Origin of the sequence: Microbacterium sp. KKR3/1 (genome assembly GCF_021272365.1) — a bacterium.
Classification (GTDB): domain Bacteria; phylum Actinomycetota; class Actinomycetes; order Actinomycetales; family Microbacteriaceae; genus Microbacterium; species Microbacterium aurugineum.
Map to the genome: position 1 here is coordinate 1 of NZ_JAJSDW010000001.1, position 56101 is coordinate 56101.

Annotated in this window: 57 protein-coding genes and 1 tRNA gene (1 of these 58 cut by a window edge); 42 read left to right on the forward strand and 16 right to left on the reverse strand. The window is 67.2% G+C overall.

Going from position 1 to position 56101, the window contains the following annotated elements; genetic code table 11:
- From LVJ59_RS00005 to LVJ59_RS00090, 18 genes are all read left to right on the forward strand, one after another.
- Positions 1-936, forward strand: a 936-nt coding sequence (locus LVJ59_RS00005) for a hypothetical protein (RefSeq protein WP_232761570.1), incomplete at its 5' end; no start/stop codon positions are given.
- Positions 937-983: 47 nt separating this feature from the next.
- Complete coding sequence (locus tag LVJ59_RS00010; RefSeq protein ID WP_232761571.1) at positions 984-1745, forward strand: hypothetical protein; 762 nt, start codon at positions 984-986, stop codon at positions 1743-1745.
- Positions 1745-2782, forward strand: a complete 1038-nt coding sequence (locus tag LVJ59_RS00015; RefSeq protein WP_232761572.1) for an HAD-IIA family hydrolase — start codon at positions 1745-1747, stop codon at positions 2780-2782. Before LVJ59_RS00010 ends, LVJ59_RS00015 begins: the two co-directional genes overlap by 1 nt.
- 52 nt (positions 2783-2834) lie before the next feature.
- Positions 2835-3011 carry a hypothetical protein gene (locus tag LVJ59_RS00020; protein ID WP_165875382.1) on the forward strand — a complete coding sequence of 59 codons (177 nt, stop codon included), beginning with the start codon at positions 2835-2837 and terminating at the stop codon, positions 3009-3011.
- Positions 3008-3805, forward strand: a complete 798-nt coding sequence (locus LVJ59_RS00025; protein ID WP_232761573.1) for a TlyA family RNA methyltransferase — start codon at positions 3008-3010, stop codon at positions 3803-3805. The genes LVJ59_RS00020 and LVJ59_RS00025 overlap by 4 nt, the downstream gene beginning before the upstream one ends.
- Positions 3802-4722: an NAD kinase gene (locus LVJ59_RS00030; RefSeq protein WP_232761574.1), complete on the forward strand. Its 921-nt coding sequence runs from the start codon at positions 3802-3804 to the stop codon at positions 4720-4722. Before LVJ59_RS00025 ends, LVJ59_RS00030 begins: the two co-directional genes overlap by 4 nt.
- The gene (gene recN, locus LVJ59_RS00035) at positions 4719-6410 is read left to right on the forward strand and encodes a DNA repair protein RecN (RefSeq protein ID WP_232761575.1); all 1692 of its coding nucleotides are present in this window, start codon (positions 4719-4721) and stop codon (positions 6408-6410) included. The genes LVJ59_RS00030 and recN overlap by 4 nt, the downstream gene beginning before the upstream one ends.
- Before the next feature lie 17 nt (positions 6411-6427).
- Entirely contained in the window at positions 6428-8122 is a 1695-nt protein-coding gene (locus tag LVJ59_RS00040; protein ID WP_134351629.1) for a CTP synthase, read from the forward strand.
- Positions 8115-8696, forward strand: a complete 582-nt coding sequence (locus LVJ59_RS00045) for an NUDIX hydrolase (RefSeq protein ID WP_232761576.1) — start codon at positions 8115-8117, stop codon at positions 8694-8696. Before LVJ59_RS00040 ends, LVJ59_RS00045 begins: the two co-directional genes overlap by 8 nt.
- Positions 8697-8699: 3 nt before the next feature.
- Entirely contained in the window at positions 8700-9602 is a 903-nt protein-coding gene (gene xerD / locus LVJ59_RS00050) for a site-specific tyrosine recombinase XerD (RefSeq protein WP_047521825.1), read from the forward strand.
- A gap of 155 nt (positions 9603-9757) precedes the next feature.
- Positions 9758-10591, forward strand: a complete 834-nt coding sequence (locus LVJ59_RS00055) for a ParA family protein (protein WP_194239375.1) — start codon at positions 9758-9760, stop codon at positions 10589-10591.
- Complete coding sequence (locus LVJ59_RS00060) at positions 10581-11459, forward strand: ScpA family protein (protein ID WP_269816606.1); 879 nt, start codon at positions 10581-10583, stop codon at positions 11457-11459. Before LVJ59_RS00055 ends, LVJ59_RS00060 begins: the two co-directional genes overlap by 11 nt.
- The gene (gene scpB, locus LVJ59_RS00065) at positions 11449-12105 is read left to right on the forward strand and encodes an SMC-Scp complex subunit ScpB (RefSeq protein WP_232761577.1); all 657 of its coding nucleotides are present in this window, start codon (positions 11449-11451) and stop codon (positions 12103-12105) included. Before LVJ59_RS00060 ends, scpB begins: the two co-directional genes overlap by 11 nt.
- Complete coding sequence (locus LVJ59_RS00070) at positions 12102-12908, forward strand: pseudouridine synthase (RefSeq protein ID WP_134351625.1); 807 nt, start codon at positions 12102-12104, stop codon at positions 12906-12908. Before scpB ends, LVJ59_RS00070 begins: the two co-directional genes overlap by 4 nt.
- On the forward strand, positions 12905-14041 hold the full coding sequence (locus LVJ59_RS00075; RefSeq protein ID WP_232761578.1) for a prephenate dehydrogenase: 1137 nt from the start codon (positions 12905-12907) through the stop codon (positions 14039-14041). Before LVJ59_RS00070 ends, LVJ59_RS00075 begins: the two co-directional genes overlap by 4 nt.
- Positions 14034-14756, forward strand: a complete 723-nt coding sequence (gene cmk / locus LVJ59_RS00080) for a (d)CMP kinase (protein WP_232761579.1) — start codon at positions 14034-14036, stop codon at positions 14754-14756. The genes LVJ59_RS00075 and cmk overlap by 8 nt, the downstream gene beginning before the upstream one ends.
- Before the next feature lie 40 nt (positions 14757-14796).
- Positions 14797-16269 (forward strand): ribosome biogenesis GTPase Der, encoded by a 1473-nt coding sequence (der, locus tag LVJ59_RS00085; RefSeq protein WP_231555022.1) that lies wholly within the window; start codon positions 14797-14799, stop codon positions 16267-16269.
- A gap of 61 nt (positions 16270-16330) precedes the next feature.
- Positions 16331-17236, forward strand: coding sequence for an NUDIX domain-containing protein (locus tag LVJ59_RS00090; RefSeq protein WP_232761580.1), 906 nt, complete (start codon positions 16331-16333; stop codon positions 17234-17236).
- A gap of 30 nt (positions 17237-17266) precedes the next feature.
- On the opposite strand, the gene LVJ59_RS00095 is transcribed toward LVJ59_RS00090, so the two are convergent.
- The 5 genes from LVJ59_RS00095 to LVJ59_RS00115 all read right to left on the reverse strand — a co-directional run bounded on the left by LVJ59_RS00095 (position 17267) and on the right by LVJ59_RS00115 (position 20921).
- On the reverse strand, positions 17267-18682 hold the full coding sequence (locus tag LVJ59_RS00095) for an HNH endonuclease signature motif containing protein (RefSeq protein ID WP_232761581.1): 1416 nt from the start codon (positions 18680-18682) through the stop codon (positions 17267-17269).
- Positions 18683-18745: 63 nt separating this feature from the next.
- Positions 18746-19117 (reverse strand): RNA-binding S4 domain-containing protein, encoded by a 372-nt coding sequence (locus LVJ59_RS00100; protein WP_232761582.1) that lies wholly within the window; start codon positions 19115-19117, stop codon positions 18746-18748.
- The gene (locus LVJ59_RS00105; RefSeq protein WP_232761583.1) at positions 19117-19785 is read right to left on the reverse strand and encodes a lysoplasmalogenase family protein; all 669 of its coding nucleotides are present in this window, start codon (positions 19783-19785) and stop codon (positions 19117-19119) included. The genes LVJ59_RS00100 and LVJ59_RS00105 overlap by 1 nt, the downstream gene beginning before the upstream one ends.
- Before the next feature lie 59 nt (positions 19786-19844).
- Positions 19845-20300, reverse strand: a complete 456-nt coding sequence (locus LVJ59_RS00110; RefSeq protein WP_232761584.1) for a hypothetical protein — start codon at positions 20298-20300, stop codon at positions 19845-19847.
- A 36-nt stretch (positions 20301-20336) separates the two neighbouring features.
- Positions 20337-20921 (reverse strand): GNAT family N-acetyltransferase, encoded by a 585-nt coding sequence (locus tag LVJ59_RS00115; RefSeq protein WP_232761585.1) that lies wholly within the window; start codon positions 20919-20921, stop codon positions 20337-20339.
- Positions 20922-21028: 107 nt separating this feature from the next.
- On the opposite strand from LVJ59_RS00115, the gene LVJ59_RS00120 reads away from it, so the two are divergent.
- The 5 genes from LVJ59_RS00120 (at position 21029) to LVJ59_RS00140 (ending at position 25532) form a co-directional block, all read left to right on the forward strand.
- Positions 21029-21102: transfer RNA gene (locus tag LVJ59_RS00120), tRNA-Pro, on the forward strand.
- A gap of 182 nt (positions 21103-21284) precedes the next feature.
- Positions 21285-21524: a helix-turn-helix domain-containing protein gene (locus tag LVJ59_RS00125; protein ID WP_232761586.1), complete on the forward strand. Its 240-nt coding sequence runs from the start codon at positions 21285-21287 to the stop codon at positions 21522-21524.
- A gap of 215 nt (positions 21525-21739) precedes the next feature.
- Positions 21740-23137, forward strand: a complete 1398-nt coding sequence (locus LVJ59_RS00130) for an ATP-binding protein (protein ID WP_232761587.1) — start codon at positions 21740-21742, stop codon at positions 23135-23137.
- On the forward strand, positions 23137-24042 hold the full coding sequence (locus LVJ59_RS00135) for an O-methyltransferase (protein WP_232761588.1): 906 nt from the start codon (positions 23137-23139) through the stop codon (positions 24040-24042). Before LVJ59_RS00130 ends, LVJ59_RS00135 begins: the two co-directional genes overlap by 1 nt.
- Positions 24043-24173: 131 nt before the next feature.
- Complete coding sequence (locus LVJ59_RS00140) at positions 24174-25532, forward strand: DNA cytosine methyltransferase (protein ID WP_232761589.1); 1359 nt, start codon at positions 24174-24176, stop codon at positions 25530-25532.
- Between the two features lie 11 nt (positions 25533-25543).
- Here the strand turns inward: LVJ59_RS00140 and LVJ59_RS00145 are convergent, their stop codons facing one another.
- The 3 genes from LVJ59_RS00145 to LVJ59_RS00155 form a co-directional block, all read right to left on the reverse strand.
- A complete protein-coding gene (locus tag LVJ59_RS00145) occupies positions 25544-25984 on the reverse strand; it encodes a very short patch repair endonuclease (RefSeq protein ID WP_269816558.1) in 441 nt (146 codons plus the stop codon).
- Positions 25985-26157: 173 nt separating this feature from the next.
- Positions 26158-28107, reverse strand: coding sequence for a hypothetical protein (locus tag LVJ59_RS00150; RefSeq protein ID WP_232761590.1), 1950 nt, complete (start codon positions 28105-28107; stop codon positions 26158-26160).
- A gap of 725 nt (positions 28108-28832) precedes the next feature.
- Positions 28833-29396, reverse strand: coding sequence for a dihydrofolate reductase family protein (locus LVJ59_RS00155; protein ID WP_232761591.1), 564 nt, complete (start codon positions 29394-29396; stop codon positions 28833-28835).
- 172 nt (positions 29397-29568) lie between these two features.
- On the opposite strand from LVJ59_RS00155, the gene LVJ59_RS00160 reads away from it, so the two are divergent.
- From LVJ59_RS00160 to LVJ59_RS00180, 5 genes are all read left to right on the forward strand, one after another.
- The gene (locus LVJ59_RS00160; RefSeq protein WP_232761592.1) at positions 29569-30069 is read left to right on the forward strand and encodes a helix-turn-helix domain-containing protein; all 501 of its coding nucleotides are present in this window, start codon (positions 29569-29571) and stop codon (positions 30067-30069) included.
- A gap of 46 nt (positions 30070-30115) precedes the next feature.
- A protein-coding gene (locus LVJ59_RS00165) for an IS5 family transposase (RefSeq protein ID WP_232761593.1) occupies positions 30116-31010 on the forward strand; the annotation gives its coding sequence in 2 pieces (ribosomal slippage) (positions 30116-30466 and positions 30468-31010; 894 coding nt in all).
- 284 nt (positions 31011-31294) lie between these two features.
- Positions 31295-33652: a phosphoketolase family protein gene (locus LVJ59_RS00170; RefSeq protein ID WP_232761594.1), complete on the forward strand. Its 2358-nt coding sequence runs from the start codon at positions 31295-31297 to the stop codon at positions 33650-33652.
- Between the two features lie 104 nt (positions 33653-33756).
- Positions 33757-34365, forward strand: a complete 609-nt coding sequence (locus tag LVJ59_RS00175) for a TetR/AcrR family transcriptional regulator (RefSeq protein WP_232761595.1) — start codon at positions 33757-33759, stop codon at positions 34363-34365.
- Positions 34362-34958 carry a GNAT family N-acetyltransferase gene (locus LVJ59_RS00180; protein WP_134351593.1) on the forward strand — a complete coding sequence of 199 codons (597 nt, stop codon included), beginning with the start codon at positions 34362-34364 and terminating at the stop codon, positions 34956-34958. Before LVJ59_RS00175 ends, LVJ59_RS00180 begins: the two co-directional genes overlap by 4 nt.
- A 72-nt stretch (positions 34959-35030) precedes the next feature.
- On the opposite strand, the gene LVJ59_RS00185 is transcribed toward LVJ59_RS00180, so the two are convergent.
- On the reverse strand, positions 35031-35987 hold the full coding sequence (locus tag LVJ59_RS00185; protein WP_232761596.1) for a WYL domain-containing protein: 957 nt from the start codon (positions 35985-35987) through the stop codon (positions 35031-35033).
- Positions 35988-36089: 102 nt separating this feature from the next.
- Here LVJ59_RS00185 and LVJ59_RS00190 point away from each other — a divergent pair, with 102 nt between their 5' ends.
- The 5 genes from LVJ59_RS00190 to LVJ59_RS00210 all read left to right on the forward strand — a co-directional run bounded on the left by LVJ59_RS00190 (position 36090) and on the right by LVJ59_RS00210 (position 39478).
- Positions 36090-36557 carry a VOC family protein gene (locus LVJ59_RS00190; protein ID WP_232761597.1) on the forward strand — a complete coding sequence of 156 codons (468 nt, stop codon included), beginning with the start codon at positions 36090-36092 and terminating at the stop codon, positions 36555-36557.
- Between the two features lie 118 nt (positions 36558-36675).
- The gene (locus LVJ59_RS00195; RefSeq protein WP_232761598.1) at positions 36676-37038 is read left to right on the forward strand and encodes a hypothetical protein; all 363 of its coding nucleotides are present in this window, start codon (positions 36676-36678) and stop codon (positions 37036-37038) included.
- Positions 37039-37158: 120 nt separating this feature from the next.
- A complete protein-coding gene (locus LVJ59_RS00200) occupies positions 37159-38250 on the forward strand; it encodes an ATP-binding protein (protein WP_232761599.1) in 1092 nt (363 codons plus the stop codon).
- 13 nt (positions 38251-38263) lie between these two features.
- A complete protein-coding gene (locus LVJ59_RS00205; RefSeq protein ID WP_232761600.1) occupies positions 38264-38818 on the forward strand; it encodes a hypothetical protein in 555 nt (184 codons plus the stop codon).
- 75 nt (positions 38819-38893) lie between these two features.
- Positions 38894-39478, forward strand: a complete 585-nt coding sequence (locus LVJ59_RS00210) for an NADPH-dependent FMN reductase (RefSeq protein WP_232761601.1) — start codon at positions 38894-38896, stop codon at positions 39476-39478.
- Positions 39479-39502: 24 nt separating this feature from the next.
- Here the strand turns inward: LVJ59_RS00210 and LVJ59_RS00215 are convergent, their stop codons facing one another.
- The gene (locus LVJ59_RS00215) at positions 39503-41122 is read right to left on the reverse strand and encodes an amidohydrolase (protein ID WP_232761602.1); all 1620 of its coding nucleotides are present in this window, start codon (positions 41120-41122) and stop codon (positions 39503-39505) included.
- Positions 41119-42354, reverse strand: a complete 1236-nt coding sequence (locus tag LVJ59_RS00220; protein ID WP_232761603.1) for an MFS transporter — start codon at positions 42352-42354, stop codon at positions 41119-41121. The genes LVJ59_RS00215 and LVJ59_RS00220 overlap by 4 nt, the downstream gene beginning before the upstream one ends.
- Before the next feature lie 181 nt (positions 42355-42535).
- Here LVJ59_RS00220 and LVJ59_RS00225 point away from each other — a divergent pair, with 181 nt between their 5' ends.
- The 3 genes from LVJ59_RS00225 (at position 42536) to LVJ59_RS00235 (ending at position 44253) form a co-directional block, all read left to right on the forward strand.
- Positions 42536-43138, forward strand: coding sequence for a TetR/AcrR family transcriptional regulator C-terminal domain-containing protein (locus tag LVJ59_RS00225; protein ID WP_232761604.1), 603 nt, complete (start codon positions 42536-42538; stop codon positions 43136-43138).
- Between the two features lie 71 nt (positions 43139-43209).
- Complete coding sequence (locus LVJ59_RS00230) at positions 43210-43584, forward strand: DUF2255 family protein (protein ID WP_134351575.1); 375 nt, start codon at positions 43210-43212, stop codon at positions 43582-43584.
- A gap of 285 nt (positions 43585-43869) precedes the next feature.
- Positions 43870-44253 (forward strand): hypothetical protein, encoded by a 384-nt coding sequence (locus LVJ59_RS00235; protein ID WP_232761605.1) that lies wholly within the window; start codon positions 43870-43872, stop codon positions 44251-44253.
- Between the two features lie 30 nt (positions 44254-44283).
- On the opposite strand, the gene LVJ59_RS00240 is transcribed toward LVJ59_RS00235, so the two are convergent.
- The 3 genes from LVJ59_RS00240 to LVJ59_RS00250 are packed head-to-tail and all read right to left on the reverse strand — an operon-like array spanning position 44284 to position 50068.
- Complete coding sequence (locus LVJ59_RS00240) at positions 44284-47748, reverse strand: error-prone DNA polymerase (RefSeq protein WP_232761606.1); 3465 nt, start codon at positions 47746-47748, stop codon at positions 44284-44286.
- A complete protein-coding gene (locus LVJ59_RS00245; RefSeq protein ID WP_232761607.1) occupies positions 47748-49286 on the reverse strand; it encodes a DNA polymerase Y family protein in 1539 nt (512 codons plus the stop codon). Before LVJ59_RS00245 ends, LVJ59_RS00240 begins: the two co-directional genes overlap by 1 nt.
- Entirely contained in the window at positions 49283-50068 is a 786-nt protein-coding gene (locus LVJ59_RS00250; protein WP_232761608.1) for a hypothetical protein, read from the reverse strand. The genes LVJ59_RS00245 and LVJ59_RS00250 overlap by 4 nt, the downstream gene beginning before the upstream one ends.
- Before the next feature lie 129 nt (positions 50069-50197).
- Between LVJ59_RS00250 and LVJ59_RS00255 the strand changes: the two genes are divergently transcribed.
- The 6 genes from LVJ59_RS00255 to LVJ59_RS00280 all read left to right on the forward strand — a co-directional run bounded on the left by LVJ59_RS00255 (position 50198) and on the right by LVJ59_RS00280 (position 54588).
- A complete protein-coding gene (locus LVJ59_RS00255) occupies positions 50198-50668 on the forward strand; it encodes an A24 family peptidase (protein ID WP_232761609.1) in 471 nt (156 codons plus the stop codon).
- Between the two features lie 49 nt (positions 50669-50717).
- Entirely contained in the window at positions 50718-50930 is a 213-nt protein-coding gene (locus LVJ59_RS00260; protein WP_047521915.1) for a hypothetical protein, read from the forward strand.
- Complete coding sequence (locus LVJ59_RS00265) at positions 50923-51537, forward strand: CYTH domain-containing protein (RefSeq protein ID WP_232761610.1); 615 nt, start codon at positions 50923-50925, stop codon at positions 51535-51537. The genes LVJ59_RS00260 and LVJ59_RS00265 overlap by 8 nt, the downstream gene beginning before the upstream one ends.
- A gap of 63 nt (positions 51538-51600) precedes the next feature.
- On the forward strand, positions 51601-52761 hold the full coding sequence (locus LVJ59_RS00270) for a type III polyketide synthase (protein ID WP_232761611.1): 1161 nt from the start codon (positions 51601-51603) through the stop codon (positions 52759-52761).
- Positions 52758-53483: a methyltransferase domain-containing protein gene (locus LVJ59_RS00275; protein WP_232761612.1), complete on the forward strand. Its 726-nt coding sequence runs from the start codon at positions 52758-52760 to the stop codon at positions 53481-53483. Before LVJ59_RS00270 ends, LVJ59_RS00275 begins: the two co-directional genes overlap by 4 nt.
- Entirely contained in the window at positions 53470-54588 is a 1119-nt protein-coding gene (locus tag LVJ59_RS00280; protein ID WP_232761613.1) for an NAD(P)/FAD-dependent oxidoreductase, read from the forward strand. Before LVJ59_RS00275 ends, LVJ59_RS00280 begins: the two co-directional genes overlap by 14 nt.
- A gap of 52 nt (positions 54589-54640) precedes the next feature.
- On the opposite strand, the gene lpdA is transcribed toward LVJ59_RS00280, so the two are convergent.
- Together lpdA and LVJ59_RS00290 are read right to left on the reverse strand one after the other, a co-directional pair.
- Positions 54641-56038, reverse strand: coding sequence for a dihydrolipoyl dehydrogenase (gene lpdA, locus LVJ59_RS00285; protein ID WP_232761614.1), 1398 nt, complete (start codon positions 56036-56038; stop codon positions 54641-54643).
- 9 nt (positions 56039-56047) lie between these two features.
- Positions 56048-56101, reverse strand: the 3' end of a protein-coding gene (locus LVJ59_RS00290; protein ID WP_232761615.1) for a copper resistance CopC family protein. The gene runs 597 nt beyond the window's last position; only the last 54 of its 651 coding nucleotides appear in the window; the start codon falls outside the window, past its right edge — the gene reads right to left on this strand; it ends in the stop codon at positions 56048-56050.

Consider the following 56101-nt stretch of genomic DNA (forward strand, 5'->3'; position numbering starts at 1 on the left):
ATGGTACTGCAGGGGGGACCCTGTGGGAGAGTAGGACACCGCCGGACTCCTTTTAAACAAAATGGCCACCCAACGCTGGGTGGCCATTTTGCGTTTATACGAAGAGAACAGGGATCATCATGCCGGAAGAGGAAGAGCGCCGTCCGCGTCGCAACGACGACAAGGGATCACGAAGCAATCGCCCTTCCGGCAAGGGTCCCGATCGCAGTCGTGATGGCGGCGCCCCTCGTCGTGAGGGCGGCGGGTACAAGCGTGATGGTGCTGCTCCGCGTCGTGACAGCGGGTACAACCGTGATGGTGCTGCTCCTCGCCGCGAGGGCGGCGGGTACAAGCGCGATGGTGCTGCTCCCCGTCGTGAGGGCGGGTACAACCGTGATGGTGCTGCTCCTCGTCGTGAAGGTGGCGGGTACAACCGTGATGGTGCTGCTCCTCGTCGTGAAGGTGGCGGGTACAACCGTCATGGTGCTGCTCCTCGTCGTGAAGGTGGCGGGTACAACCGCGATGGTGCTGCTCCTCGTCGTGAAGGTGGCGGGTACAACCGCGATGGTGGCGCTCCTCGTCGTGAAGGTGGCGGGTACAACCGCGACGGCGGCGCTCCTCGTCGTGAAGGTGGCGGGTACAACCGCGACGGCGGCGCTCCTCGTCGCGAAGGTGGCGGGTACAACCGTGATGGCGCTGCTCCTCGCCGCGAAGGTGGCGGGTACAGCCGAGACGGCGCTGCTCCTCGTCGTGAGGGCGGTGGTTACAAGCGTGATGGCGCCGCCCCGCGTCGCGAGGGTGGCGACCGGGATCGTTCGCGCTCCTACCCGCAACGTGGGGGAGCCGGACGTGAACGTCCCGCGCAGGCGGCGAACGAGCGTCCGCGGTTCGATGAGCCGCAGATCCCGGACGACGTCACCGCTCGTGATCTCAACGGCGCGGCTCGCAATGAGCTGAAGACGCTGAGCAAGGAGAATGCCGAGCACGTCGCGCGTCACCTCGCGATGGCCTCCCGCCTCATCGACGAGGACCCTGCGCTCGCCCACCAGCACGCGCTGGCCGCATCGCGCCGTGCCGGCCGTATCGCGATCGTCCGTGAGACTCTCGGCATCACCGCCTATGCCACTGAGGACTTCGCCCTCGCACTGCGTGAGCTGCGGACCTACCGACGGATCTCGGGCAAGGACGACCAGATCGCTCTGATGGTGGACAGCGAGCGTGGCATCGGCCGGTCCGATCGTGCGCTCGAGACTGGTAGGGCGGTCGATCGTTCGACGCTGGACACGCCCGTCCGCGTCGCGTTGGCGATCGCGATGTCGGGTGCGCGCCTGGATCAGGGCGACCTTGAACTCGCCCTCGGCGAGCTGGAGATCCCGGAGCTGGATCCGGATCGTGCGTTCGAGTGGAGCCCCGCACTGTTCGCAGCGCGCGCTGCTGTGCTCGAAGACCTCGGCCGCACCGAGGAGGCCGAGTTCTGGTCGCACCGGGCCGAGGTCGCCGCTGAAGCTCTGGGAGTCGATGAGGCCGGTGACGAAGAGATCTTCATCGAAGACAGCATGATCGAGATCGACCTCGACGTGGACGACACCGATGCGCCGGCCGAGCCTGTGCCGGCTGAGCCTGTTCAGGCCGAGGCCGCGCCGGCTGAGCCTGTGTCGGCCGAGCCCGCGCCGGCCGAACCCGAGGCTGTGGAGCCCACGGTCGAGGACGAGGTGCGCGAGCTCCTGGGCGAAGACGAGGCCGACGACACGGACCCGGAGGCGTAGTGGCGCTGTTCTCTCGCCGGCGCCCGCTCCGCACGCCTCTCGACGGGGTCGACACCGTGCTGGCTGACCTGGACGGCGTGGTCTACGCCGGACCCGGTGCGCTGCCGTTCGCGGTGGACAGCCTTAACGAGGCGGCGAAGTCCGCACGGCTCGGCTACATCACGAACAACGCGGCGCGGACTGATGTCTCCGTCGCGGAGCATCTGAGCAGTCTCGGGCTCCAGGTCGAGGCCTCGGAGGTCGTGACGAGCCCGCAGGCCGCGATGCGTTTGATGGCGACGATCGTGCCGGCACCGGCGACGATCCTGGTCGTGGGTGGTGCCGGTCTCGTCGATGAGGTGCAGAAGGCCGGGTACACGGTGACGCGCAGCGCGGACGACGCGCCGAGTGCAGTGGTGCAGGGATTCGCTCCCGAGGTCGCCTGGACCGATCTCGCCGAGGCGGCGTTCGCGCTCAAGCTTCCCGAAGAAGAGGGCGGCATCCCCTGGATCGCGACGAACACGGACTGGACGATTCCTCGTGAGCGGGGAGTCGCTCCGGGCAACGGGACCCTGGTCTCGGCCGTCCACACAGCCATCGGTCGGCTGGCGACCGTCGCAGGCAAGCCGGAGGTGCCCATCTTCGAAGAGGCGCTCGCCCGTTTCGGTGCCGAGAAGGCGCTGTTCATCGGCGACCGCCTGGACACCGACATCATGGGGGCGAGCCGTGTCGGCATCGACTCGGCGCTGGTGCTGACAGGGATCGACCGCCCCAAGCACGTCCTCGCGGCACCGGAAGGCTCGCGTCCGACGTACATCCTCGGCGACCTCCGCGAACTGCACGAGCCTTATCCCGAGGTGACGGAGCGAGACGGTGTCTTTGCCGTGAACGGTGCCGCCGTACGGGTCTCCGGGGCTGACGTCGAGATCGTGTCGGAGTCCGGGTCGCAGATCGATCTGCTGCGCGCCGGCGCCGCCGCCATCTGGGCGTCCGGTACCCCGGTGTTCGTCCTTCGTGTTCCCGAGCGCCTCTACGACGATCCCTTCCACCGCCCCTGAGCGATCTCGCGTGGCTCCTTCGCGCGTCGGAGGGGCCGCGTACAGTGGAACCGTGAGTGAAGAGACGACGAGCGAGCCGACCGACGGCCTGTGGAGCCGTCTGCGCCTGATCGAGGGGCAGCCGCTTCCCGTGCGCGCCGCCGCCTACGCGGCCGTGCACGATGAGCTCTCCCGCCGCCTCGAGAGCGGCGCGAAGCTCGATCCTCGGGAGACCTCGGGATCCCGATGACGCGACTCGACGCTGCCCTCGCCGCCCGAGGACTCGCCCGTTCGCGCAGCCATGCGGCGACTCTCATCGCCGAAGGCCTCGTGAGTGTCGCCGGCCGCCAGGTCGTGAAGGCCTCGACCGCCGTGGACGATGAGGCCGAGATCACGGTCGCGGGCTCCGACCACTACGTCGGCCGTGCGGCCCACAAGCTCATCGCCGGACTCGACGGATTCGGCATCCCGGTGGCGGGAAGACTCGCGCTCGACATGGGGGCGTCCACGGGAGGTTTCACGCAGGTGCTGCGCGAGCGGGGCGCCCGAACCGTGCTCGCTGTCGACGTCGGGCACGGCCAGATGGCTCCGTCTATCGCCGCCGACCCCGGGGTGATCACCGTGGAGGGCTTCAACGTCCGACACATGACGCACGAGAATCTCGCCGAGGCCACCGGCGTCACGGAGTCCCCCGACCTCGTGGTCGGCGACCTCTCCTTCATCTCCCTCGAACTCGTTCTTCCGGCCGTCGCGGCGGTCGCGACCGCGGAGTCCGACGTTCTGCTGCTCGTAAAACCGCAGTTCGAGGTCGGACGGACGGCGGTGCGCGGGGGACTGGTCACCGATCCCGCCACCCGTGCCGATGCAGTCGCGCGCACGGTGTGGAGCGCCTGGGACGTCGGCTTGGGGATGCTCGGCATCCTTCCCTCACCACTTCTGGGAACGCACGGCAACGCGGAATATCTCGTGCACCTCGCGCCGGGGCGCGGCAGCAATCCGACAGAATGGTTGGACACCATCAATCTACTGGCAGGAGGACGATGAACGAGCGCAACATCCTGGTCGTCGCCCATGCCGGCCGGGTCGACACCGTCGACGCGGCGCGACGCGTGATCGATGCCCTGCGGGAAGCAGGAGCACGGCCGGTCCTGGCCGCCGACGACCACGAGGCCCTCACGGCGGTGGACGCCTTCTTCGCCGGCACCGATGTTCTGGGCCGCTCCGTCGATCCGGCGGACCTCGAGCTCGCGATCGTGCTGGGCGGAGACGGCACGATCCTGCGCGCGGCCGAGCTGGTCCGCGATACGGGAGCGCCCGTGCTCGGCATCAACATGGGCCATGTCGGGTTCCTCGCCGAGATCGATCGAGACGACATGGACAAAGCCGTGCGCCGGGTGATCGACCGCGACTACGAGGTCGAGGAGCGACTCGCCCTGTCGGTACGCGTGAAGGACGCCGCCGGCGCGGTCGTGTACGAGACCTGGGCGCTGAACGAGGCCACCGTGGAGAAGGCCAGCCGGGAGCGGATGATCGAGGTCGTCCTGGAGATCGACGGCAGGCCGTTGTCGAGCTTCGGATGCGACGGCATGGTCATCTCCACTCCCACCGGCTCGACCGCATACAACTTCTCGGCCGGGGGACCGGTCATCTGGCCCAGCGTCGAGGCGATCGCCGTGGTGCCACTGTCGGCGCACGCGCTGTTCGCCAAACCGCTCGTCGTCAGCCCCGGTGCCGCGGTCGCGATCGAGATGCTCGAGCGCACCGACGGGTCGGGGATCCTCTGGTGCGACGGGCGTCGCTCCCACGATCTCCCGCCCGGCGCTCGGGTCGTCGTCCGCCGGTCGTCGCGCCCCGTGCGGCTCGCGCGTCTGCACCCCACGGCCTTCACCGACAGGCTCGTGCGCAAGTTCCAGCTGCCCGTCGAAGGATGGCGCGGCCAAACCCTGGGGACGCCGTCATGATCGAGGAGATGCGCATGCAGGGGCTCGGCGTCATCGCCGATGCGGTGCTGCCTCTGGGCCCGGGGTTCACCGCGATCACGGGAGAGACCGGCGCGGGGAAGACCATGGTCGTCACCGGACTGGGGCTGCTGCTGGGCCAGCGCGCCGACTCGGGGGCCGTCAGGGCCGGTGCCGCACAGGCGTCGGTGGCGGGTGTCTGGATCGTTCCGGAGGGCGGAGACGTCGCCGAGATCGTCGAGGAGGCCGGCGGCGAGTTGGAGCCCGCAGGAGCGGGAACCGCGGAGTTGTACGTCTCGCGCACGCTCAGCGCCGAAGGACGCAGCAGGGCGAGCGTCGGAGGGCGGGCGGCGCCCGCAGGGGTGCTGTCGTCGCTGGCGGAAGAGCTTGTCGTGGTGCACGGACAGTCCGAGCAGCTGCGTCTGCGCTCCGCCGCGGCACAGCGCGACGCGCTCGACCGCTTCGGTGGGACGCCGATCGCGGACGCGCTCGCGAAGTACACGGACTCCTTCACCCGCTGGCGGGCACTGGACTCCGAGATCTCCGAGATCACCGAGAACCGGGACCGTCGTGCCGAGGAGGCCTCCCGCCTCCGTGAAGACCTGGCACTGATCGAGGCGACCGCACCGGAGCCGGGCGAGGACCAGGAACTCGCAGATCGGGCCGAGCGTCTCGCGAATGCCGAAGATCTTCGTGTCGCGGCATCTCTCGCGCACGGAGCGCTCTCCAACGAGGACGGCGAACCTGACGCCTCCGCCCTCGTCGCGGAGGCCCGTCGCGTGATCGAGCGTGCGTCCGACGCCAAGCTGACCGAGATCGGGGAGAGCCTCGCGGACATCGGCTACCGGATCGCGGACGCTGCGGGACTCCTGTCCGCCTACCTCGCGGATCTCGACGAGTCCGGCCCTCATGAACTCGCCGCCGTGGAGGAACGTCGCGCGGCGCTGGGTACCCTCGTGCGCGCTCACGGCTCCCTCGACGAGGCGTTGGCGCTCTGGCAGACGGGATCCACGCGGCTCGCGGAACTCGATGACGACGGCGACCGCCTCGAACGGCTCATCGCCGAGCGCGATGCGGCACGAGCCGAGCTGGACGCCGACGCGGCGACGCTGACGGCGACACGTACCGATGCCGCCGTCCGTCTCGGCGAGGCGGTGACTGCAGAGCTCCGCGCCCTCGCGATGCCCGATGCGCGACTCGAGGTCGCGGTCTCCGAAGGGGCGGAGAGCACCCATGGTCGCGATGACGTCGCGATCCTCCTCGCTCCGCATCCGGGCGCCGAGCCCCGATCGGTCTCGAAGGGGGCCTCGGGTGGCGAGTTGTCCCGGGTCATGCTGGCCATCGAGGTCGTCATCGCCGCGACCGACCCCGTGCCGACCTTCGTCTTCGACGAGGTCGATGCGGGCATCGGAGGCGCCGCCGCGATCGAGGTCGGACGGCGACTCGCCCGACTCGCCGAGAAGTCGCAGGTCATCGCCGTCACCCACCTCGCGCAGGTCGCGGCCTTCGCGAACAACCACCTCTCCGTCGTCAAAGCCAATGACGGCGCGGTCACCGCCTCCAGCGTCCGGCGTCTGGAAGGCGGTGAGCGCGAAGCGGAGATGGCCCGACTGCTCTCGGGACTCGCCGATTCCGACGCTGCTCTCACCCACGCGCGCGAACTTCTCAGCCTCCGCGCCCCCGCCGCCTGATAGGATCGAAGCCCGTGATGAACTCTTCTTCCGCGGGACCCAAGAACGACACGACCAAGCACATCTTCGTGACTGGTGGTGTCGTTTCGTCTTTGGGCAAGGGACTGACGGCGGCCAGTCTCGGCAACCTCCTCACCGCCCGCGGTCTGCGCGTCGTGATGCAGAAGCTCGACCCGTACCTGAACGTCGATCCCGGCACGATGAACCCGTTCCAGCACGGTGAGGTCTTCGTCACGGACGACGGCGCGGAGACCGATCTCGACATCGGTCACTACGAGCGCTTCCTCGACATCAATCTGTCCGAGGCGGCCAACGTGACGACCGGCCAGATCTACTCGCAGGTGATCGCGCGCGAGCGTCGCGGCGAGTACCTCGGCGACACCGTGCAGGTCATCCCGCACATCACCGACGAGATCAAGCGTCGCATGCGTCTGCAGGCGAGCGAGGACCCGCGCCCCGATGTGATCATCACCGAGGTCGGTGGCACGGTCGGAGACATCGAGTCGCAGCCGTTCCTCGAGTCCGCGCGCCAGCTCCGTCACGAGCTCGGACGGGACAGCGTGTTCTTCGTCCACGTCTCGCTGGTGCCGTTCATGGGCGCCTCGGGGGAGCAGAAGACCAAGCCCACCCAGCACTCCGTCGCAGCTCTCCGTCAAGTGGGCATCCAGCCCGACGCGCTCGTGCTCCGCAGCGACCGTCCGGTGAGCGCGAGCAACCGGAACAAGATCGCCCTCATGTGCGATGTCGACGTGGAAGGCGTCATCAACACGGTCGACTTGCCGAGCATCTACGACATCCCCTCCACGCTGAACGAGCAGGGCCTCGATTCGTACATCGTGCGTCGGCTCGGTCTCGACCAGAAGGCGGCCGACGTCGACTGGACGCGCTGGAACAAGGTGCTCCACGCCGTGCACAACCCCAAGCACGAGGTGACGATCGGCCTGGTCGGCAAGTACATCGATCTTCCCGACGCCTACCTCTCGGTGACCGAAGCGCTCAAGGCGGGTGGCTTCGCACAGGAGACCAAGGTGAACATCCGCTGGATCCCCTCGGATCTGTGCGAGACGCCGGAAGGCGCCCAGGAGCAGCTGGCCGAGCTCGATGGCATCTGCGTGCCCGGCGGCTTCGGCATCCGCGGCATCGAGGGCAAGCTCGGTGCGCTCAAATTCGCACGAGAGCAGGGCATCCCGACCCTCGGGCTGTGCTTGGGCCTGCAGTGCATGGTCATCGAGTACGCGCGGGACGTCGCCGGCATCGCGGGCGCGTCTTCCAGTGAGTTCGACCCGGAGACCGCCGAGCCCGTGATCGCGACGATGGCGGAGCAGGTGGACATCCTCGACGGCGGCGACCTCGGCGGCACCATGCGTCTCGGCCTGTACCAGGCGGCACTCGCCGAGGGATCCCTCGCGCGCGAGCTGTACGGGGCGCCGGAGGCCGCGGAACGGCACCGTCATCGCTACGAGGTCAACAACTCCTACCGCGATCGTCTCACCGACGCCGGCCTGGTGTTCTCCGGGCTCAACCCGGAACTCGACCTGGTCGAGTACGTCGAGCTGCCGCGTGACGTGCACCCGTACTACATCGCCACGCAGGCGCACCCGGAGCTGCGTTCGCGTCCGACCGCCCCGCACCCGCTGTTCCGCGGGCTGGTCGGTGCCGCGATCGAGCGTCACCGCGCGAGCGAGCTGTTCGACGTCAGTGCCGATGACTGAGTCGGCGGAGTACCTCCGCGACGAGCCTTTCGAGCCGGAGGTCCTCCAGAGCGACCGCGTCTACAAGGGCTGGGTCTGGGACGTGCGCTCCGACCGGGTGCGCTACGGCGACGGGGAGATCGTGCGCGAGTATGTCGCGCACACCGGCGCCGTGGCGATCCTCGCGCTCGACGACGAGGACCGCGTGCTGCTGATCCAGCAGTACCGCCACCCGATCCGTCACCGCGACTGGGAGCTGCCCGCCGGTCTGCTCGACGTGGACGGAGAGGCGCCGCTGGACGCCGCCCGTCGCGAGCTCGCCGAGGAGGCTGACCTCGTCGCCGCGCACTGGGAGCCGCTGGTCTCGTCGTGGACCACCCCGGGTGGCAACGACGAGATGATCCACATCTTCTTGGCCACCGGAGTCGCCGCGGCGCCTTCGGCACACGATCGGGAGGACGAAGAGGCGGACATCCGCGTCGAGTGGGTGCCGTTGGCGGATGCGGTGGACGCCGTCCTCGGCGGACGGATGCACAACGGCATCCTCACGATCGGTGTGCTGGCTGCGGCGCAGAGGCTGCGCGACCGGGGCTGACGCATGCTGCTGGAGCGCGCTCTCGACGCCTACCTGCGTCACGTCACGATCGAGCGCGGTCTGAGCGAGCACACGATCGCGGCCTACCGGCGTGACCTCGGTGGGTACTGCGAGTGGCTGGCCGGGGAGGGGATAGCCGACACGTCGGAGGTGACGCCGGCCGTGATCGACCGCTTCATCACGGAGCGTGCGTCGGCAGACCCCGCCCCGGCCTCCACCTCGCTGGCGCGCCTGCAGTCGTCCGTGCGGGGCTGGCACCGGTTCCTGGCCCGTGAGGGCATCGAGGTCGACGATCCGAGCGGGAGACTGCGTCCGCCCAAGGCCCCTCGTCGGCTCCCCAAGGCGCTGACGATCGACCAGGTCGAGAGGCTGCTCGCCGCACCGTCGCCCGAGGACCCGATCGGGGTGCGGGATCGCGCTCTCCTGGAGCTCCTCTATGCCACCGGCGCCCGCGTCTCGGAGGCGACAGGGCTCGACGTCGACGACCTCGCCCATGGCGATGTGCTGCGGCTGCGCGGGAAGGGCTCGAAGGAGCGCATCGTGCCGATCGGCTCCTATGCGCGAGAGGCGGTCGACGCCTATCTCACGAGGGTGCGGCCGGCGCTCGCAGCGAAAGGACGGGCATCGGCGCGGCTGTTCCTCGGTGCCCGTGGAGCGCCCCTGTCGAGACAGAGCGCCTGGCTGGTGATCCGCGCGGCGGCGGAGAAGGCGCAGATCACGTCGGAGGTCTCGCCGCACACCCTGCGTCACTCGTTCGCCACACACCTGCTGCAGGGGGGAGCCGACGTCCGTGTCGTGCAGGAGCTGCTCGGACATTCCTCGGTCGCGACGACCCAGATCTACACCCACGTCTCTGTCGATACGTTGCGTGACATCTACGCGACCTCGCATCCCCGCGCCCGCTGACACCGCCCATCCGGGAGAGCCCCCTGCCGCGTGCCGAGGCGGCTGCGGAACGGGCCGCCCGGTACAATCGACCAAGCACGAACGGAGCAGGAGAATCGGTGGCTGAGAAAGTGGCGAAGTCCAGGGCGAAGGCGCAGAAGGCCGACGAGACCCCCATGGGACCCACGGGCCGTCCGTATCACGGGTTCCCGACCCCCGAACCGTTGAAGTCCCACGGGCCCGCGCGCATCATCGCGCTGTGCAACCAGAAGGGCGGCGTCGGCAAGACGACCACGTCCATCAACCTGGCCGCGGCACTCGCCGAGTACGGCCGCAAGGTGCTCGCGGTCGATTTCGACCCGCAGGGCGCCCTGTCCGCGGGGCTCGGCATCCCGACCCACGATGTGCCGACGATCTACGACCTCCTGCTCGACACCAAGCGCGACGCCCACGATGCGATCGTGAAGTCGAGCGTCGAGGGTCTCGACGTCATGCCGGCGAACATCGATCTGTCGGCCGCCGAGGTGCACCTGGTCAACGAGGTCGCACGGGAGACGATCCTCGCCCGGGTGCTGCGCCAGGTGGCGGGGGAGTACGACGTCATCCTCGTCGACTGCCAGCCCTCCCTCGGGATCCTCACTGTCAACGCGCTGACGGCGGCGCACGGTGTGATCATCCCGCTCGAATGCGAGTTCTTCGCGCTGCGCGGCGTGGCACTGCTCATCGAGACGATCGACAAGGTCCGCGACAGGTTGAATCCGTCCATCACGATGGACGGCCTGCTCGCCACGATGTACGACCCGCGCACCCTGCACTCGCGCGAGGTGCTCGAGCGTGTCGTCGAAGCATTCGGAGACGACGTGCTCGAGACCGTGATCGGCCGCACCGTGAAGTTCCCCGACGCCTCGGTGTCGGGGGTGCCCATCACCGAGTTCGCCCCCGAGCACGCGGCCGCTCAGGCATACCTGCGGCTGGCGCGGGAGCTGGTCGCCCGTGGCGCTGTCGCCTAGCGGAGAGTCCGTCGACCCTTCGGCCATCGAGCGCGCCGAAGACGTGAGCAGCGGATCGGACGAGCCCGTCGGACCCGCGGCGATCGAACCGGGCTTCAGGGTCTCCCTGTCGAATTTTGACGGACCGTTCGACCTGCTCCTGACCCTCATCTCGAAGCATGAGATGGACATCACCGAGGTCTCGTTGAGCGCGGTCACGAACGAGTTCATCGCCTACCTGGGCGAGCTCGAGAACGATGAGGAACTCGATCAGGCCTCCGAGTTCCTCGTGGTCGCGGCGACCCTGCTCGACATGAAGGTCGCCGGACTCCTCCCGCAGGGCGAGCTCGTGGATGCTGAGGCCGTCGCGCTCTTGGAGGCACGCGACCTGCTGTTCGCCCGGCTGCTGCAATACAGGGCCTTCAAAGAGGTGTCAGCGTGGTTCTCCCGTTGCCTGCAACGCGAAGACAAGCGGCACGTCCGCGCGGCACGCCTCGATGAGAAGCACCGCTCGCAGACACCCGAGCTCGTGTGGTCGCTCACCGTGGACGACTTCGCGGCGCTGGCGCTGCTGGCCTTCGCGCCCAAAGAGATCCCGCATGTCGGACTCGACCATCTGCACGCACCGCTGGTCAGCATCCGCGAGCAGGCGGCTATCGTCGTCACCCTCCTGCGCGGCACCGAGTCGCTGAGCTTCCGCGAACTCGTCGCGGGCGTGAGCGAGCCGGGCATCGTCGTGGCGCGTTTCATCTCGGTGTTGGAGCTGTACAGGCACGCGGCGCTGACCTTCGAACAACTGGAACCGCTCGGCGAGCTCACGCTGCGCTGGGCAGCCGACTCCTGGTCGGACGAGACACTCGCGAGCCTGGGGGCCGACTATGACCGATGATCTGACCGAGACCGAGGCGTCGATCGACGCGGAGACCGATACCGAGACCGAGACCGAGACGGCGGACGACGGGGTCGGCGTGTCCACCGAGATCCCGCTCTCCGAGCGCATCGAGGCCATCCTGTTGATCGTCGACGAGCCGCTGGGGCTGGTGGCTCTCGCCGCCGCCGTCGGTTCGCCGGTGCCGGCGGTGCGGCAGACGCTCGAGACACTCGTCGACGACTACGACGGCAACGGCACGGGCCCGCGGCGCGGATTCGAGCTGCGCGAGGTCGGCGGCGGTTGGCGACTGTACGTCCGCGAGGAGCTCGACCCGCTCGTGGCGGCGTTCGTCGGCGGACAGGCGCCCGCGCGGCTTTCGCAGGCCGCGCTCGAGACGCTGGCCGTGATCGCCTACAAGCAGCCCGTCACCCGCAGCCAGGTCGCCTCCATCCGTGCAGTGAACGTCGATTCCGTCGTGCGCACGCTGCTCGCCCGCGGCCTGATCACCGAACTCTTCGCCGACTCCGAGACCGGCGCGATCAACTACGGCACGACCGACGCGCTCCTGCAGCACCTGGGCATCAACTCGCTCGACGAGCTGCCCCCGATCTCCCCTCTGCTCGATGACGGCGCAGACGGTTTCGACGAAGGGACCATCCGATGACCGGTTTCGAGGCATCCGCAGGATTCGAGGGCGCGCCCGAGGGTGTGCGCCTCCAGAAGGTCCTCGCCGGCGCGGGCGTGGCGTCGCGCCGAGTGGTGGAGCAGTACATCACGGAAGGGCGCATCCGCGTCAACGGTGTCGTCGTCACGGAGCTCGGACGCCGGATCGACCCCGAGCACGACCTCGTGGACGTCGACGGCACCGCGGTGCAGCTCGACGTCTCCAAGCGGTACGTCATGCTGAACAAGCCGACCGGCGTCGTCAGCAGCATGAAGGACGAGAATGGCAGGCCCGATCTGCGCCGCTTCACGGAGCAGTTCGAGGAGCGCCTGTACAACGTCGGACGCCTCGACGCCGAGACGAGTGGTCTCTTGATCCTCACGAATGACGGCGCTCTCGCCCACGTGCTCGCTCACCCCTCGTTCGGCGTGACGAAGGTGTACATCGCGAAGGTCGAGGGGACGGTGCTGCCCCAGACGATCTCGAAGCTCACCAAGGGCATCGAGCTCGAAGACGGCCCCATCGCTGCGGACAAGGCGCGGCTGCTGGACACCTCGCGCGGGTCGAGCCTGGTCGAGCTGACCCTGCACTCCGGACGCAACCGGATCGTCCGTCGGATGCTCGCCGCGGTCGGTCATCCGGTCACGGAACTCGTGCGCCGGCAGTTCGGGCCGCTCCACCTGGGAACCCTCCCGGCCGGGAAGACGCGGGAACTGACTAAAATCGAACTCGGCGCGCTTTTGACCTTGTCGCGCCGTGATTCCGGTGTCGCCGAGGCGCCAGGCGAGCAGGAGAACGAATGACCGATACGACGAGTGCGCCCACGGCGCGGAGGGCAAGCGCTGTCGCGCCTCGTCTCTCCGGGACCGTCCGCGTCGTCGGCGCCGGTCTGCTCGGGGCGAGCGTCGGCCACGCACTCCGGTCGAAGGGCATCGACGTCGTTCTGACGGATGCATCGCCCGCACAGCTGCGCCTCGCCGTCGACTACGGGGCCGGCCGCCTCGCCACCGACGACGACACCCCCTCACTCATCGTCGTCGCCGTGCCGCCGGACGTGACCGCGGACGTCATCCAAGCCGAACTCCAGCGCTTCCCGGACGCCGTGGTGACCGACGTGGCGAGTGTGAAGCTCGAGCCGTTCCGCACCCTGCAGTCGCGGGGCGTCGACCTCACTCGATACATCGGATCGCATCCGCTCGCCGGCCGTGAGCGCGGCGGGGCCATCTCCGCCCGCGCCGATCTGTTCGTCGGGCGACCGTGGGTCGTGTGCCGCGACGAGGACACGAAGGCGACGGACCTCGCCCTGGTCGAAGCGCTCGCGCTCGACGTCGGGGCGATGCCGCTCGAGATGACGCCGGAGGAGCATGACCGTTCGGTCGCGCTCACGTCGCACGTGCCTCAGGTCGTCGCGAGCCTGCTCGCCGCCCGCCTCGCGGAGGCGGAGGAGGGTGCGCTCCGTCTTGCAGGCCAGGGCGTTCGTGACACGACGCGCATCGCGGCCTCGGCTCCCGAGCTGTGGGTGCAGATCCTCGGCGCCAACGCCGGCCCCGTCGTCGAGATCCTCGATGCTCTCGCCGCCGACCTCGGAGAAGTGGCGGACGCATTGCGGGAGCCGAGCGCGCCCGGAGCCCGACGCGTGGTCGCCGAGACGATCCGCCAGGGCAACGACGGCGTCGACCGCCTCCCCGGAAAGCACGGACAGAACCAGCGCTTCGAGTCGCTCGTCGTCATGGTCGACGACACCGCCGGTCAGCTGGGTCGCCTGTTCGGCGAGCTCGGCGAACTGGGCGTCAACGTCGAAGACCTCCGACTCGAGCACTCGCCAGGGGCCCAGTTCGGCCTCGCCGAGATCAGCGTCGACCCGGCCGCGCTGCACGGGGCGATCACCGGACTCCAGGAACGCGGCTGGCGGATTGCAGGGAACACCAATGACTGACACCTCGAACGCGTCCACGGCGCCCGCACACGTGGCCGATGCGACGAAGTTCATCGCGATCGACGGACCAGCCGGTTCGGGCAAGTCCAGCGTGTCGAAGGCCGTCGCGCGCATGCTCGGCTTCGGATACCTCGACACCGGCTCCGCCTACCGCGCACTCGCCTGGCACATGCTCGATCGCGGCGCCGACACCTCGGACCCCGAGGCGGTTCGCGCGGCTGCATCCGACTTCCCCGTGCGTCTGGGACTTGACCCTGACGACCGCACGGTTCGCGTCGGCGACACTGACATCACAGAGGCGATCCGTGATTCTCGGGTGTCCGCCGCGGTGAGCGGCGTGGCCCGTGTGCCCGAGGTGCGCGCGCAGGTGAACGAGCTGTTCCGCGCACTGGTCGCTGAATCCGCCTACCCCGCCGTGGTGGTCGAAGGCCGTGACATCACGACCGTCGTCGCTCCGGATGCGCCCGTGCGGATCCTGCTCACCGCGGCACCCGAAGTGCGTGCCGCTCGACGCGCCGGCGAACTCGCCGGCGAGAACGCGGCTGCTGTCGCCGCGGCGCTCCACAAGCGCGATGCCTCAGACAGTGCCGTCGTCGACTTCCTCAACGCCGCGGACGGCGTCGAGGTCGTCGACTCGACGGAACTCGATTTCCCCCAGACCATCGACGCCGTGCTCACGGTGATCGAGCGAATCCAAGGAGCACACCGTGGCTGACGACGAATACGAAGGCGGCCCCGACCAGCTCGCCGAGAAGATGGACCAGCTCGACGAGAATCTCGCCGAGCAGCGCGCGGAGACCCTGCGCGCCGGCCTCTCCGACTACGAGCTGGACGACGAGGACGCCGCGCTCCTCGCCGGTGTCACGCTCGGCGAGGACGGCATCCACTACAGCCCGGCTCTGCCCGTGGTGGCGATCGTCGGACGCCCGAACGTCGGCAAGTCCGCGCTTGTGAACCGCATCCTCGGACGCCGTGAGGCCGTTGTGGAGGACACACCTGGCGTGACCCGCGACCGCGTGACCTACAAGGCCGAGTGGGGCGACCGTCGCTTCTCGCTCGTCGACACCGGCGGGTGGGAGCCCGATGCGCGTGGCATCGACCGCTCGGTCGCGATGCAGGCGGAGGTCGCGATCGACCTGGCCGACATGGTGTTGTTCGTCGTCGACGCGATGGTCGGAGCCACCTCGACCGACGAGCACGTCGTGAAGCTGCTGCGCAAGAGCGGTAAGCCGGTGTTCCTCGTCGCCAACAAGATCGATGACGCCCGGCAGGAGCCGGAGACGGCACCGCTGTGGAGCCTCGGGCTCGGCGAGCCGTATCCCGTCTCGGCCATCCACGGGCGTGGTGTCGCCGACCTGCTGGATGCCGTGCTGAAGAAGCTTCCCGAGGTCTCGGCCGTCGCGAAGCAGGAGATCGGCGGCCCGCGTCGAGTGGCGATCCTCGGTCGCCCGAATGTGGGGAAGTCGTCGCTGCTGAACAAGGCCGCCGGTGAAGAGCGCGTCGTCGTGAACGACCTGGCCGGCACCACCCGCGACCCGGTGGATGAGGTCGTGGAACTCGGCGGGAAGATGTGGCGCCTGGTCGACACCGCGGGGATCCGCCGTCGCGTGCACATGGCTCAGGGCGCGGACTTCTACGCCTCGCTGCGCACCTCGGCCGCGCTGGAGAAGGCCGAGGTCGCCGTCGTCGTGCTCGACGTCTCGGAGACGATCAGCGAGCAGGACGTGCGCATCATCGACCTCGTGCTCGAGTCGGGCCGTGCGCTCGTCCTCGCGTTCAACAAGTGGGATCGCCTGAACGACGATGATCTCGAGAACGCCGATCGTCGCCGTTACCTGGAGCGCGAGATCGAGCAGGACCTCGCACACGTCGCCTGGGCGCCGCGCGTGAACATCTCGGCGAAGACGGGGCGTCACCTCGACAAGCTCGTCCCCGCGCTGGAGACCTCGCTGGAGAACTGGGACCGGCGCATCCCGACCGGCAAGTTCAACGCGTTCCTCGCCGAGCTCGTCGCCGAGCACCCGCACCCGCTGCGCGGTGGCAAGCAGCCGCGCATCCTGTTCGGGACGCAGGCATCGACCCGCCCGCCGACGTTCGTGCTGTTCACCACCGGGTTCCTCGACCCGGGGTACCGCCGGTTCATCCAGCGCCGCCTGCGTGAGCTGTACTCCTTCGAGGGCACGCCCATCGTGATCAACATGCGGGTGCGCGAGAAGCGTCAGCGCTGATCTGTTCCGACGCGTGTCGCGCCGTGGCGCCACGACCCCGATGCTGTGAAAGGCTGAAGGGGTGACGGTCGTACCTCCTGCCTCTGGTGAGCCGCGTCGCCCGGACGGGCCGCGGAACCCGGGTGATGCCTGGGTGATCGCGGAGTCGGGTGAGAAGTACTGGGGGCGTTTCGGCGCTGCCGGTCTTCTCGCCTTTGACCCGGCCCGGGGCATCCTGCTGCAGCATCGCGTCTCTTGGAGCCACTTCGGTGGCACCTGGGGGCTGCCCGGTGGGGCTCTGCACGAGGGCGAGAGCGCGATCGTCGGGGCGATCCGTGAGGCGCAGGAGGAAGCGGGCGTGCCTGATGGGGCGGTCCGTCCTCGGTTCACCAGCGTGCTCGATCTGGGCATCTGGTCGTACACGACGGTCATTGCCGATGTGCAGGTGCCCTTTGACCCGGTGATCAGCGACCCGGAGAGCGTGGCCCTCGAGTGGGTGCCCATCGATGAGGTCGACGAGCGACCGTTGCACCCCGGGTTCGCCGCGGCATGGCCGATGCTGCGGGCGCTGCTCGAGGTGCGGCCGGTGGTCGTGGTCGACGCCGCGAATGTCGTGGGGTCCGTGCCCGATGGCTGGTGGAAGGATCGTGCGGGAGCGGCGGCGCGCCTTCGTCTCCGGCTGGAGGCGCTGGTGGTCCCCGCGGAGGATCTGGATCTCGGCGGAGACGAGTGGTTCCCCGAGGTCTCGATGGTGGTCGAGGGTCAGGCACGGGACATCGATGACGAAGCGAGCACGGTCGCCGTCGTTCGAGCCGAGGCTGGGGGTGACGACGTGATCGTCGCCGAAGTCGAGCGCCGCGTCGCTGATGTGCGCACAGTCGTCGTGGTCACCAGCGACCGGGAGCTCAGCGAACGAGCTGAGCGCGCCGGTGCCGTGAAGGTCCGATCTGCCGGGTGGCTGCTCCAACTCCTCGCGGCGCACGACTGACTTCTGCCCCAGCTTCTCCGACACCGTCATTCAGACGAACATCACGCGTCGGGGTGGCGGGTCGGCGTAGTCACGCCCCAGCGGACTGTGCCAGGTGACGCTGCCGTCCTTCTCCTGCTGTGCGTTCCAGCGATGCGTGTCGGGGATGTCCGGATGCTTGAGGGTGTGATGGCTGCGGCAGAAGTGGCCGAGGTTGTCGAGGCTGGTCTTTCCGCCCTTGGCGTGATCATGGTTGTGGTCGATCTCGCACCGGTGGGCTGGCATGCGGCACCCCGGGAACCGGCAATGACGGTCCCGCGCGCGGAGGAACCGGCGCATCCCTTCGGTGGGCGTGTAGGTGTCGGTCTCGACCACCATGCCGGACGGGTCGAGGAAGAGCCGGGTCCAGCCGGTGTTACGACCCGCGAGGTCGCGGGCGATGTCGGGATGCAGCGGTCCGTGGCCGTCGAGTTCAGCGGGGTTGTCATCCGCACCGGTGAGCGTGGTCGCCGAGACCGTGACCTGCACCCGAGCGTGAATGCCGTCGAGGCCGTCTCCGTTCGCGGCGCTGGGGTCTGCGGTCAGGAGAAGATCGGTGAAGAGATCGGCTTCCGTCTGCGCCCACGTCCGCGTGTCGACAGGGAGATGCTCGACCGTGGGGTCGGTCGCGAACGTGTCACTGTCGGCGCCCTGGATCACCCTGCTGTCGTACGGGTCGAACGCTGGGTCGTCGAGCGAGAGATCTCCGGGATCGATACCTTGGCCGTCGTCGTCGAACCACCAGGCGAGAGGCGTGACTTCGCGGTTGTCTCGGGCGCGTACGACCGCGCGGGTCATGCGGTTCAGCCTGTCGGCGATCGCGGTGGCGATCCACTCGGGGAGTACGGCGGTGAGCAGCGCCAACCCGTCGTCGAGCGACTTCACCGTCACGCATCGTTCTTCGGCGGCACGTCGGTGTCTCTCGACCAGCGTCTCGCCGACGAGGGCGGCAGCGACCTGACGTGCATGCGCTTTCGTGCGCGCAGCTGTGTCTTGTTCGGCGACAACGAGAACCGCGGCCTCGAAGAGCTCCATGACGGTGGCATCGACCTTGCGGTTGCGGATGGCTTCGGCGACGACGGCACCCGCCCTCGCGATCTCGCGCACGTGTTGGACGCTGACGGCGCCACTCGCGAACGAGGCTCGGACGGCGGGGAGATGGGCCTGCAACGCCTGCGCATCGGCAAAGGCGAACTCCACGGAGCCCTTCGAGAGATGGCCGGCCGCGGAGAACTCCGCGACCATCGAGCGGTAGATCGCCTCGCGATGGAACGGACTTGCGGCGACATCGGCGTCGTGGAGGGCGATCTGCTCGACGAGCAACTCTGCTGCTTCGGCTTCGAGCGCCGCGATCCGACGCCTCGTCGCGACCCACGCATCCACGATGCGACGCCTCTCGTCGAGGTCGAGATCGGTCGTGTTCGCCATGCCTCCAGTTTAGAACGTATGTTCGAAACTGTCGAGGTGTCGGAGGCGACGCATGCCGGGATATCAGCTAAGGCGGTCGTCGTGGCGACCGCGCAGCTTGTCGATGTCGCGGCGTTCGCGTTTGGTCGGGCGCCCCGCGCCTCGGTCCCGAAGGCCGAGGGCGGCCTGTGGCTCGCGTTCGGGTGTCTTGTCCTCGTAGGCGAGCGCCGCGAGAGGAGCTCCGACGCGTTTGAGCAGGAGCTGGCGGACGATGAGGATCCGGTCGAATCCGGCGATGCGGATGCGCAGTTCGTCGCCCACCCTGATCTGATGCGCCGCCTTCACCTTGTCGCCGTTCACTCGTACATGCCCCGCGCGGCATGCGGTCGTCGCCGCCGACCGCGTCTTGTAGACGCGGATCGCCCAGAGCCAGCTGTCGACGCGTGCGGCGTCCATCACCTGGTCCGCTTCCGCAACGCGATCAGGGCGCCGGCGACGATGAGGCCTTGGCTGAGGGCGTAGGTGAGCATCACCGCCGGGCTGCTCCAAGCCGGGAGCCCCGACGGGAGGAACAGTCGGAATGCGAGGAGCGTGTCGCTGGCGAGGAAGAACGCCCCACCGACCACGATGAGCGGGTGGCAGCGGGCTGAGAATGCCGCCGTGCCGCCGAGCACGAGTCCGTAGACGGCGACCGCGATCAGCAGCCCGCCCGTGTGCGGGCCCACGACCGCGATCATCGCGATCCACCAGCCGACGTAGACCAACGCCCACCACGGCATCCGCCGCCGTGCGAGGTGGCGAGCGAACAACAGGATGTATGCCAGGTGCGCGATACCGAAGAAGAGCAGCATCAGCGGCAGCTCCGGCGCGCCGGGGAAGAGGGCGCCCGCACCGTCGCCGAGCCAGGAGAACAGGACCGCTGCGAGGAGCAGGATCAGTGTCGCCGGAGGCTTCAGCCAGCGCGCGGACAGCACCACCGGAACCGCCAGCAGCGGCATCAGGAGCAGTTTGGTCGGGCTGGCGAGCGGACTGTCCACCGCGAGGAGCACGACATGCAACAGCGAGACCGCGGCGTACGGGACGAACGCCCACACGATCGATGAGGAAGGCGTCCGCCGCTGCATCTCCCCATCGTAGGGTCGCTGCGTTGCGGCCGCAGGCGTCGTGCTTTTCACGCGGACACTCAGGATTCGACGGTGACCTGATCGACGGTGTCGTCGACGCCCAGGTGTGCAGCGGGCCAGTAGCCCTCGGGGAAGTGCTCGCCGCAGGTGTCCGTCAGGTGCAGGACCACGGTTCCATCGGAGGAAGCCTCGATCGTCTCGAGTGCGAGGTCGGCGAAGGCATCATCGAGTTCGTGTGGCTCGGGCTCACCGGTGCTGAAGTTCGTGACCACGGCGTCGGTCGCGAGCCGTCGCAACACGTCGAGCCGCGCGACGACCTCGCGCAGACGGGGGAGGAGCGGCGTCACCTCATCGACAGTCGTTCCTTCGAGCATGAGGTCGAGCTCCGTGCCTGCGACTGAGACCGTGCCGACGAACCAGTCATGGGTGAGTACGGAGCCATCGGTGAGTTCGGACGTTGCCCGGGTGAAGGCGCCGAGCTCGGGGTCGTCGATGGTCGGGTGCGCATCGGTCATGCTTTCACGCTAGTGGCTGGCGAGCCCGCTGCACGCTCATGCGGCGAGGTCGAGCGCGACGAGAGTGCGCCCCGGCTTGAGTTTCGACCTCTCGGTGAAGCCGGCGGCCAGGAATGTGCCGAGCGTGCCGTGGAACAGTTCGTTGGCGCGCTGCTTCTCGCCCCCGGTGTCGACCGGGTAGCCCTCGATCACGCGAGCGCCGGATCCGCGTGCATACTCGACGGCGGCGTCCAGCAGAATGCGGTTGAGTCCGGCTCCGCGATGCTCTCGCCGGACGACGAAGCACGTCACCGCCCAGACCGACTCGTCGTCGAAGGGCTCGGTCGTCGCGGCGGCGATGATGCGGGTGCGGGGGATCCGTGCCTGGCGGGTGCGGGGGCCGATCCGGATCCATCCGGCAGCCTCGCCGTCGACGTACGCGACGATCCCCGGCGGTGGTCCCTCGTCGATCTCGGCGCGGAACATCTCGGTGCGCTGCGGCGTCGTCGTCGCGTTCCACTTCTTGTTGGTCAGCACCGGCCAGATGCACTGGCAGCTCGCCCCGTCGCCGCCGCCCGTGAGCGCGTGCTGGACATCGTCCCAGCGGGGAGCGGTCGCCAGCTCGGTCGTGATAGTCGCCATGCACGTGACGGTACGCGCGACCTCCGACACCCGCAACGCCTCGGTTCGCGGAGGCGGTCGAGATGCGGCTAAGATAGGGGAGTTGCCTGCGCGAGAGTGCAGAACAACGGGCTGTGGCGCAGCTTGGTAGCGCACTTGACTGGGGGTCAAGGGGTCGCAGGTTCAAATCCTGTCAGCCCGACCGAGAGGTCCCGGAAACTCAAGGGTTTCCGGGACTTTCTAGTTGGTGAGACGTGATCCGGTCATCGAGAACCCATCACTTTGACGCCCGCACGGCCATCTCGGGCCGTCGTGCTCCGGTAGCCGAGCGACCGTGCCGGTTGCTCCCGATTCGTGGGTGGGAGCCGGACACACCTGTTCGGTATGGACACCGAACACATCCCGATCGGCAACCCGTGGAGTCTGGAGCCCCTGCTCGACGTCGGCGAGCTCGCCTCCTATCTGGGCGTACCTGTCTCAACGGTTTACGACTGGCGCACCCGCGGCCTCGGCCCGCGCGCGTATCGTTTCGGGAAGCATCTGAAGTTCGGGCTCTCGGACGTGCGGATCTGGGTCGAGCAGCAACGCGACCCCGAGTCGCCTGCCTCTCTAGAGGGGAGGTGACCCGATGAGCCGGCAGCGTTTGACCATCGGCACCCTCGCGGAGATCTCCATCTCGTCAGCCCCGGCGGACGCGTCGTCGCGCGTGCAGCGGTCGTGGCTGACCCACTCACCGAGCGCGGCGAGTAGCCGCTCAGCTTCACGGTAGGGTATGGGCAAGCGTCGCCCGCTATGAAGGCGGCTACCGTGGCGCTGAGGCCCGCACTTAGGAGGTTCGGTTGTCGTCGGAAGACGTGTTCGAGTCCGCGCTAGTCGAACCGGATAAGAATCTGTTTATTCAGATGCTCACCCGCGACGTCGAGCTCATCCCCGCGATTCTTGACCTATGGGACAACTCCGTAGACGGCGCGCTCCGATTCGTGACGCTAGACGGCGACGACCGATTCATCGATAAGAGTCTAGACGGATTCCACATCGACATCACTGTCAATCCGGACTCTTTCAGCATCGTCGACAATTGCGGTGGTATTCCTCTAATGACGGCGCGCGACTATGCCTTCCGGCTTGGTCGGAACAAGGATGCCCCGACAGTGGACGGTGCTGTCGGTAGTTTTGGCGTGGGAATGAAGCGCACGCTTTTCAAGATGGGCGACAACTTTAGGGTCGAGTCTGAGTCCATTGAAGGCGCGTTCGCGCTCGAAGTGGATGTCCCAAAGTGGGCCGCGCTAGACGAAGACGTTTGGGTGTTCCCGTTCGAGAGCGCCGACGCAGCTGCCATCGTTACGGATCCTAAGCAGGCATCGACCTCGATCAAGGTTTGGAACCCCCAGCCAACGGTCGCGGCTCAGTTTGCTGAGGATGGCTTTATCGCCCGCCTCAAGCACGAACTCGAAATACGACGTCCCGAAGCATTCGATCTCGGGATCGTGACGCGCCTGAACGGTACAAAGCTCACTCCGAGGCGCGCCCAGCTGAAGAGTAGCTCAGACTTCCGACCTTTGGTGCGACGCTTCCGGACTCCCGAAGACGTGCGCGTCGAGATCCATGCCGGCCTAGTCGGGGGAGCTAAGGAGTCGCAGATCACGCCCGACGACGAGGGCGACGCCGACAAGTTCATGGGTCACGACGACGCCGGTTGGTACGTCCTGGCAAATGGTCGAGTCCTCCTTGCCGCAGATAAGACTCGGCTTACTGGCTGGGGCGACGATACGGCTCGATACCACCCTCAGTTTCGAAACTTCCGCGGATACGTCGACATCAGGTCAAATGACGCGCGCAACCTCCCATGGAACACATCAAAGACCGGGGTGGACGAGAGCTCACGTGTGTGGAAGCTCATCTACGGAGCCATGCGCACTGCGCTCGCCGAGGTACAGGCGCTGGCTTCGCGTCTCAAGGAAGACCGTCGAGCCTTCCTCGAGACGGAAGTCAAATCCTCCTTGATCCAGGCGTATGAGAAGGCACGCGAGCGACCCATCGAGGAGATCTCCCCCAAACAGGAGTCCACGCTCAACTACCCGAAGCAAGAAGTGCAGACGCGAAAGCTTAAGACCATACGCTTCTCGGTCGATACCGAACGCTTTGACACAGTCGCTGAGGCCCTCGGTCTGGACAATCCGCAGCAGTTGGGGCGCGCGCTCTTCGACTACTACTGGCGTCTAGAGATCGACGACTGATGGCGGGACCGAACTACGCAACCGCTCCGCTCAAGGCGATCACTCGCGAGATGCTAGTGGAGGTAACGCGTCGACTCGTTCGCTACGGTCCGCTACGCGATATGACGTACGTCGGCCTGGGTGCGTTAGAGTTCGTTGATTTCCGGCTAGTCTACGAGCGGCTCGGGATCGAAAATCTGGTCTCGATCGAAGGATCACATCCGCTCGGTCGGCTCGAATTCAATCGCCCATACGACAGCATTCGGATCCTTCAAGGCACGACCAACATTCGACTGCCTGAGATCGAGGAACTGAAATCTTCCCGATGCGTAGTTTGGCTCGACTACACGAGCCGTCTCCGGCAATCCGAACATCGTGATCTGGCGTATCTCGCAAGCGTACTCGCGCCAGGTTCTGCGCTGTTCGTTTGCGTGAATAGAAACGCGCCGGAGAAAGAGTTCGAAGAGATTCGTCAGGAGTTTGGCGACTATTTCGACGAGAATCTGCGCAAAGTTTCGTACGTTGGCCCCGGTCTTGCGGATCAGCAGCGCATTGTCGCCGACCGGATCATACGTAAGCACATCGCAACGCGCGAAAGTCCGCCGGCCATTGAACGGGTTCTCGACGTTCGATACGCCGACAGCGGCAAGATGCAACTTCTCGGATGGATCTTTGGCCCGCAAGGTTCGGACATCGCCGCGGATTGCAGGCTCGGCGAGCTCGACTTCACTGCGACGGCACGTGCGGATCAATCCCTTGAGCTTGCATGGCCGAGCCTGACTGCCCCGGAGTGGGATGCACTCACCCATCAGTTGCCGGCGTCGATCGACACGATCCAACCACCCCACAAGTTCATCGAACGCTCGCACGTCGAGCGGTTTCTGGCCGTGCATCGCTGGGGTCGGCCCTCAGCGGCGAACGCGTGAGTGCAGTGTCGGAGGTCAATGCGACGATGTCGTCTGGTGAGGTAGCTCCAACGGGGTTCTTCGATCTCTCAAACGACGACACACTCTCACCGATGCCTGGGATGGGAGACCCGATGTGCGATCGTTTTACTATGGTTGTTTCCCCTCTTCGTGTGCAGCCGACCAGGCCGATCGCTGTCGACCTGTTCTCCGGAGCAGGGGGTATGAGCTTGGGGTTCGAGCAGGCAGGCTTCGACGTCGTCGCCGCGGTCGAGTATGATCCCGTTCACGCAGCCACACATGCTTTCAACTTCCCTGAGTGCGAGGTGCTCTGTCGTGATATCTCCACGCTGGGTGCCGCCGATGTGCTTGCGGTAGCCGAGCGCGGGTTCAAGAAGCTCCACCCTAGAGGAGTATGGCCAGGACGGCTGGATGCGCTCATTGGCGGCCCGCCGTGTCAAGGCTTTTCCACGGGTGGCAAGCGCGACCAGGAAGACGAGCGCAACGATCTGCTGCTGCACTACGTTCGCTTGGTGGAAGAGCTCAAGCCGAGAACGTTCTGCCTTGAGAATGTTGCTGGTTTGCTGGAAAAGAAATTCGACCCGGTTCGACAGGAAGCGTTCGAAAGACTTCGGAAAGCGGGCTACGCAATCTCGGGTACAGAGAAGACTGTCAACAGCCTTGAATTCGGTGTACCGCAGTCACGTCGTCGTGTAATCGTTCTTGGAGCTCGGGGCAACAAAGCCCCCTTGCGCCCGGCGCCATCGAACGCGCCCAATGTTTCTGTGGAGGAGGCTTTCGAGGGGCTTCCGTCTCCGGGCGACTACGACGCCCTACTCACCTCGGATGAAGTCCTCCTGAACGACGAAGATATCCAGCGGCGCCAGTCGATTGTAGGTTCCTACGCGAGAACATTGGCAGGCCTTCAACCGTTGGCGGGGGACAAGTCTCGGCCGCGTCTTTGGGAGCCTGGGCTGCTAACGGGGTCGCGCCGCACGATCCACACCGACGCGACTGTCGAACGATTCGCGACAACGGAACTGGGTGCCGTGGAACCCAAGAGCAGGTTGTACCGGCTTCCGCTTAGCGGGCCGTCACGCACGCTTCGGGCCGGCACCGGTTCCGAACGTGGGTCTCATACCTCGCCGAGGCCGATCCACCCGCGTGAAGATCGTGTGATCACTGTTCGAGAGGCTGCACGCCTTCACGGCTACCCTGATTGGTTCCGTTTCCACACCACGAACTGGCATGGGCATAGGCAAGTCGGAAACAGCGTTCCGCCGCCGCTGGCCCGCGCAGCTGCCCGGGCTTTGCTTGGTTCTATTGCGTCTTCACCTGTAGCTCTGCGTGCGACTGTTGCGCTCGGAGATGTTTCGCTTCTGTCGCTGTCGCGTACTAAGGCGCTCACGGTTGTGGATGCCCTCACGGAGCAGCTTCCAGCTCAGAGAACGAGAAAGCCGACTGTCGCCGATACGTCAGATCCCGAAATGTCTCAGGAGGCGGTGGGATAATAGCTTCAACCTCAGCGCTGTTCAGCTTCTTGGAGATCGCGCGGGCGAATAACGTTTGCGATCGAGTCCGCGATCTCCTCTGGGGATAGATGGGTCCAGAATCGGAGTACGGTCCATCCTGCCGCCTCCAGGACACTATTTGTGTCTGAGTCGCGAGATACGTTGGCGGAAATCTTCGCGCCCCAATACTTGGTGTTCGATTTGGATTCGACGTAATGATCTGGACAACCGTGCCAGAAGCAGCCGTCGATGAATATCGCGATACGCCTCCGAACAAAAGCGATATCGGCCGTACGTCGCAGGCTTGCTATCGGGCGCACTTGAACGCGGTATCGGAATCCACGTCGGTGCAACAGGCGCCGTACTTCGACCTCAGGCTTTGTGTCCCGCGATCGATTGCCCCGCATGACCTTGGCCACGCGAGGATTCGTGGCCCACGACTGATCTTCCATGACACAACGTTACGTCGGGGTGCGTAGCGTGGGTAGCTAGCAGGCCCCTACTCGCGGACCGCGTATTCTAGAGTGGGACTGCTGCAGAGATAGGTGACAGTTTGACTTGCTCATGCAGCAGTTTCTGACAACTGAAATTATCGTGTGTGGTGCCGGGAAGTCTTGGATGACGTCTACTCTGCAATCGTGGGAGCAAACCACCGCCGGAACCGTACCTCCAGCCAACCCGCAAGACCGTTAATTGCTCTCTGACCGATGCCTCGTATGGTGAGGCCCACCACGATCGAAGCCGTGCCTATCGCAACGGCGACCACCCCCAGCGCTATGGACGCGCCGGCGGGCAGCGACGCACTGAGTGGAGGGTCTACAGGCCAAGGGAAACTGAGGATTGCACTCGCAAGTACGATCAGTGCGAGCACACTGCCGAGCAAGATGACTACTACACGCGCGGCCTTCTCCGCCACGGCGCGGTACGCCGCCCGCTGAGACCGCGCCTGGTGGTCGCGTTCCGCTTCTGCCTTGCTCGCGCGCGCCTCTGAATCGATCAGCTCTTGCTGGCGCTCGCTTACCTCGGCTTGAAGAGCCCGCGCATGCTCCGCTAGCGCATGCCTGAGGACGAAGTCAGCAGTGTCCTCGGTGAACGCGTCGATGTCATTCTCTGTCGTGGCGAGGATGATTGAACGCGCGAGTAAAGATTGTCTAAGCATTACGTAGTCCTGCTTAGACACACGATCCCGCGCTCTTAGATCATCTAGCCGCTCAACGTACTTGAACCAAATCTTTGGTTCTGACTCTGCAATAGATAAAGCCCCGATGGTGAGGAGATTCAGCGGCAGCGCGGTCGCTGAGGCAGAGTGGCGTGCCCAGAGGTAGCTCGCAATCTGCGATTCGATGAGTGACAGCGGGACCCCGCGCAGATCCTCGCCAATCTTGTACAACTGGCGGGCTCCTGTAGCGAGGTTGGTGTTCGTAGTCACGAACACGGCCTTGGCCTCCTCGATACGGCGAGGGTGGCGCGCTTGACGCAGCGTGAAGATGGAAGCCAGTGAGTCTACGTCGGCGTCGAGCGCGGCCACGTTTGTATACCGCACGTTCTCGTCGAGGAGGCGACGCAGGCTCGCCTCATCCATGTTGTATTTGGCGACTCTGTCGGGTTTCCGTCGGACGCTGACCCCCCGCTCGTCGAGCCTAGACTCCAAGGTCGAAATGACCTCTTCGACGTCGCTCGCTGTCCAACCTTCCGAGACCATGAACTCGACGGCTTCGCCGTAGTACTTGCTCCGACCCGATCGAAGCACCGCCGACGCCGCGGCAAGTACTCCAAGAATCTCATCGAAGTTGTGCTGGAAGCACACCAAGCCGATTCCGCTCTCGATAGCGAGCTGTGCCAGTTCTGCGGAGAATGCTTGCCGAATTGGACCGCAGAGACCGAGCAGCCTGAGAAGCAGTGTTGTGTCTAGGAAGATCTCTAACCCGCTGATCCGACGGTCGGGCGCTTCGAGGTCTGTGCTCCACAACACGCCTGAGAGGAGACTGCCCTTCGCGATCTGTTCGAGAGCTGTCTGGCTATCCGCGCTTCCCTCCGAAACTACGTGCAGGACAAATTGAGCCGCCACGTGGGCAAGTCCCTCATCGACCCTGACGTGGAAGCTCGGTTGAACGCGATTGACAGCCCAGACTGCGAGAGGCGCGACCTCGTCGCGGACCAGAGACAAAAGTGCAGCCGAGAAGTCTGGTTCAGAGACCTCGATGTTGAACACCCTGCTCGCGAAGGCGGCCCCCTCTCGCAGGAGCGTGGCCTGCGCAGACTTGACCCGGGAAACATCTGCTGACAGGTTGTACTCGGGCTTGTCAATCTCTGGGCGTACCGCAACGATGACGCCATGCTCTCGCATGAGAGCACCGGCTCGCGTGAGCCGTCTGAGCAAGGTCTTGATCACTGTGCGCGGGACCGGGAGCCCGAATGTGGTTTGGAGATCCTGCTGAATTGAATCGTCCGAAAGTGCTTGCCGGGACCGTCGTGCGGAGTCAGCCACGAAGGGTACGAGCATTTGCAGGACATCATGACCTCGCCGGTCGTAATTGACCTTCATCACTGCCATTGCTGCGAGGTAGTCACTCAATGCCTTCTCCATCTGTTCACTGCCCACGCGTTGGTGTCGCCGTAGGTGGAGCGTATCGTGTTGGTTGCCAACACACGCTGTTCCGCCTATCGATCGTTTGAGGCGCCCCAGGATGTCCGGAGGCTGGATTCCTTGGAAGGATCGGTCTCATGGGACATCCCAGTAAGTACCCGGCCGAGCGGCGCGAGCGTGCCGTCTGGACGGTCGCCGAGGTGCGGTCGGAGCATGACAGTGAGTATTAGGCTATTGCTCCCGTCGCGAAGCTCCTCGGCGTCGGTTCGCCGGAGACGGTGCGCCAGTGGATCCGTCGGCAGTAGGTCGACACCGGTGCTTGGCCAGGCGTGACGAGCGAGGCGCAGGAGGAGATCAAGAGCCTCAAGCGTGAGGTGTCCGAGTTGCGGCGGGTGTCCAAGCTCATGCAACGCCTTGCTCTGATGGCCTATCAGAAACCCATCTCAATCACCCGCCACGGCCCGCAACCAACCGGCTACACTCGGACTAAGCGAACCGCCCGGTTCCCTGTGAACACAAGGGAATACGCGAGTTCTCGAGACGATCGGCGGAGACCGGAAATCGACCGGATCCTCCAAGGGGTCGCAGGTTCAAATCCTGTCAGCCCGACCGAAAAGCCCTGGTGGGAGGAACTTCCACCAGGGCTTCGTCGTTTCCGCCGGAGTGTCGCGCGCATCTCACGGTCGGCGTTCTCCTGCCCGTCGAGAAACGTCCTAGTTGCGCCGGGGTCGATACCTCCGTCCGAAGCTCCGCTCTGCACCCTCGTATGTCTCGACGAGTTCCCAGTCGTAGCGTCGGCCGCCGGGGACGTCGAAGATCCGGATGCCGTCGCCGAGGAACACCGGGGCGACGAAGACCTGCAGCTCATCGATGAGGTCGTGCTCGAGCGCTTGGCGGGCGATGTCCGCGCTGATGATCTGCACGTCCTTGCCATCGGCGATGACTTTGGCACGGCGGACGGCCTCGACGATGTCGACGTTGAGCGGGATGATCGTCGGATCGTCGGCGATCTCGTCGGGTCGGTGCGTGAGGATGAATTCTGTTCCTGACCATGCGCCACCGTACGCTTCGGCGGTCATCTCGTCGCGCTCGTCTCGCTGAGCCTTCGCGGCGTCATAGCCGGCTCTCCCCGAGATGATCACTCCGACGTCGCCGGCCATGCCCGCTGTCATCCCCTCGGGGGTCGGCTCTGCGGCTGACATCCAGCTCATGTCGTGCCCCGGACCGGCGATGAAGCCGTCGATCGAGCTGGTGAACCCCCACGCGACTTTGCCCATGGCTTCATCCGTTCCGGTCGTCGAGATGCTTCGGTGCGAACCCGTCGCCGGCATTCGCCATGTCACTGAGCACGAAAGTCATGTGAGCTCCAAACCACTTGTGTATCGCAATTGGTTTGAGCGTAGGCATGACCACTGGTAGATTGCAAGTGGTTTCGTGAGGGGACGCAAAGTGGACACGCACCGATCCGGATGCCCGATCAACCTCTCGCTCGAGGTCTTCGGCGACAAGTGGTCGCTTCTCGTGCTGCGCGACATCATGTTCGGCAATCGCCGCCACTACGGCGAACTGCTGGCGAACTCGGAAGAGCGCATCGCCAGTAACATCCTCGCGAACCGGCTCGCTCGACTCGTCGACCTGGGGATGCTCTCGCGTGCCGCGGATCCGTCCCACAAACAGAAGGTCCTCTACAGCCTGACCGAACCGTCGATCCAGCTCGTGCCGGTGTTCGCCCACCTCGGTGCGTGGGGTCGACGACACCTTCCTGCCTCTCCCGAGCTCGCCATCCGAGCAGAACTGCTCGAGAACGGGGGTCCCGCGCTCTGGGACACGTTCATGGATGAGCTCCGTGAACTTCACCTGGGGCTCCCGCGCGCCGACGGTGCCGCTGGCGTGCTCGATGACCTCACCGCCGCGTATCTCGCGGAGCGCGAGCGATCGGGTACCGCCTAGGGCGTGTCTGACAAAGGTTGACGGCTCAGGCTGAGAGTCTCGACGCGTGTCTAGGTTTCGGTTGCTCTCGGATGCTCAGTGGTCGTTGATCGAGGACATGTTGCCGCGTCCGACCGGGCGGCCGGGGCGGAAGTTCTCTGACGCGAGGCTGATGGTCGAGGCGATCATCTACCGGTACCGGTGCGGGATCGCGTGGCGGGACTTACCCGAGGTGTTCGGGCCGTGGCAGACGGTGTGGACGTGGCATCACCGGATGGCCGCCGCCGGTACCTGGGACAAGGTGCAGGCGAAGCTGACCGCCGCGGCCGACGCGGCGGGGTTGATCGATTGGTCGCTGTCGGTGGACTCGACCGTCGCCCGCGCGCATCAGCACGCGACGAACACGACTCGCACCACAGGGGGCTGGGTCGAACTACACGAATCTGCTGATCGAGCCGCCTGATCATGGCATCGGCCGCTCCCGCGGCGGGCTGTCGACGAAGATCCATCAACTCGTCGACGGCAACGGGCTGCCACTGGTCACGCTGATCACGCCGGGGCAGGCCGGCGACTCCCCGATGTTCCTGCCGCTCATGGCGCAGCTGCGCGTTGACCGGGACGTTGGCCGGCCGCGAACTCGTCCGGACGTGGTCCGCGGTGACAAGGCGTACTCATCACGCGCGATCCGCGGGCACCTCCGCTCTCGCGGGATCAAGGCGGTGATCCCCGAACCCGACGATCAGAAGGGGCATCGCAAGCGTCGCGGGTCACGCGGCGGCAGGCCGGTCGGGCTTGACGCCGCCGACTACAAGAACCGCAATGTGATCGAGCGCCGCTATTGCCACACCAAGCAATGGCGCGGCCTCGCCACCCGCTTCGACAAACACGCCGTCATCTACCGCGCTGCCGTGGTCCTCAACGCCGTCATCGCCTGGACAAAGGCAATGTCAGACACGCCCTAGCTGATTCTCTGTGCTCACTCTCGGGACTCGTCAGACCGTATGCATTGGTCGGGCGGGCCGACACGGGTCTCGACATCGCCGCGGGATCACTGTCAACCCCCTTCGTGGCGCGAGGGAACGCCTCGTACCGTGGCGTTTCGGCGATCGAACCGAACAATCTGCTCTGCACACGCCCGTGAGTTCGTGCCGATCTCGCTTCTCGAGCTCGTCGACGACAAACTGCTGGTGGAGGTCCCCGTCCGCACCCGATCAGACGCGAGTCCCGAGGAAGGGAAGATGCCCGTATGCGAGAACAACAGATCCGGCAGCTCGACGCGTGGTGGCGTGCCGCCAACTATCTCAGCGTGGGACAGATCTATCTTCGTGACAATCCGCTTCTCCGCCGCGAGCTCGCGGTCGACGATGTCAAGCCGCGCCTGCTCGGCCATTTCGGGACCGTTCCCGGGCTCAATCTGATCTATGCCCACGCGAATCGGCTGATCCGCGAACGCGATCTCTCCGCCCTGTACATCGCAGGACCGGGCCACGGAGGCCCGGGGATGGTCGCCAACGCCTGGCTCGACGGGACATACACCGAGCGCTATCCCTCCGTGACCCGTGACGTGACCGGGATGACCCGACTCTTCCGCCAGTTCTCCGCGCCCGGAGGCATCCCGAGCCACGCGGCACCCGAGACGCCCGGGTCGATCCATGAGGGCGGCGAGCTCGGCTACTCGCTCAGCCACGCGTACGGCGCCGCCTTCGACAACCCCGACCTGACGGTCTTCTGCGTCGTCGGCGACGGTGAAGCCGAGACGGGTCCGTTGGCCACCGGGTGGCACGGGAACAAGTTCCTCAACCCTGTTTCGGATGGTGCGGTGCTACCGATCCTGCACCTGAACGGCTGGAAGATCGCCAATCCCACGCTGCTGGCGCGCATCCCCGAAGAGGAACTCGTCAATCTGATGCGCGGATACGGCCATGACCCGATCATCGTGTCCTTCGAGGCGACGGATGCGGCAGAGGATGTGCACCGTCGGTTCGGCGACGCACTCGAGACCGCGTTGGATCGCATCGCCGCGATTCAACGGACAGCTCGCGAAGGGGCTACGGCCGACCGCCCCGTCTGGCCGATGCTCGTCCTGCGATCCCCCAAGGGGTGGACCGGTCCGGTGGAGGTCGACGGGCTGCCCGTCGAGGGCACGTGGCGTGCGCACCAGGTTCCGCTACCCTCCGCGCGGGACACCGAGGAGCACCTGCGGCAACTCGAGGATTGGCTGCGGTCGTATCGGCCCGACGAGCTGTTCGACGACTCGGGTGCACCGCTGCCCGACACCATTGCACTCGCTCCGGACGGGGATCGCCGCATGTCAGCGACCCCTCACACGAACGGTGGTCTGCTGCGGCAGGACCTCGACCTCCCGGACTTCCGCGGGTTCGCGGTCGAGGTCGAGTCGCCCGGCGCAGCGGACGCGCAGGCCACCGCGGTTCTCGGCCGCTACCTGGCCGAGGTGATCCGGCGCAACCCGCTGACGTTCCGGCTGTTCGGTCCGGACGAGACCGCGTCCAATCGGCTGGCACCCGCGGTCTACGAAGCGACCGACAAGCAGTGGAACGCACAGATCCTCGACCTCGACGAGCACCTTGCGCGTGCGGGCCGGGTGATGGAGGTGCTCAGCGAGCATCAGTGCCAGGGCTGGCTGGAGGGCTACCTGCTCACGGGAAGGCACGGCCTGTTCAACAGCTATGAGGCGTTCATCCACATCGTCGACTCGATGTTCAATCAACACGCGAAGTGGCTCGAGGCGTCGGCGCAGGTGCCGTGGCGCGCGTCGATCGCCTCGCTCAACTATCTGCTGTCGAGCCACGTGTGGCGACAGGACCACAATGGCTTCACGCACCAGGACCCCGGATTCCTGGACCTCGTCGTCAACAAGAGCTCCGACATCGTCCGGGTATACCTTCCCTTCGACGCGAACACGCTGTTGAGCACTTACGACCACTGCCTGCGCAGCGTCGACTACGTCAATGTCGTCGTGGCAGGCAAGCAGGACAGCCCGCAGTGGATGACGATGGACGAAGCGATCCTGCACTGTTCCCGCGGACTCGGCACGCTCCCGTGGGCAGGCACCGAATCGGACGGTGAGGAGCCCGACGTCGTCCTCGCGGCGGCGGGGGACGTGCCGACCGAGGAGATGCTCGCCGCCACGGCGATCCTGCGCGAGCGGGCGCCCGAGATCGCGACCCGCGTCATCAACGTCGTCGATCTGATGCGGCTGCAGTCCGAGGACGCTCACCCGCACGGGCTCTCGGATGCCGACTTCGACGGGCTGTTCACGACTGACCGGCCGATCATCTTCGCCTTCCACGGCTATCCGTGGCTCATCCACAGGCTGACCTACAAGCGGAACAACCATGCGAACCTTCACGTGCGCGGCTACAAGGAGAAGGGCACCACGACGACACCCTTCGACATGGTGCTGCTCAACGATCTCGATCGCTTCCAGCTGGTGATCGACGTACTCGACCGGGTGCCGGGCGCGGCCGAGCGCCACGCGACTCTCCGCCAGGAGCTGCACGACCGGCGGATCGAGGCGCGCGCCTACACCCGCGAACACGGCGAGGACGAGCCGGCGATCGCCGACTGGCGCTGGCCAGGATAGATCTCCGTCGCCGAGCCAGTCGCGGCACGCTCGATACCGGATCGAGCGTGATCTTCTCACCGCATCCTTTATAATGAAGATAGATTCATTTCAAAGGGGTGACCATGGTGAGATCACCGGAGCAGAACGCCGCGCTGCGCGTGGCCACACGCGAGCGGATCGAGACCGCGGCCGTGCGCGTCTTCGCGAGGCGCGGGTTCGCCGCATCGAGCATCAAAGACATCGCCGACGAGGCCGGCCTCAGCGCCGGTTCGATCTATCGCCACTACGCCAGCAAAGAGGCGCTGTTCGACGCCTTGCTCGAGGAGGCGTCATCCGGTCTGGTCGCAGCGTCCGCGATGCTCTCCGCCGATGCCGACCCCGTTGTCCTGGTGCGTGAGTTCACCCGCGTGTTCGTGACCGATCTGATGAACGGGAACGGCGAGGCCGAGTTCTTCCTGGTCATCAACCAGGGATTCATCTCCGACACCCCGGCCGGTACTGCGGAACGACTGGCACGCACCCAGCGGCCGCTCTGGGATGCCTTCGAAGCCGTCGTACGTCGGGGGCAGGCGGCTGGACAGTTCGATGACGGCGATCCGGCGCAGCTGACCGCCTACTACTTCGCGATGCTGTCGGGCATCGCCGGCATGCGAACGGTCATCCCGACTGCGACGACCGAGGCGGGCATCGACCTGGTGCTCCGTCTGTTGATGAGAAAGGACGCTTCATGACGATCACAGTCGAACGCGGTGACACGCTGGGGGAGGCGTATCGCCGGCGCATCACCGAGGTCCTCGTCCAGGGATTCGCCGAGGACTTCGAGTTCTTCTCGAAGGATCCACGGGTCCTCGCGGATGCGTTCGCGCACATGATCCTGCTCGACCGCTTCTTCGTGGCGCTGGTCGACGGAGAGCCCGCCGCGATCGCCTCGGTCACCGAGGGGCAGCAGGAGTGCTTCGACCCTGACCGTCGAGAGATCCAGCGCACGCTCGGTGGACTGCGCGGCCTCGTGTGCTCCTTCATCGTCCGGAGCCAGTTCCTCGGCGCGTACGAGGGCGCACGCCCCGGCCTCGCGGAGATCGGCTTCGTGACCACCGCGCCGCAGCACCAGGGCAAGGGAGTCGCCACGGCCCTGATGAGTCACCTGCTGCAGCTGCCCTACGACGAGTTCGTGCTCCGCGACATCAAAGACACCAATGCGCCCGCGCTCGGGCTCTATCGAAAGTTCGGCTTCACGGAGTCGAGCAGCCGTCGAGTGCGGTTCGCCGGACGTGCCGGGTTCTCCGCCTATGTGTCGATGAGTCTGAAGGCCGTGGCTTCGTAGCGCTTGCGCTCGGCCGTGCGCCTCGAGGGCGGAGTCCCGCGGGTCGCGGGGATCCTCCGCATCGACTGAGGGTCAGCGCGGCACTGGCAGTATCGAGTCGGTGATGCGGGCGGCGAGTCCGTCGGCGGCATCGAGGAACTCTTCGGGTCCGAGGATGGTGAAAGGGGCGTCGAATCGCAGGATCCACGACAGCAGTCCTGCCCAGGACCAGGATCCGACCCGGATGCGGCACTCAGAGGGGGAGACCTGTTCCATCTCGGCGTCGCCGAGCCAGGGTGCGACGTCGGCGGCGGGGAGGTGCAGGAGGAACTCTCCCTGGCAGGGCCAGACGTCCTCGCTGACCGAGCCTTTGGAGCGCGCTGCCAGGAAGGTGCGTGCGTCCCCGGTCGGCAGAGCGCGTGGTGTGAAGGGTGTTCCTCCGGCGAACTTCGGGACCATCCTGTCGAGCCGGAAGATGCGCCAGTCGGACGCGTCGAGGTCCCAGGCGATGAGGTACCAGCGGCCGTTCCGCGCCAGGACCGAGTGAGGCTCCACACGACGAGGCGGGCGATCGGTCGAGTCACTGTAGTCGAAGCGGAGAGTCCTCTGCTCCTGGACGGCAGCGCTGACCGCTTCGAGCACCTGCGGGTCGACCCGCGACTCGGCAGCGGTGTCGGTGAAGCGGATGCCGTCGATCCGGTGGCGCAACCTCGACGGCATCACCTGCCGCACGGTCGCCAGGGCCCGCGCCGCGGCCTCGTCAAGATCGACTCCGGTGGACGGGGAACTCTGCAGAGCCACGGCGATCGCCACGGCTTGCTCATCGTCGAACAGCAGCGGTGGAAGTTGTGCTCCGGCCGCAAGCCGGTACCCACCGTCAGGTCCCTTGATCGCGGTGATCGAATATCCGAGCTCCCGTAGCCGGTCGACGTCTCGGCGGACGGTGCGTGTCGTCACCTCCAGCCGTTCCGCGAGCACGTGTCCCGGCCAGTCCCGGCGCGACTGCAGCAACGAGAGCAGCGCGAGCATGCGTGAAGACGTTCCGGACATGATTCCAGTATCCGCGAAGTAGAGGACTCACCCTGTCCTCTACGTCTTGCAGTGTGGGGTCACGGCATCCCGCCGTGACCAACGCAGAAGAAGGACACGCAGATGAGCATCACCACGACCACCCACCTCAACTTCCCCGGTACGGCGCGGCAGGCGCTCGACTTCTATCAGTCTGTGTTCGGAGGCACTGTCGTCGCGGCGACCTACGGTGACCTCGGCATGCCGGCGGATGCTCCCGGTGCGGACAAGATCGTCTTCGGCCAGGTCGAGAACGACCACGGGTTCCGCGTCATGGCCTACGACATCCCTGGGCAGGACACCACCGACACGTCACGCATCGCCGGGAGCACACGTCGTGAGAACGGCGTCACGGTGACCGATCGCACGTTCTTCCAGTCTGTGCGCGGCGAGACGCTCGACGAGGTCACCGCGATCTGGAACGCGCTCGCAGCCGGCGCGGACGTCGTCGAGCCACTCGCCGCGTCGCCGTGGAGCCCGGGCTTCGGAATGCTCACCGACCGTTTCGGCGTGACCTGGGTGATCGACGTGCAGACCGCACGCGGCGCCTGATCGGGCCGCGGCCGGCCCTCGTTCGGTGGGGGCCGGCCGCGGTGCTTGTGGGCGCCTGACACCGCGACTGGCTGACCCTGATCGCGACGCACCGCGGCGATTTCCGTACGCTGGGCTCATGACGACGTCCGCCTCTGTTGTGCAGCGCCCGGTGCGCCGGCGGCTTCCGTGGGTGCTGATGCTTCTCGCCACGGTGCTCACCCTCGGAACCGTCGCGTTCATCTGGCTCGTGGCCGTGCCCGTGGGGCCCCTCGTCTGCGCCGCGGTGGATCCGCCGACGAGCAATTGCTTCCTGTCTCACCGTCAGGGGAGCGCGCTGGTGATGACCGTGATCGTCATCGCCGTCTACCTCCTCGCCCTCGTCCCGGCGCTGCTCCGTCGCGCGCGGGGTGTGCTCGTCGTCGGAGTGGTCCTCCTCGCGTCCGCGCCGTTCGTGTCATACGCGGTGGTGGCCTGGGCGCCGGGCTTCGCGATGGCGTGAGAGCACCTCTGCACTGGTGAACGGGCGCTCGATCAAGGAAGATGTCGATCACCGCCTCGGTGAAGCGATCACATCCGATCGGATCGCCACAGCATCTCGAACGAAAGGCCCACCGGAACGATGACCACCCTCACGATCGGAACTGCTCTCGGCGATCCCGACGCCAAAGTCGCGCTGGACGCGAGGCGTTTCAACCGCCACACGTTCTGGGTCGGTCAGAGCGGAAGCGGCAAGACCTACGCGCTCGGCGTGGTGCTCGAGCAGCTCCTTCTGGAGACCGAGCTGCCGATGGTCGTCTTCGACCCGAATGGGGACTTCACCCGGTTGCAGGAGACGCGCCTCACGGCGAACGAGGTGGATGCGGCCAGAGTCGCGGCATCGGACATCCGTGTGTTCCGTTCCGGGGCAGGGGAGGGGGAACGACTGCACGCGCGGTTCGTCGATCTCTCGGCGGCCTCGAAAGCGGCAGTGCTGCAGATGGACCCGATCGCGGACGCGGACGAGTACAACGCCCTGATCCATCTGGAGCAGGACGCCGAGAGCTTGGACGGGCGCGGCATGGTGCCGGACCTGCTCGCGTCGCCCGACCCTGCCAAAGTGAGGCTCGCGAAACGTATCGAGAATCTGCAGGTACTCGAATGGAACCTGTGGTCTCGCGGTGCGAATTCCGTCGTCGACGTCGTCGATGAGCGGCCGCGTGTTACGGTCCTCGACCTCGGCGGCTTCGAGCACCCGGCGGAACCCAAGGTCGCCGCCCTCGCGGTGCTCGAACATCTCTGGGCGCGACGGGAAGAGCGGCGCCCTGTGCTGATCGTGATCGACGAGGCGCACAACCTCTGTTCGCCCAACCCCGAGACCGCGGTCGAGCGGGCCCTCACCGAACAGCTCGTGCAGATCGCCGCCGAGGGACGGAAGTTCGGGCTGTGGCTGCTGCTCTCCACGCAACGGCCGACGAAGATCCACCCCAACGTGCTTTCGCAGTGCGACAACCTGGCGCTCATGCGCGTCAACGCGCCCCGTGACCTCGCGGAGCTGGCCGACGTGTTCGGGTTCGCCTCGGAGGACGCCATCCGGCGCTCCGCGGAGTTCGTGCAGGGGCAGGCCCTCTTCGCGGGCGGGTTCATCTCGGCGCCGACATTCGTGCAGATGGGAGCGCGGATCACGGAGGAAGCCGGAGGAGACGTGAAGGTACCGCTGCGTGCCGAGCGTTGAGAGGGTGTTCGGTGTGACAGACGAGAGGAAGACGCGGCGATCGGCTGCCGACGACGGGATTCTCCGGGTCCATCGTGCGTTGAGGTCGGGGTTCGGGACCGAAGCGGCCGTGTACGGCACGATTCTGGTCAGTGGCCTCGTCGCGGTGTCGTCCGCGCACGGCGAGACGTCGATCGCGGTGCTCCTCACCGTCGCGGTCACCGTCCTCGTGTTCTGGGGAGCCCACGTCTACGCCGGAACGGTGGCGAGGGTCAGCGACCGTGCGGAACGTGAGCAGGGGGAAGCGGTCGGCGTGCGAGCAGCGTTCGCCGCGTCCGTGAAGCACTCCCTCGGCATGCTCAGTTCCGCGACCGTGCCGGCCGTCATCCTGCTCGCGGGAACGACGCGGGTGATCCCCGACGGGCTCGCGAACGACCTCGCGCTCTGGTCGGGAGTCGTGATCCTCGCCTTCCTCGGCTACGTCGCCTTCCTCCGCCGGGGGAGTCCCCTCTTCGTCCGCGTCCTCGGCGCCCTCGGAACCGCATCCTTCGGGCTCGTCTTCGTCGTTCTGAAGGCTCTCGTGCACTGACGGTTCGTACGGTCAAGGGGGTGGCCGCACGATGCCGCGTGGATACGCTGGAGGCACGAGAAGACGGGAGAACTCATGACTCATCGGATCGGCTACCTCATCGGGAGCCTCGCCCACGACTCGATCAACCGGGTCGTGGCAACCGCGCTCGTGAAGCTCGCACCGCCGAGTCTCGAGATGGTCGAGATACCCATCCGCGATCTGCCGCTGTACAACCGCGACGACGAACTCGATCCGGTTCCGGCCGTCACCGAGTTCAAGGCTGCGGTCGAACATGCGGAGGGACTCCTGATCGTCTCGCCCGAGTACAACCGATCGATCCCCGGAGCGCTGAAGAACGCCATTGATTGGGGCTCGCGACCGTGGGGGCACAACTCCTTCGCCCGCAAGCCCACCGGCATCATCGGCGCTTCCACCGGCGCGATCGGAACCGCTGTCATGCAGTCGTCGATGCGCAGCGTCCTCAGCTTCCTCAACGCACCGCAGCTCAATGCGCCGGAGGCGTATCTCACCTATCGGCCGGAGATGTTCGGCAGCGACGGCGCGGTAGAGGATGAGGGCACGCGGACGTTCCTTCAGCACTACATCGAGGAGTACGCCGCGTTCGTCGAACGGGTGCTTTCGCTCACCGCTCCGGGTCACGTCGGCGACCCGGGATAGGCGGCGCGCCCCGTCAGATGTGGATCACGAGTTCTCGCGTCGCGCGGGCGGAGACGACGCGGCGAAGACCGTGCGTCCCGCGATCACGGTCTGCACGACCCGGGCGCTCAGCAGCGTCTCGAGATCTCCGCTGAACGGATCGGCGTCCAGGACCACGAAATCGGCCGCGGATCCGGGGGCGATACGTCCGCGCCAGCTTCCGTCGCCCATCGACGTCGCCGCATCTCGCGTGGCATGCGCGATCGCCCGTTCGAGCGGGAGCGCCTGCTCCGGGTGCACGCCTGCCACACCGGGCACCAGCGCGGACGCCCGGGTCGACGCGACGAACATGTTCGGGAGCGCCTGATGCGGCGCAGTCGGCGCATCGGTGGAGAAGGCGAGGAGCGCACCTGCCTGCTCGTACTCCGACCAGGCGAACGCGCGGTCGACGCGTTCGTCTCCGAGCTGTGCCGCCCAGTTCCCGAAGATCGCCGGGTCGGCGTGCACAGGCTGCATGGAGGCGGTGACGCCGAGGCGCGCCATCCGTTCCGCCGTTCCCGGCGCGGCGTACTCGAGGTGTTCGATGCGGTGTCGGCGCGGTCGTTCACCGTTGGTCGCGATCGCGTGCTCGATCGCGTCGAGGGCGAGCGTGCTCGCGGCGTCCCCGATCGCGTGCATGGCGATCTGCAACCCGGCCGCATCCGCCGCCGCGACGACCGGGAACAGGCGCTCGGCGGGCCAGATCGGCCCCGCGTTGGTGCCGTCCGCGTACGGCGCGCCCATGGCTGCCGTACAGGCATCGATGGTGCCGTCGAGGACGAGCTTGATGCCGAGCATGCGTGCCCCCGCCGTCGGTGTCGAGGCGTGCACGGCGGCCTGCTCGACCTGCGCGAGGTTCGCGGCATCGTCGCCGGTGTTCGCGACGAACCAGTGCGCGGCGACACGCAGAGGCAGTTCGCCGCGCTCGGCGGCGCGTGCGAGTGCGGCGAGCCCGAGCTCATCGAAGGCCATGTCCACCGCCCCTGTCACGCCGGCGGCGATGTAGGCGGACACGACTCGCCGGACCGCCGCATCGCGCTGCGCGTCGGTCGTGTTCGCGTCGCGGTGCGCCCAGGCGTGCAACTGTGCGGCGGTCTCGTAGAGCATTCCGGTCGGCTCACCGGAGGCGTCGCGGGCGATGCGTCCGCCGAGGGGATCGGGCGTGTCCCGCGTGATCCCCAACTCCGCGAGAGCCGCCGTGTTCACCCAGCATGAGTGGTAGTCGTTCGCGTCGAGGTAGACCGGGATGTCGGCGACGGCCGCGTCGATCATCGCGGCGGTCGGCTCTCCGTCCGGGATCGCATCGAAGAGCCAGCCGCGCCCGCGAAGCACGCCGGATGCCGCCTCGCGAGCCCCGCGAAGTCGGCGCTGTATCTCCTCGAGCGAGGTGGCATCCGTGAGCCCCACCTGCCCCAGGGCTTCGCCCATCATCAGCAAGTGGGTGTGCGCGTCCGTGAATCCGGGGAGCACGGTGCGACCTTCCAGGTCCACCACCGTGTCCGCGGCGGGCGCGTCGGTGTCGGATCCGACGTGGACGAACACGTCGTCGCCGACGACGACCGCGTCGGCCCATCGTGATTCGTCTCCGGTGAAGATCCGGCCGTTGCGGTAGAGGGTGCGGGTCATGCGTCGTTCTCCTGTGCGGTGAGGCGTTCCAAGCGGGTCGAGACCAGGGCTATGGCTCCGGTGGGGATGGCCAGGACGAAACTCGTGATCCCGAGTGCGACGGCGAAGCCCTGGTAGCCGAGGGCTCCGACGAGCGCTGCGCCGATCACCGGCGTGAGCGCCGATCCGACGAGGTACACGGCCAGCAGCGGGCCCGACCAACGGCCGTCGGCATCCAGTGCGGCAGAGGTCGAGACGAAGTACATGAACGCGATGGCATACACGGAGTTCCAGGCGATGAAGACGACGATGAAGGTGGTCGGTTCGGTCACGAAGCCTTCGCAGATCTTCAGGACTCCACCGGCGATCAGCAGGATCACGAGAGGGACGGCGCGCCCGAAACGGGCACCGACGATCATGAGCAGGACCGAACCGAGGAGTCCGCCGGCGGTCGCACCGCTGAGTGCGATCCCGAGGCCTTCCGGTGTCAGGGCTGCTTGTTCCGCGCCCATCACCCCGGCCATCGCCCAGAGCGAGTCCTCACTCACCGCCCACAGCGCGAAGGTGATGAGGAGCCCGAAGCCCGCGATCGTGACTTTCCGCGAGCGGGCCGGGGAGACGCGAACCGTCCCGGTCGGCGGGATCTCGATCGGCATCGCCTCGGCGACGGCTGCTCCCGCCTGTGGAGCGACGACCGGTGCGGCGGGGAGCCACACCGAAGCGACCAGGCCGATCAGGTTGAACAGGGCCAGCGCGCCGAAGACGTCGATCGGTGCGAGCCCGATGAGGGGGATCACAGCGAGCACCACGGTGATGACACCGCGATTGGCGAGTCCGTTGAAGCCGGCGACCCGGTCCGGGTTCCGGAAGGCGGCGAGGGCGGCGCCGGAGGCGGCGACGGCACCGCCGGCTCCGGCGCCGCCCAGGAGTAGGCCCGGGAGTATGGCCGCGGGGGCGAGCGCCGCGGTCGCGAAGCCGACCACGGCGAGGCTGAGGCCGGCGCGTGCCACGGTCCGACGGTGGATCCCGGCGCACAGCGGAGCGATGGCCAATCCGGTGACCGCCGTGAGCAGGAGGGTCGCGGTGACCAGCCAGCTCGCGGAGAGGACGTCGATCCCGAGGCCGCTCTGGGCGGCGGAGATCATGTACGGCGACAGGTTGACCCCGAGGTATCCCGCGATCCCGATGGCGAAGGTGGCGGTGGCGGTGGGGAGACGGAGGGGGATCCGGGTGCGGAGGTCGAGAGTGGTCATGAGGCTCCAAGGGGAGGGCACGGCATTGTGCGCGAGGGAGGGCAGTGGGCGTGCGTCGGTGGGCACGACTTCATAAACGAATGGTGTTCGTCAACGAATGGTGTTCACTATTATGCACAGGAGAGGGTTTGTGCGGAACCCCGATCTTCATGTCCGGTCTTCCGGAGAAAGCGAGCCCACCATGCCCAGGCCTTCGTCCCCGCTGCTCTCTCCGGAGATCATCGGATCCGCCGGGCTGGCGCTCGCGAAGGCGGGGAAGCCGTTCGGGGTCAACGCGATCGCGCGCGAGTTGGGCGTGCGGCCGTCCTCGTTGTACAACCACGCGGACGGCATGGAAGAGATCCTCGAGCTCATGCGCGGCAGGCTCGTGGAGGAATACCGCGTCGAGTGGCGGGGCGAGCCCTGGCCCGAGTTCCTGCACGTGATGCTCAGCACGCAACGCCGGATGTACGCGGATCACCCGCAGCTCGTGCCCCTGCTGGTCGGCAAGACGATCACGAGCCCCGCGGTGATCGCCGTGTACGACGACCTGGCATCGGTGCTCGTCGACGGGGGATTTCCCGAAGATGAGGTGCTCTCGGTCATCGCCGTGCTCGACGCCTTCGCGATCGGCTTCGGTCTCGACCTCGCCTCACCCGACGAGATCTGGCAGCCCGAAGGCGAGACGCGCACCCTCGGTCGGCTCATCGACGGAGCCGAACAGGGGAGTGCGCGATCGGATCGCACGTTCGAGCTCGGCGTCGGTCTTCTCATCGACTCCCTGCGTGCGCGGCTCACCCGGTGAGCGATCGTGAGATCCTCCTCGATCTGACGTAGCATGCACTCTGCCTCACCCACCGATCTCGAGGAGGACTCATGACGACCTGGAACCCCGAGGAGCTGGCCCGCATCGCCGCGCCGGAGATGTTCGACCTGTCCGCGCAGCTCGCAGACGGCACGACGCCGAAGACGGTCGGCATCTGGGCGGTCGCCGTGGATGGCCGCCTGTTCGTTCGCTCCTACACGGGCCTTGCCGGCAAGTGGTACGCCCCGGCTCTCGCGAGCCTGCGAGGGCGTGTGTCGGCGGGCGGCATCACGAAGGACGTCCGCTTCGAGCCCGTCACCGACGAGGCGACCAATGTGGCGATCGATGCCGAGTACCTCGACAAGTACACGCCGAGCCCCTACGCGCCGGAGATGGGACAGGAGCCGGTGCGGTCGAACACCCTCGAGGTCATCCCGATCGACTGAGTGCGGTTCCGAGGCGTCGGGTGTGCCGCGGGAGTGGGCCCTCCCGAACGATCCGCCCCAGACGTATCGCCGAGAGGGCTCTCCGTCCTTCCCGGACGGTGGGGGAGGCGGCGAAGTTCGCTGCGCTCACGGCTGAATCCCCAGTCCATCAGCCTCGTAGCCCCCGCTACGTGAGCAGAGTATCGCTTAATCGTCTTGTCCGCCATTTGGGGGACAAAGATATTTCGGAACTTTCTCGCAGAGACGTTCTGTTGCCTTCCGGGCGGCGTTGCCTAGGGTGGACACATGGACAGGTTGCTCGTCATCGCCGCGCAGGTCGCCATCGCTCATGGGCACCGGGTCGAGGTGACGGAGCAGATCGACCCGCTCGCCGGGGAGCCTGTGGTCCTGTCCATCGTCGACCTCGACACCGGGATCCGCTACCGACGTGCAGAGGATCCGAGTGGCGACCTCTCTCGGTGGATCGGACGTGTGCTGGAGTGCACGGTGACCATCGGGGGAGCCGACTCCCGCACCTCTTTGCTCGTCGATCCCATCGGTCCGGGGGCGACCGGAGCGAAGCGCGCTCTGCGTGGCGCGGACGCCGCCGCGGATGCAGCGAAGGCCGAGGCCGACAGATGGGGCGGCGCCGACCGTCCACCTCCCGAGGAACACGAACGCTTCTGGTGACGCCGAAGCCGGATACAGGGCTCCCGTCGCTCATCGGAAGTCCCTGGACCGGTGTGTGAGGCCGGTGCGGAGATCCTCGAACCCGTCGGCGAGCACATTGACCACCCCCTCGCTCGACCGCTCCAGGATGCCGCGGATGATGAGAGCCGGTGAATCCCGGGCGACGCGACGGTAGCGGTTCCAGACCCCTGCCGAGCAGACGACGTTCACCAGACCGCTCTCATCCTCGAGGTTCACGAAGGTGATCCCGGCGGCCGTCGCCGGTCGTTGCCTGTGAGTGACGAGTCCCGCGACCTCGATGCGCCGACCGACCTCGTGGCTCTGCAGATCGACGGCGGTGAGCACCCCGCGGGTGCGCAGTGCCTCCCGGAAATGCGCCATCGGATGGTCATCGGTGGACACACCGGTCGCCCAGAGATCGGCGGAGAGACGCTCGTAGCTGGTCTGGTCGGCGAACAGGGGAGGCTGCACGGCGACCGTGGTCCCCGGGAGGAAGCGTGAGCGGTCGTCCGCCGCGGCTCCGGCCAGCCAGATCGCCTCTCGGCGCTCCATCCCCAGACAGTCGAAGGCCCCTGCCGTGGCGAGGGCCTCCAGCTGTGCGGCGGTGGCATCCGTGCGCCGCACCAGATCGTGCAGATCCCGGTAGGGGCCGTGTGCGTCACGTTCCGCGACGATCCTCTCCGCCAACGGCACACCGATCCCCCGGATGCCGCTGAGGCCCAGTCGCACCGCGAATCCGCCGTCCCTGCGGTGGGCAGCGGACTCGTCGGGAGCCTCCCGATCGAAGCGGAGGACAGCAGGTTGAGGAGCGGCGAGGCACTGCGTCCGGCCGGTGGGTCCGCCTTCGGAGTCATCGGCGAGCGGCTCCAACGAATCCGTCGCTCCGGACAGGTGCAGATCGGGCCGACGGACCTCCACTCCATGCCGCCGTGCATCCGCAGTGAGGGTCGCGGCGGAGTAGAAGCCCATCGGCTGCGCGCGCAACAGCCCGGCGAGGAACGCGGCGGGATAGTGCAGCTTCACCCAGGAGCTGGCGTAGACCAGCAGGGCGAACGACAGCGAGTGCGACTCGGCGAACCCGAAGTTCGAGAACGCCTGGATCTGCGCGTAGATCCGGTCGGCGGCGTCGGCATCGAGCCCTCGTCTGCTCATGCCCGCGTAGAGCTTGTCCTTGACCTTCTCGATCTTCTCCAGGCCGCGCTTGGAGCCCATGGCGCGCCGCAGCAGGTCGGCCTCATCCGCGGTGCAATCACCGATCGCCGTCGCCATCTGGATGAGCTGCTCCTGGAAGATCGGAATGCCCAGCGTGCGTTTCAGGATGTCTTCCAGATCGCTGTGCGGATAGGGGATCGTGAACTCCACGGGGTCTTCACCACGCCGTGCACGCTCCCGGTTCTCCTCGTCGACCCGGTCCTTGGCGATCTTCCGCCGCACGAACGGATGCACCGCACCGCCCTGGATGGGGCCGGGACGGATGAGGGCGATCTGGATGGCGAGGTCGTAGAAGCTCCGCGGCTGCAGACGGGGGAGCAGCCCGATCTGTGCGCGGGACTCCACCTGGAAGACACCGATGGAGTCCGCGCGACAGAGCATGTCATAGACGGCGGGCTCCTCCTTGGGAATGGTCTCGAGCCGCCACTCCTCACCCGTGGCCTGTCGGATCAGATCGAAGCAGTGCTGGAGGGCGGCGAGCATCCCGAGGCCCAGGAGGTCGAACTTCACGAGCCCCATGAAGGCGGAGTCGTCTTTGTCCCACTGGATGACGGTGCGGTTCTCCATGCGCGCATGCTCCACCGGTACGACCTCGCCGACCGGACGCGCGGTGAGCACCATGCCGCCGGAGTGGATGCCGAGGTGGCGGGGGGCTTTGAGCAGTTCGCCGGCATAGGCGAGCACGTTCTCGGGGATGTCGTGGTCCTCGGCCGGCTCCAGCCCCGCACCCCAGCCGTCGACCTGGCGGGACCAGGCATCCTGCTGACCGGGGGAGTGACCGAGCGCTCTGGCCATGTCGCGCACCGCGTTCTTCGGCCGGTACTGGATGACATTCGCCACCTGGGCCGCTCGCTCCCGGCCGTACTCCTGATAGACCCACTGGATGATCTCCTCGCGACGGTCGGAGTCGAAGTCGACGTCGATGTCGGGCTCCTCCGTCCGCGTGGTCGCGAGGAACCTCTCGAAGGGGAGACGGTAGAGGATCGGGTCGACCGCCGTGATCCCGAGCAGGTAGCAGACCGCGCTCGCCGCAGCCGAACCTCGCCCCTGGCAGAGGATGCCGCGTCTGCGTGCCTCGGTGACGATGCCGTGCACGATCAGGAAGTATCCGGGGAAGTCCTTCTCCTCGATCACATCCAGCTCACGGGCGATCCGGTGTTTGCCCTCCTCGTCCAGGCGGGGATACTTCGACGGCACGGCCGCCCAGACCAGGTGACGCAGCCAGCTCATCGGTGTATGCCCCTCCGGCACCTTCTGCTGCGGGAGCGCGGGTCGTGCCAGGCGCAGGGGGAAGGCGGAAGCCATCGCCAATTCGAGCCCGTAGGAGATCGCTCCGGGATGCCGGCGGAAGCGCGCCGACATCTCTGCGCCGCTGCGGAGATGGGCGCCCCCGTGCGCGGGCAGCCAGCCGTCGAGCTCATCCATGCTCCGCACCGCGCGGACCGCAGCCACGGCCTCGGCGAGTGGCGCCTGTGCGGGAGTGGCGTAGTGCACGTTGTTGGTCGCCACCACCGGCAACCGCATCCGTCGTGCGAGCCCGGCGAGAGCGTCGTTGCGGCGGGTGTCCAACGGGTCCCCGTGGTCGAAGAGTTCGACGGCGACGTGATCGTTTCCGAACAGGTCGACCAGGGTTCGCAGCGGGGTGAGGCCGTCGCCTGCTTCGAGCCCGCGGCGCACGGCACCTTTGCGGCAACCGGTCAGGATCGTCCAGTGGCCTCCTGCACGTTCGGCCAGATCGTCGAGGTCGTATACCGGTCGTCCTTTCTCGCCCCCGCGCAACTGCGCCGCGGTGATCGCCCCCGAAAGGCGGTGGTACCCCTCCTTCCCCCTGGCGAGGACCAGCAGATGTTCTCCCGCGGGGTCGGCGGAACCTCGTTGCGGCGCGGGCAGATCGAGGGACAGCTCGGCCCCGAACACGGTCTGCAGCGGACTCTCCATGAGATCGGCGACTTCGGCGAAGCGTGCGGCACCGTAGAAGCCGTCGTGGTCCGTGAGCGCGAGTGCGGTCAGTCCGAGGCGGTCGGCTTCGGCGAGCAGATCTTCGGGGGAAGAGGCCCCGTCGAGGAACGAGTAGGACGAATGGGCGTGCAACTCGGCGTAGGGCACGGCATCGTGCGGACGGGGGATGCCGATGGGGGGAGTGCGCTTGCGGCGACGGCTGACCGGTCCGGGATCGCTCCGTGTGTTCTTCGGCTCGGCGCCCGGAGGGGGCGAGGGGGACTCCTCGCCGCTGAGGGTGCGCTCCAACTCGTTCCACGACAGGGGCGGATTGTGCCAGCCCATCAGCGATACCTCCCCTCGGCCCACCAGCGCTCGCCGGTGTGGAAGACCAGCCAGGCGCGATCCTGGTCATCGACGATCTGGAGCCGATGCCCGCGTTTTCCGCCCCCTGCGGCCCAGCGGCGTTCGTGTACGGGCCAGGGACCGGCCCAGGCCTGCACGGAGACACCCTCGATGCGGGCGGGGTCTTGCGAGAGGGTTCCGCGTTCATCGACGCTGACCGTGGTCTCATCCGCGGCGAGGACTCCGATGGGGCGCGGAGGGTGGAACACCTCGGCGGGCAGAGGGTCGGGGAGGCTGCCGGGCCACGGCGACCCCGGATCCCGTGGAGGGACGGCGCGCTCCCCCCACGGGGTGAGCACCTGACGGTCGGCGAGCCAGCGACCACCGGAGATCGCCGCGGTGACCACGCCCTGATGGCCCAACATGGTCTGCACGCGCGAGACCGCGTGGTGCAGGCGCTCATCGGTGCCGGAGCCGAAGAGCCCCGGTTGGTGATGGGCGGCATCATCCACAGCGGCGGGGGTGATCCGTACGGCGGTGATGCCGCCGAACGCTCGTGCCTCGTCGATCGGTTCCTTCGCGGACTGCGTGGCCAAGGCCTCCAACTGCCAGCGCACCCGATCGACGAGGTCGGAGGCGTCGAAACAGGTGGGGTGCAGCCAGGATCTCGAGAAGACCGCCCCGTTGTCGTCGGTCAGATCGATCCGCACCTCCGTGCAGACGACCGAGGCCTCACCGAGAGCGAGCATCACCGCGTCGGCTGTCTGACGCACCGCGAAGGCGATCTGATCTGCTCCGCCCAGCGGCGAGTCGAACTCGACGCTGCGCACGAGCTCGGGGTCGGGTGGGCGCGGGGTCAGGGGGCGGGAGTCGGCACCCGCGGCGAGGGCGTGCAGACGCGCACCGTGTTCACCGAAGCGGTCGCGCACGTCAGGCGCGGCGAGGGCGGTGAACTCGCCGAGGGTGCGTATGCCGAGCCGGAGGAGGAGTCCGGTGATCTGTTCGTCGCGCAGCACCTGCACGGGGTAGGGGGCCAGGAACTCCCGGGCGGTGCCGGACGGTACGACCGTCCAGGGTGTCGGGCCTCGCGCGGCGATCTCGGCGGTGAAGGGGCCGTCTGCGATGCCGATGCGTACCTCGGGGAAACCGGCCTCTCCGAGGATGGTGGCGAGTGACGCGGCGGCCTCCGCTTCCCCACCGTGGTAGCGGGAGATGCCTCTGGCGCGGAGGATCGCGAGTCCGGGGCGCAGCAGGGTGACTCCCGGGGCGTGCTTCTCGATGAGCTGGAGCACGGGAAGGAAGGCGCGTTCGTCACGGGCCGGGTCGTGCGGGAGGACCTGGAGGGAGGAGAGGTGGCCCTGCGCGACTCGGCGGCGCTGACCGGTGCGGACACCGTGCTCCCTGGCGGAGGCGGTGCAGGCGACGATCGTGTTGGCTTGCACCAGGGCGGTGGGCGGATGTGGAGATGCGCCGCCGAGCGCGGCTCGCATCGGCCAGTCGGGGAACCACAGCACGAGGACACGGAGAGGGGCGTTCATCCTGCTTCCGCCCATCGCAACAGCTCCGGGGGAGCGGATTCACCGAGGGAGGACCTCTCCGGCGAGAGCGCAGGGAGTGCGGTGAGCTCTGCCCCGACGGCCTCGAGAGCGCCGTGCCCTCCCGGCAGCTGCAAGCGCACACTCGAGGGGCGAGGGCTGTGTCGTGTCTGCGCCGTCACCGTCACGGTGCAGTCGGAGAGCAACCCCCAGCCGGCGCCGAGACCGTGCCAGTGCGGGTCATGAAGGCGTATCGTGCCCTCGCTCTGCGGCCATCGTCCGGTGCCGGGGGACTCGGTGACCAGAAGCGTGCAGCCGCGATCACGCAGGCGAGCGCTCAGTCGGGAGACATCGGCGTCTCCGGCCCGGGTGCCGGGGGCGACGACGATCAGAGGCACGACCTCGGCCAGCGCGGAGGTCGCCGCGAGCCAGCGCTCGCCGGGGGTGGGCACGAGGATCAGGCGGGCGAGGTCGATGCCGAACGCGGCCGCTGCTTCGACGCCGAGCGTGGGCATGCCCACCACCGCGCACCAGTGCCCTTTCCGGGATGCGGCGCTGAGCAGCGCGAGCACCAGGCTCGGCGAGGGGGAGACGGTATAGGACGTGCCGGTCTGCAGGCCCTCTTCCGGCAGGAGCGCCGCGAAGGCGGGATCGAGGGGGAGCAGCGTATGCTCGCTGCGACGTCGTTGCATCCTGCTGATCTCGCGGCGCAGTCGCAGTACTTCACCCGCGCGGGAGTCGCTCGCCGGAGAGAGCGAGGTCACCGCATCGAGCCCGATCACCATGTGTCCATTCTCGAAGATATGTACGAATAAAACAAGTCGTACGGATGACGATAGTTCGTACATCGGACATCGTGTTGAGTTCTCCACAGGGCCCACGCGGGCGATCCGCCCATCTCCTAACCTGCGGGGATGGACATCCGGTTCGCGCTCATCGCCCTCGTGCACGTCACCCTGGTCGTCGTCGGCGGCGCGCTGATCGTGATCGACGCCCGCACGCACCGACTGCCCGACCTGATCGTGCTGCCGACGCTCGCATCACTCGCGGCCCTCACCGCGGTCGACGCCCTCCTCACCGGGCGCGGCGACGCGCTCCTCCGCGCCCTCCTCGGCCTGGTGATCCTCGGCGGGTTCTATGCCGTGCTGCGAGCGATCAGCCGCGCAGGGATGGGCGGCGGCGACGTGAAGCTCGCTGCCGTGATCGGCCTCGTGCTGGGGTGGCACGGGTGGGATTCGCTCGTGATCGGTGCCGCGGCAGCATTCGTGCTGGGCGCGTTCTACGCACTGGTGCTCATCCTCCTGCGTCGCGCGACGGGTGCGACCCGCATCGCCTTCGGGCCCTGGATGATCGCCGGAGCCCTTCTCGGCATCGTCCTCGGCTGAATCCGCCCGTCCTCGTGCCGACACCGCGAGGACGGGCTACCCTGAGCACATGGCACTCGCACGACTTCACGGCGGCCCGCTGGACGGGCAGATCATCCCTCTCGGCGATGCGGACGACAAGCTGATCGTCCCCTACAGCGAGACGCAGGTGGTGTACAACCGCCGCGGTGGGCCTCAGAACACCGGTCCGGACGATGGGCCCACGGAGGTCGACTACTGGTTCGAGGAGTCTCTCGAGGATCTCACGCTCGACGATGACTGAACCGTCTCGCACCGTCGAGGTGGAACGCAAGTATGACGTCGACATCGAGACCCCGTTGCCGCGCTGGGACGCGATCCCCGGCGTCGACGCCGTCACCGCCGGCGAGGGTCGCGCATTGGACGCCCGATACTTCGACACCGCCGACGGTGCGCTCGCCCGTGCCGGCGTGGCGCTGCGTCGTCGTACCGGCGGGCCGGACGCGGGCTGGCACGTGAAGGGTCCTCGCCAGGGCGACGGCCGGCTCGAACTCGGCTGGCCGCTCGGCGACGGTGACGACCTTCCTCCGGCCGTCGCGGAGACCGTCGCGACCTGGACGACCGCACCGCTCACCCCGCTGGCGCGCATCGAGAACGATCGCACCGCCTATCTGCTCACCGGTCCGGACGGGGTCGTGGCCGAGTTCGTCGACGACCGGGTGCGGGCCACCGACCTCCGCGGCGGCGTGCAGCGCGAATGGCGCGAGTGGGAGATGGAGCTGGGGCCCGCCGCTCCTGACGATGAGCTGCGGCGCACGGCGTTCTTCGACGCCGTGGAGCACGCCGTCCTCGCCGCGGGCGGCCGCGAATCGGCATCCGGCTCCAAGCTCGCTCGCGCGCTCGGTTTCTAGGCAGAGGCCGCTCGCGAACGCAACCCCTTCCCCCAGGGGCGCGGCGCATGCTTGAGTGACAGCATGAGCCGACCGCCTGTGCTTCGATCGCTGCAGACGATCGTCCCCGAAACCGTTCTCGTGCAGGAGCAGGTGCGCGACGTCTTCGCGCAGCAGCCCGATCTCGGACGGCTCGCGCAGCGGATCGTGACGACGTCGTTCAACGTCTCGGGCATCGACACCCGGCACACCGTGATCGATGAGCTGTCGCTGGAGTCGGAACCGGCCGACCCCGTCTTCTTCGACCGTCGTACCGGGATGCTCCTCGCGCCCGGCACGAGAGCACGCAACGACCTGTACACCCGGGAGGCGGCGAAGCTCTTCGTCGAGGTCGCGCGGCAGGCCCTCGACGCCGATCCTGAAATCGGCCCCGAAGACGTCACCCACGTCATCACGGTCTCCTGCACCGGGTTCCACGCCCCGGGTCCGGAGTACGAGATCGTCCGCGGACTCGGACTGTCCGATGCAGTGCAGCGTTTCCATCTCGGCTTCATGGGCTGCTACGCGTCGATGCCGGCGTTGCGTGCGGCGAGCCAGTTCTGCGCCGCCGATGAGAACGCCGTGGTCCTGGTCGTCAGCGTCGAGCTGTGCACCCTCCATCTGCGTTCCTCCGAGGACCCGGACACGATCGTCGCGTCCTCGTTGTTCGCCGACGGTGCGGCAGCCGGCATCGTGACGTCCCGTGATCTTCCGTCGCCGTCCTCCTCGCTGCAGCTGGACCGTTTCCATACGGCCATCGCGCCGGAGGGCGAGAAGGATATGGCCTGGACGATCGGTGACACCGGCTTCGAGATGATCCTCTCGACGTCCGTTCCGCAGATCATCGGGGAGACGATCATCGGTGCCCTTCGACCGCTGTACTCGGCCGAGAATGGCCTGGCCGAAGCCTTCGAGGCCGGGACGGTGGGAGACCAGGTGCAGCACTGGGCCATCCACCCCGGCGGCCGCAGCATCCTCGACCGGGTGCAGGAGCGGATGCAGCTCAGCGACGCGCAGCTCCTCCCGGCGCGGGAGGTCCTGCGGGAGAACGGCAACATGTCGAGCGCGACGGTGCTCTTCGTCCTCAAACGGATCCTGGAGGATGAGGGGGCCAGCGGCGGAGAGCGCGTGGCGGCGATGGCTTTCGGGCCAGGGCTCACGGCCGAGAGCGCGCTGATGACCGTCGTCGCGCCGACCGGGTCATGAGCCCCGATCTCACGCTGCGAGATGTGGAGGCCCGCGAGCGGATGGACGATCCGTATGCGGACGCTCGGAAGCTGGCGCGGACGTACGGACGGTTCGGTCTCGTCAACGCGCTCGTCTCCCGGCCCGGGGCGATGTATCGGCGCGACATCCGTCCTCGCGCGGCGCGTACCGGGCGACTGCGGATCCTCGATGTGGGGGCCGGTGGGGGAGACCTCTGCCGCTTGCTCGCGTGGCGTCTGCGTCGAGACGGTCTCTCGGCGGAGGTCACCGCGCTCGACGCCGACGACCGTGCGATCCGCTGGGCAGCGGCGCATGATGGCGGTGCGGGCGTGCGCTACCGCTGCGCGCTGACCACGGAGCTCGTCGCCGCGGGGGAGACTTACGACGTCGTGCTGTCCAACCACGTGCTGCACCACCTCGACGCGGCCGAGCTCCAAGGGGTGCTCAGCGATTCCGTGCGGCTCGCGGCTGCCGACGGGATGGTGGCGCACCACGACATCGCCCGCAGCCGCACCGCGTACGCCCTGTTCGACGCGGCCACCTGGCCGATCTCCGGAAGCCTCCTCGCCGACTCCTTCATCCGGGAGGACGGACTCATCAGCATCCGTCGCTCCTACACGGTCGCCGAACTCGCGGCGGTCGCCCCGGACGGGTGGGCCGTACGCGGCGGTGCGCCCTTCCGCGTGGAGCTGCGATGGGACGGGGCCCATGCCCGACCATGACGTGCTGATCGTCGGCGCGGGGCCGGTGGGTCTGCTGCTGGGCTGCCTGCTGCTGCAGCGCGGCCTGCGGGTGGTGGCGTGCGAACGTCGAGCAGACGCGGATCAGCGGACCAGGGCCATCGGCATCCACCGCCCCGGGTTGGACGCGTTGGACGCCGCGGGGGTCGGAGACGAGGTGCGCGCGGAGGCGCTTCGGCTCGAAGGTGGGGAGGTGCGCAGCCGTCGGCGCACCCTGGCGTCCGTCGACTTCGCATCGGATCGTCCGGTCCTGATCCTCCCGCAGCCGCGAAGCGGCGCGCTGCTGCGGGGCCGGATGCACTCGCTCTCGGAGGAGGCCCTGATCACCGGATGCGCCGTGCGCCTCGTCCGGCAGGACGCGGATGCCGTGCGCGTCACGGCGGACTCCGCGGAGGGAACCCGCATGATCTCGGCGGCCGTGGTCGTGGTGGCCGACGGCGTGCGGAGCCGTCTGCGTGAGGGGCTCGATACCGGATGGCGTCGTCGGGCCGGACGCGCCGCGTATTCGATGCTCGATGTCGAGGAGCCGACGTCGGAGAACCGGGCCGTCCTGCACTGCGAGCCGGAGGGTCTGGTCGAGTCCTTCCCCCTCCCCGGTGGTCGCCGTCGATGGGTGGTGCGGGGCAGTGCAGACGCCCTTCGCACCGCCGATGACTTCCGTGCGACGATCGAGCGGCGTACCGGGATCGGCATCGAACCGGCCGCCACGGACGCCCCCACTCCCTTTCTCGCCGCCCAGCATGCGGCGACGCGCCTCCATCAGGGCCGGGTGGTGCTTCTGGGCGATGCCGCACACGAGATCAGTCCGATCGGCGGACAGGGCATGAACCTCGGGTGGGTCGATGCCGTTCGTCTCGCGGAACGACTCTCCGCCACGCGGCCCGGCGCGGTGCCGGACCTGGGTCCGTACGACCGACGGGTGCGCCGATCGGCATCCCGGGCGCAGCGCCGCTCCGCGTTCTACATGGCGATGGGGGCGCCCGCCCCGGCGCCGGTGGTGCGCGGCAGGGAGCTGCTGATGCGTACCCTCGGGTCCGCTCCGTTGCGCGGCTGGACGGCAGGGCTCCTCACGATGCGCGGCCTGTGACGCACGAAGGCCCGGTCCGCACTCTGCGAACCGGGCCTTCGTGATGTGAGGATCAGAAGTTGATCATGTGTCCTGCGAGGCCGTGGAAGCCTTCCTGCAGTGCCTCCGACAGCGTCGGGTGGGTGTGCACGTTGCGGGCGAGCTCGAGTGCGGTCAGGTCCCACTTCTGGGCCAGCGTCAGTTCGGGGAGGAGCTCGGAGACGTCGGGGCCGATCATGTGCGCGCCGATGAGCTCGAGGTGCTCCGCGTCGGCGATCAGCTTGACGAAGCCGACCGGCTCGCCGAGGCCGTGCGCCTTGCCGTTGGCCATGAACGGGAAGTTCGCGACCTTGATCTCGCGCCCCTCGTCCTTGGCCTGCTGCTCGGTGAGCCCGAACGATGCGACCTGCGGCGAGCAGAACGTCGCACGCGGCATCATCCGGTAGTCGCCGAGGGTCTGCGTCTCCGCGCCACCGATCGTCTCGGCGGCGACGACGCCCTGTGCCTCCGCCACGTGGGCGAGCTGCAGCTTGGCCGTCACATCACCGATCGCGTAGATGCCCTCGACGTTCGTGCGCATGTGATCGTCGATGTCGATCGCGCCGCGTTCGGTGAGCTTCACACCGGTCTTGTCGAGGCCGAAGCCCTCGATGTTCGGCGCGAAGCCGACCGACATCAGCACCTTGTCGGCCTCGATCGACGACTGCTGACCGTCCTTGCCCGTGTAGGTGACGGTGACGGAGGAGCCGTTGTCGACGACCGTCTCCACCTTGGTGGAGGTCAGGATGTCGACGCCGTAGTTCTTGTACTGCTTCGTGATCTCCTTCGACACGTCGGCGTCCTCGTTGGGGAGCGCGCGGTCGAGGAACTCGATGATCGTGACCTTGACCCCGTAGTTCGTCATCACATAGGCGAACTCCATGCCGATCGCGCCCGCGCCGACGATGACGATCGACTTCGGCAGCTCACGGGTCATGATCTGCTCTTCGTAGGTGACGACGTTCTCGCTGAGCGTCACGCCCGGCAGCAGACGGACCTTGGAGCCGGTGGCGATGATGGCGTTGTCGAAGGTGACCTCTTCGGACGTGCCGTCGGCCTTGGCGACCGAGATCGCCTTCGGGCCGGTGAAGGTGCCGCGACCGTTGTACTCGGTCACCTTGTTCTTCTTCATCAGGAAGTGGATGCCCTTGACGCGACCCTCGGCGACCTCGCGGCTGCGATCGAACGCCTTGCCGAAGTCGATCGTGAACTCGCCGGAGATCCCGAAGAAGTCCGCCTTGTGGTTCAGGGTGTGCGCGAGCTCCGCGTTCTTCAGGAGCGCCTTGGAGGGGATGCAGCCGACGTTGAGGCAGACACCGCCCCAGTACTTCTCCTCGATGATGGCGGTGGACAGACCGAGCTGCGCGCTGCGAACCGCAGCGACGTATCCGCCAGGACCTGCACCAAGGATGACGACGTCGTAGTGTGGCATGCCTTAAGCCTATCGCTCCGACGGGGTGTCGGAATCGGTCGGAGCCCCACCCCGGCGGCGGCT

Coding starts and splice junctions, on each gene's coding strand:
- LVJ59_RS00010 (WP_232761571.1), top strand. CDS start 984: ATGGCCTCCCGCCTCATCGACGAGGACCCTGCGCTCGCCCACCAGCAC.
- LVJ59_RS00025 (WP_232761573.1), top strand. CDS start 3,008: ATGACGCGACTCGACGCTGCCCTCGCCGCCCGAGGACTCGCCCGTTCG.
- LVJ59_RS00030 (WP_232761574.1), top strand. CDS start 3,802: ATGAACGAGCGCAACATCCTGGTCGTCGCCCATGCCGGCCGGGTCGAC.
- recN (WP_232761575.1), top strand. CDS start 4,719: ATGATCGAGGAGATGCGCATGCAGGGGCTCGGCGTCATCGCCGATGCG.
- LVJ59_RS00040 (WP_134351629.1), top strand. CDS start 6,428: ATGAACTCTTCTTCCGCGGGACCCAAGAACGACACGACCAAGCACATC.
- LVJ59_RS00045 (WP_232761576.1), top strand. CDS start 8,115: ATGACTGAGTCGGCGGAGTACCTCCGCGACGAGCCTTTCGAGCCGGAG.
- xerD (WP_047521825.1), top strand. CDS start 8,700: ATGCTGCTGGAGCGCGCTCTCGACGCCTACCTGCGTCACGTCACGATC.
- LVJ59_RS00055 (WP_194239375.1), top strand. CDS start 9,758: ATGGGACCCACGGGCCGTCCGTATCACGGGTTCCCGACCCCCGAACCG.
- scpB (WP_232761577.1), top strand. CDS start 11,449: ATGACCGATGATCTGACCGAGACCGAGGCGTCGATCGACGCGGAGACC.
- LVJ59_RS00070 (WP_134351625.1), top strand. CDS start 12,102: ATGACCGGTTTCGAGGCATCCGCAGGATTCGAGGGCGCGCCCGAGGGT.
- LVJ59_RS00075 (WP_232761578.1), top strand. CDS start 12,905: ATGACCGATACGACGAGTGCGCCCACGGCGCGGAGGGCAAGCGCTGTC.
- cmk (WP_232761579.1), top strand. CDS start 14,034: ATGACTGACACCTCGAACGCGTCCACGGCGCCCGCACACGTGGCCGAT.
- der (WP_231555022.1), top strand. CDS start 14,797: ATGGACCAGCTCGACGAGAATCTCGCCGAGCAGCGCGCGGAGACCCTG.
- LVJ59_RS00095 (WP_232761581.1), bottom strand. CDS start 18,682: ATGGCGAACACGACCGATCTCGACCTCGACGAGAGGCGTCGCATCGTG.
- LVJ59_RS00100 (WP_232761582.1), bottom strand. CDS start 19,117: ATGGACGCCGCACGCGTCGACAGCTGGCTCTGGGCGATCCGCGTCTAC.
- LVJ59_RS00105 (WP_232761583.1), bottom strand. CDS start 19,785: ATGCAGCGGCGGACGCCTTCCTCATCGATCGTGTGGGCGTTCGTCCCG.
- LVJ59_RS00110 (WP_232761584.1), bottom strand. CDS start 20,300: ATGACCGATGCGCACCCGACCATCGACGACCCCGAGCTCGGCGCCTTC.
- LVJ59_RS00115 (WP_232761585.1), bottom strand. CDS start 20,921: ATGGCGACTATCACGACCGAGCTGGCGACCGCTCCCCGCTGGGACGAT.
- LVJ59_RS00125 (WP_232761586.1), top strand. CDS start 21,285: ATGGACACCGAACACATCCCGATCGGCAACCCGTGGAGTCTGGAGCCC.
- LVJ59_RS00135 (WP_232761588.1), top strand. CDS start 23,137: ATGGCGGGACCGAACTACGCAACCGCTCCGCTCAAGGCGATCACTCGC.
- LVJ59_RS00140 (WP_232761589.1), top strand. CDS start 24,174: ATGGTTGTTTCCCCTCTTCGTGTGCAGCCGACCAGGCCGATCGCTGTC.
- LVJ59_RS00145 (WP_269816558.1), bottom strand. CDS start 25,984: ATGGAAGATCAGTCGTGGGCCACGAATCCTCGCGTGGCCAAGGTCATG.
- LVJ59_RS00155 (WP_232761591.1), bottom strand. CDS start 29,396: ATGGGCAAAGTCGCGTGGGGGTTCACCAGCTCGATCGACGGCTTCATC.
- LVJ59_RS00170 (WP_232761594.1), top strand. CDS start 31,295: ATGCGAGAACAACAGATCCGGCAGCTCGACGCGTGGTGGCGTGCCGCC.
- LVJ59_RS00175 (WP_232761595.1), top strand. CDS start 33,757: ATGGTGAGATCACCGGAGCAGAACGCCGCGCTGCGCGTGGCCACACGC.
- LVJ59_RS00180 (WP_134351593.1), top strand. CDS start 34,362: ATGACGATCACAGTCGAACGCGGTGACACGCTGGGGGAGGCGTATCGC.
- LVJ59_RS00185 (WP_232761596.1), bottom strand. CDS start 35,987: ATGTCCGGAACGTCTTCACGCATGCTCGCGCTGCTCTCGTTGCTGCAG.
- LVJ59_RS00190 (WP_232761597.1), top strand. CDS start 36,090: ATGAGCATCACCACGACCACCCACCTCAACTTCCCCGGTACGGCGCGG.
- LVJ59_RS00195 (WP_232761598.1), top strand. CDS start 36,676: ATGACGACGTCCGCCTCTGTTGTGCAGCGCCCGGTGCGCCGGCGGCTT.
- LVJ59_RS00200 (WP_232761599.1), top strand. CDS start 37,159: ATGACCACCCTCACGATCGGAACTGCTCTCGGCGATCCCGACGCCAAA.
- LVJ59_RS00210 (WP_232761601.1), top strand. CDS start 38,894: ATGACTCATCGGATCGGCTACCTCATCGGGAGCCTCGCCCACGACTCG.
- LVJ59_RS00215 (WP_232761602.1), bottom strand. CDS start 41,122: ATGACCCGCACCCTCTACCGCAACGGCCGGATCTTCACCGGAGACGAA.
- LVJ59_RS00220 (WP_232761603.1), bottom strand. CDS start 42,354: ATGACCACTCTCGACCTCCGCACCCGGATCCCCCTCCGTCTCCCCACC.
- LVJ59_RS00225 (WP_232761604.1), top strand. CDS start 42,536: ATGCCCAGGCCTTCGTCCCCGCTGCTCTCTCCGGAGATCATCGGATCC.
- LVJ59_RS00230 (WP_134351575.1), top strand. CDS start 43,210: ATGACGACCTGGAACCCCGAGGAGCTGGCCCGCATCGCCGCGCCGGAG.
- LVJ59_RS00235 (WP_232761605.1), top strand. CDS start 43,870: ATGGACAGGTTGCTCGTCATCGCCGCGCAGGTCGCCATCGCTCATGGG.
- LVJ59_RS00240 (WP_232761606.1), bottom strand. CDS start 47,748: ATGGGCTGGCACAATCCGCCCCTGTCGTGGAACGAGTTGGAGCGCACC.
- LVJ59_RS00245 (WP_232761607.1), bottom strand. CDS start 49,286: ATGAACGCCCCTCTCCGTGTCCTCGTGCTGTGGTTCCCCGACTGGCCG.
- LVJ59_RS00250 (WP_232761608.1), bottom strand. CDS start 50,068: ATGGTGATCGGGCTCGATGCGGTGACCTCGCTCTCTCCGGCGAGCGAC.
- LVJ59_RS00255 (WP_232761609.1), top strand. CDS start 50,198: ATGGACATCCGGTTCGCGCTCATCGCCCTCGTGCACGTCACCCTGGTC.
- LVJ59_RS00260 (WP_047521915.1), top strand. CDS start 50,718: ATGGCACTCGCACGACTTCACGGCGGCCCGCTGGACGGGCAGATCATC.
- LVJ59_RS00265 (WP_232761610.1), top strand. CDS start 50,923: ATGACTGAACCGTCTCGCACCGTCGAGGTGGAACGCAAGTATGACGTC.
- LVJ59_RS00270 (WP_232761611.1), top strand. CDS start 51,601: ATGAGCCGACCGCCTGTGCTTCGATCGCTGCAGACGATCGTCCCCGAA.
- LVJ59_RS00275 (WP_232761612.1), top strand. CDS start 52,758: ATGAGCCCCGATCTCACGCTGCGAGATGTGGAGGCCCGCGAGCGGATG.
- LVJ59_RS00280 (WP_232761613.1), top strand. CDS start 53,470: ATGCCCGACCATGACGTGCTGATCGTCGGCGCGGGGCCGGTGGGTCTG.
- lpdA (WP_232761614.1), bottom strand. CDS start 56,038: ATGCCACACTACGACGTCGTCATCCTTGGTGCAGGTCCTGGCGGATAC.